Origin of the sequence: Nocardia sp. NPDC051570, assembly GCF_044454005.1 — a bacterium.
In the GTDB taxonomy this organism is placed as follows: domain Bacteria; phylum Actinomycetota; class Actinomycetes; order Mycobacteriales; family Mycobacteriaceae; genus Nocardia.
Map to the genome: position 1 here is coordinate 227,410 of NZ_JBITDI010000012.1, position 44,989 is coordinate 272,398.

42 protein-coding genes and 2 pseudogenes (1 of these 44 cut by a window edge) are annotated in these 44,989 nt (G+C 59.8%); 10 read left to right on the forward strand and 34 right to left on the reverse strand.

Going from position 1 to position 44,989, the window contains the following annotated elements; translation table 11 throughout:
* A protein-coding gene (locus tag ACIA76_RS28875; RefSeq protein ID WP_397156164.1) for a CHAT domain-containing protein crosses the window boundary here: on the forward strand, window positions 1–1,171 show its 3' portion. The gene continues 1,967 nt to the left of window position 1, outside the view; 1,171 of the gene's 3,138 nt are visible here — the last part of the coding sequence; its start codon lies beyond the left edge, outside the window; it ends in the stop codon at window positions 1,169–1,171.
* A gap of 666 nt (window positions 1,172–1,837) precedes the next feature.
* Here ACIA76_RS28875 and ACIA76_RS28880 read toward each other — a convergent pair.
* Together ACIA76_RS28880 and ACIA76_RS28885 are read right to left on the reverse strand one after the other, a co-directional pair.
* Window positions 1,838–2,194: an Lsr2 family protein gene (locus ACIA76_RS28880; protein ID WP_397156071.1), complete on the reverse strand. Its 357-nt coding sequence runs from the start codon at window positions 2,192–2,194 to the stop codon at window positions 1,838–1,840.
* Between the two features lie 443 nt (window positions 2,195–2,637).
* Window positions 2,638–3,681, reverse strand: a complete 1,044-nt coding sequence (locus ACIA76_RS28885; protein ID WP_397156073.1) for an FAD-dependent oxidoreductase — start codon at window positions 3,679–3,681, stop codon at window positions 2,638–2,640.
* A gap of 678 nt (window positions 3,682–4,359) precedes the next feature.
* Here ACIA76_RS28885 and ACIA76_RS28890 point away from each other — a divergent pair.
* Window positions 4,360–4,896, forward strand: a complete 537-nt coding sequence (locus ACIA76_RS28890) for a hypothetical protein (protein ID WP_397156075.1) — start codon at window positions 4,360–4,362, stop codon at window positions 4,894–4,896.
* Window positions 4,897–5,156: 260 nt separating this feature from the next.
* On the opposite strand, the gene ACIA76_RS28895 is transcribed toward ACIA76_RS28890, so the two are convergent.
* Window positions 5,157–5,756 carry a hypothetical protein gene (locus ACIA76_RS28895; RefSeq protein ID WP_397156077.1) on the reverse strand — a complete coding sequence of 200 codons (600 nt, stop codon included), beginning with the start codon at window positions 5,754–5,756 and terminating at the stop codon, window positions 5,157–5,159.
* Window positions 5,757–6,533: 777 nt separating this feature from the next.
* Here ACIA76_RS28895 and ACIA76_RS28900 point away from each other — a divergent pair.
* On the forward strand, window positions 6,534–6,941 hold the full coding sequence (locus tag ACIA76_RS28900; protein ID WP_397156079.1) for a hypothetical protein: 408 nt from the start codon (window positions 6,534–6,536) through the stop codon (window positions 6,939–6,941).
* A 586-nt stretch (window positions 6,942–7,527) separates the two neighbouring features.
* On the opposite strand, the gene ACIA76_RS28905 is transcribed toward ACIA76_RS28900, so the two are convergent.
* The 6 genes and pseudogenes from ACIA76_RS28905 to ACIA76_RS28930 all read right to left on the reverse strand — a co-directional run bounded on the left by ACIA76_RS28905 (window position 7,528) and on the right by ACIA76_RS28930 (window position 14,525).
* A complete protein-coding gene (locus tag ACIA76_RS28905; protein ID WP_397156168.1) occupies window positions 7,528–8,391 on the reverse strand; it encodes a hypothetical protein in 864 nt (287 codons plus the stop codon).
* 198 nt (window positions 8,392–8,589) lie between these two features.
* Window positions 8,590–8,886 (reverse strand): annotated as a pseudogene (locus ACIA76_RS28910) (helix-turn-helix domain-containing protein); the annotation flags it as partial.
* 484 nt (window positions 8,887–9,370) lie between these two features.
* Window positions 9,371–11,215 (reverse strand): asparagine synthase (glutamine-hydrolyzing), encoded by a 1,845-nt coding sequence (gene asnB / locus ACIA76_RS28915; RefSeq protein WP_397156081.1) that lies wholly within the window; start codon window positions 11,213–11,215, stop codon window positions 9,371–9,373.
* 207 nt (window positions 11,216–11,422) lie between these two features.
* Window positions 11,423–11,836, reverse strand: coding sequence for a GNAT family N-acetyltransferase (locus ACIA76_RS28920; protein ID WP_397156083.1), 414 nt, complete (start codon window positions 11,834–11,836; stop codon window positions 11,423–11,425).
* Between the two features lie 346 nt (window positions 11,837–12,182).
* Window positions 12,183–13,202: a 2-hydroxyacid dehydrogenase gene (locus ACIA76_RS28925; protein WP_397156085.1), complete on the reverse strand. Its 1,020-nt coding sequence runs from the start codon at window positions 13,200–13,202 to the stop codon at window positions 12,183–12,185.
* A gap of 102 nt (window positions 13,203–13,304) precedes the next feature.
* A complete protein-coding gene (locus tag ACIA76_RS28930; protein ID WP_397156087.1) occupies window positions 13,305–14,525 on the reverse strand; it encodes a pyridoxal phosphate-dependent aminotransferase in 1,221 nt (406 codons plus the stop codon).
* A 494-nt stretch (window positions 14,526–15,019) separates the two neighbouring features.
* Between ACIA76_RS28930 and ACIA76_RS28935 the strand changes: the two genes are divergently transcribed.
* Both ACIA76_RS28935 and ACIA76_RS28940 read left to right on the forward strand, forming a co-directional pair.
* Window positions 15,020–16,057 (forward strand): metallophosphoesterase, encoded by a 1,038-nt coding sequence (locus tag ACIA76_RS28935; RefSeq protein ID WP_397156089.1) that lies wholly within the window; start codon window positions 15,020–15,022, stop codon window positions 16,055–16,057.
* 69 nt (window positions 16,058–16,126) lie between these two features.
* Window positions 16,127–16,780 carry a class I SAM-dependent methyltransferase gene (locus tag ACIA76_RS28940; protein WP_397156091.1) on the forward strand — a complete coding sequence of 218 codons (654 nt, stop codon included), beginning with the start codon at window positions 16,127–16,129 and terminating at the stop codon, window positions 16,778–16,780.
* A 76-nt stretch (window positions 16,781–16,856) separates the two neighbouring features.
* Here the strand turns inward: ACIA76_RS28940 and ACIA76_RS28945 are convergent, their stop codons facing one another.
* The 3 genes and pseudogenes from ACIA76_RS28945 to ACIA76_RS28955 form a co-directional block, all read right to left on the reverse strand.
* Window positions 16,857–17,012, reverse strand: coding sequence for a hypothetical protein (locus tag ACIA76_RS28945; protein ID WP_397156093.1), 156 nt, complete (start codon window positions 17,010–17,012; stop codon window positions 16,857–16,859).
* A gap of 48 nt (window positions 17,013–17,060) precedes the next feature.
* Window positions 17,061–17,570 carry an IS630 family transposase gene (locus tag ACIA76_RS28950; protein WP_397156095.1) on the reverse strand — a complete coding sequence of 170 codons (510 nt, stop codon included), beginning with the start codon at window positions 17,568–17,570 and terminating at the stop codon, window positions 17,061–17,063.
* A gap of 43 nt (window positions 17,571–17,613) precedes the next feature.
* Window positions 17,614–17,850, reverse strand: a pseudogene (locus tag ACIA76_RS28955) (helix-turn-helix domain-containing protein); the annotation flags it as partial.
* 130 nt (window positions 17,851–17,980) lie between these two features.
* Here ACIA76_RS28955 and ACIA76_RS28960 point away from each other — a divergent pair.
* Window positions 17,981–18,277, forward strand: coding sequence for a transposase (locus tag ACIA76_RS28960; protein WP_397156097.1), 297 nt, complete (start codon window positions 17,981–17,983; stop codon window positions 18,275–18,277).
* Window positions 18,278–18,295: 18 nt separating this feature from the next.
* Window positions 18,296–18,472, forward strand: a complete 177-nt coding sequence (locus ACIA76_RS28965) for a hypothetical protein (RefSeq protein ID WP_397156099.1) — start codon at window positions 18,296–18,298, stop codon at window positions 18,470–18,472.
* 215 nt (window positions 18,473–18,687) lie between these two features.
* Here ACIA76_RS28965 and mshB read toward each other — a convergent pair whose 3' ends face one another.
* The 19 genes from mshB to ACIA76_RS29060 form a co-directional block, all read right to left on the reverse strand.
* A complete protein-coding gene (gene mshB / locus ACIA76_RS28970) occupies window positions 18,688–19,581 on the reverse strand; it encodes an N-acetyl-1-D-myo-inositol-2-amino-2-deoxy-alpha-D-glucopyranoside deacetylase (protein WP_397156166.1) in 894 nt (297 codons plus the stop codon).
* Between the two features lie 223 nt (window positions 19,582–19,804).
* A complete protein-coding gene (locus ACIA76_RS28975; RefSeq protein ID WP_397156101.1) occupies window positions 19,805–20,206 on the reverse strand; it encodes a pyridoxamine 5'-phosphate oxidase family protein in 402 nt (133 codons plus the stop codon).
* 177 nt (window positions 20,207–20,383) lie between these two features.
* The gene (locus ACIA76_RS28980; RefSeq protein WP_397156103.1) at window positions 20,384–21,940 is read right to left on the reverse strand and encodes an alkaline phosphatase family protein; all 1,557 of its coding nucleotides are present in this window, start codon (window positions 21,938–21,940) and stop codon (window positions 20,384–20,386) included.
* Entirely contained in the window at window positions 21,900–22,508 is a 609-nt protein-coding gene (locus ACIA76_RS28985; protein ID WP_397156105.1) for a histidine phosphatase family protein, read from the reverse strand. The genes ACIA76_RS28980 and ACIA76_RS28985 overlap by 41 nt, the downstream gene beginning before the upstream one ends.
* On the reverse strand, window positions 22,505–23,494 hold the full coding sequence (gene galE, locus ACIA76_RS28990) for a UDP-glucose 4-epimerase GalE (RefSeq protein WP_397156107.1): 990 nt from the start codon (window positions 23,492–23,494) through the stop codon (window positions 22,505–22,507). Before galE ends, ACIA76_RS28985 begins: the two co-directional genes overlap by 4 nt.
* A 252-nt stretch (window positions 23,495–23,746) precedes the next feature.
* Window positions 23,747–25,150 (reverse strand): glycosyltransferase family 4 protein, encoded by a 1,404-nt coding sequence (locus tag ACIA76_RS28995; RefSeq protein WP_397156109.1) that lies wholly within the window; start codon window positions 25,148–25,150, stop codon window positions 23,747–23,749.
* 141 nt (window positions 25,151–25,291) lie between these two features.
* Window positions 25,292–26,308, reverse strand: a complete 1,017-nt coding sequence (locus tag ACIA76_RS29000; RefSeq protein ID WP_397156111.1) for a radical SAM/SPASM domain-containing protein — start codon at window positions 26,306–26,308, stop codon at window positions 25,292–25,294.
* Window positions 26,308–27,258, reverse strand: coding sequence for an NAD-dependent epimerase/dehydratase family protein (locus tag ACIA76_RS29005; protein WP_397156113.1), 951 nt, complete (start codon window positions 27,256–27,258; stop codon window positions 26,308–26,310). Before ACIA76_RS29005 ends, ACIA76_RS29000 begins: the two co-directional genes overlap by 1 nt.
* Window positions 27,259–27,392: 134 nt before the next feature.
* Window positions 27,393–28,571, reverse strand: a complete 1,179-nt coding sequence (eis, locus tag ACIA76_RS29010) for an enhanced intracellular survival protein Eis (RefSeq protein WP_397156116.1) — start codon at window positions 28,569–28,571, stop codon at window positions 27,393–27,395.
* Between the two features lie 38 nt (window positions 28,572–28,609).
* Window positions 28,610–29,152 carry a MaoC family dehydratase gene (locus ACIA76_RS29015; protein WP_397156118.1) on the reverse strand — a complete coding sequence of 181 codons (543 nt, stop codon included), beginning with the start codon at window positions 29,150–29,152 and terminating at the stop codon, window positions 28,610–28,612.
* Window positions 29,145–30,008: an HpcH/HpaI aldolase/citrate lyase family protein gene (locus ACIA76_RS29020; RefSeq protein WP_397156120.1), complete on the reverse strand. Its 864-nt coding sequence runs from the start codon at window positions 30,006–30,008 to the stop codon at window positions 29,145–29,147. The genes ACIA76_RS29015 and ACIA76_RS29020 overlap by 8 nt, the downstream gene beginning before the upstream one ends.
* Before the next feature lie 9 nt (window positions 30,009–30,017).
* A complete protein-coding gene (dmpG, locus tag ACIA76_RS29025; protein ID WP_397156122.1) occupies window positions 30,018–31,058 on the reverse strand; it encodes a 4-hydroxy-2-oxovalerate aldolase in 1,041 nt (346 codons plus the stop codon).
* A gap of 56 nt (window positions 31,059–31,114) precedes the next feature.
* Window positions 31,115–31,978 (reverse strand): hypothetical protein, encoded by an 864-nt coding sequence (locus ACIA76_RS29030; protein WP_397156124.1) that lies wholly within the window; start codon window positions 31,976–31,978, stop codon window positions 31,115–31,117.
* Between the two features lie 27 nt (window positions 31,979–32,005).
* Entirely contained in the window at window positions 32,006–32,872 is an 867-nt protein-coding gene (locus tag ACIA76_RS29035; RefSeq protein WP_397156126.1) for a 2-keto-4-pentenoate hydratase, read from the reverse strand.
* A gap of 110 nt (window positions 32,873–32,982) precedes the next feature.
* Window positions 32,983–33,456, reverse strand: a complete 474-nt coding sequence (locus tag ACIA76_RS29040) for a helix-turn-helix transcriptional regulator (protein ID WP_397156128.1) — start codon at window positions 33,454–33,456, stop codon at window positions 32,983–32,985.
* An 856-nt stretch (window positions 33,457–34,312) separates the two neighbouring features.
* Window positions 34,313–35,071 carry an ABC transporter permease gene (locus ACIA76_RS29045; RefSeq protein WP_397156130.1) on the reverse strand — a complete coding sequence of 253 codons (759 nt, stop codon included), beginning with the start codon at window positions 35,069–35,071 and terminating at the stop codon, window positions 34,313–34,315.
* Entirely contained in the window at window positions 35,061–35,966 is a 906-nt protein-coding gene (locus ACIA76_RS29050) for an ABC transporter ATP-binding protein (protein ID WP_397156131.1), read from the reverse strand. The genes ACIA76_RS29045 and ACIA76_RS29050 overlap by 11 nt, the downstream gene beginning before the upstream one ends.
* A gap of 62 nt (window positions 35,967–36,028) precedes the next feature.
* Window positions 36,029–37,000 carry a helix-turn-helix domain-containing protein gene (locus ACIA76_RS29055; RefSeq protein WP_397156133.1) on the reverse strand — a complete coding sequence of 324 codons (972 nt, stop codon included), beginning with the start codon at window positions 36,998–37,000 and terminating at the stop codon, window positions 36,029–36,031.
* A 30-nt stretch (window positions 37,001–37,030) separates the two neighbouring features.
* Entirely contained in the window at window positions 37,031–38,038 is a 1,008-nt protein-coding gene (locus ACIA76_RS29060; RefSeq protein ID WP_397156134.1) for a ParB/RepB/Spo0J family partition protein, read from the reverse strand.
* A 101-nt stretch (window positions 38,039–38,139) separates the two neighbouring features.
* On the opposite strand from ACIA76_RS29060, the gene ACIA76_RS29065 reads away from it, so the two are divergent.
* Both ACIA76_RS29065 and ACIA76_RS29070 read left to right on the forward strand, forming a co-directional pair.
* Window positions 38,140–38,301, forward strand: coding sequence for a hypothetical protein (locus ACIA76_RS29065; RefSeq protein WP_397156136.1), 162 nt, complete (start codon window positions 38,140–38,142; stop codon window positions 38,299–38,301).
* 826 nt (window positions 38,302–39,127) lie between these two features.
* The gene (locus ACIA76_RS29070; RefSeq protein ID WP_397156138.1) at window positions 39,128–40,261 is read left to right on the forward strand and encodes an acyl-CoA dehydrogenase family protein; all 1,134 of its coding nucleotides are present in this window, start codon (window positions 39,128–39,130) and stop codon (window positions 40,259–40,261) included.
* 645 nt (window positions 40,262–40,906) lie between these two features.
* Here ACIA76_RS29070 and ACIA76_RS29075 read toward each other — a convergent pair.
* Together ACIA76_RS29075 and ACIA76_RS29080 are read right to left on the reverse strand one after the other, a co-directional pair.
* Window positions 40,907–41,347 carry a tetratricopeptide repeat protein gene (locus ACIA76_RS29075; protein WP_397156140.1) on the reverse strand — a complete coding sequence of 147 codons (441 nt, stop codon included), beginning with the start codon at window positions 41,345–41,347 and terminating at the stop codon, window positions 40,907–40,909.
* A complete protein-coding gene (locus ACIA76_RS29080) occupies window positions 41,280–43,157 on the reverse strand; it encodes an ATP-binding protein (protein WP_397156142.1) in 1,878 nt (625 codons plus the stop codon). Before ACIA76_RS29080 ends, ACIA76_RS29075 begins: the two co-directional genes overlap by 68 nt.
* 269 nt (window positions 43,158–43,426) lie before the next feature.
* Between ACIA76_RS29080 and ACIA76_RS29085 the strand changes: the two genes are divergently transcribed.
* Window positions 43,427–44,260, forward strand: a complete 834-nt coding sequence (locus ACIA76_RS29085; RefSeq protein ID WP_397156144.1) for a class I SAM-dependent methyltransferase — start codon at window positions 43,427–43,429, stop codon at window positions 44,258–44,260.
* A 416-nt stretch (window positions 44,261–44,676) separates the two neighbouring features.
* Here the strand turns inward: ACIA76_RS29085 and ACIA76_RS29090 are convergent.
* Window positions 44,677–44,989: hypothetical protein (locus tag ACIA76_RS29090; protein ID WP_397156146.1), on the reverse strand; the 313-nt coding region annotated here is incomplete at its 5' end.

The following is a 44,989-nucleotide window of genomic DNA, read 5'->3' on the forward strand; positions in this document are numbered from 1 at the left end:
GGCCGATGTCGTGCGCGCTTGCGGTGGGGTGCCGCTGGTGTATTTGGCGAATGCACCAGGGGGCAGTTACGTCCTCGTCATCAATCCGGTGCCCGACAGTGCCGCGACGCCACCCACGGTACACGCAATCAGTGTCCCGGAGGTGACCAGTGAAACCATTGCTCACCAGCTCGTCGCGAACGCGAAAACCAGAACTCCAGGACTACTGATGTGGCAGGACGCCGGGGCGCTCACCCGCAGGCGTGAACTACCTGCCGCCCTGCGTGGTCTGGCCGCGTTGGCACCGCTGCTTCGCCCGGTCGCGGACCTGCTCGCGAACAATCCGCAGCGCGAAGTCGTCGTCATCCCAACAGGACTGCTCGCACTCGCTCCGCTGCACGCGGTGCCGATCGACGATGAGACAGTGCTCGATGACATCGGCACGGTCTTCGTCGCCCCATCCGCAGCGCTGTTCGCCGCTGCTCGTTCCAAGGCCGCACGTTCCGCGGAATCGCCGCCATGCCTGGTCGCCGTCGCCGATCCCGACGGCTCGCTGCCCGGCAGCCGCGCCGAACTCGCCGAGATCGTCGACATCTTCCAGACCGCCTTGTCGCCGAGCGCACGCACGTGGGTCGCAACGGGGCCCGAGGCCACGACCGGATGGGCCCTCGACCATTTCGGCGACGCATCCTACCTGCACCTCAGCTGTCACGGCAAAGCCAGCACCCTCGCCGGCGGTTCCTTGGCATTCGCCGAAGGTCATCTGGACATGGACAGCCTGGTGAAACATCAACTCCCAAGGTGTCGACTGGCAGTGGCCAGCGCTTGCCAGTCGGGCCACTACGAAGTGGTCCACGAGCCCGATCAGTTTCGTGGGCTCCCGGCAGGGTTCCTTGCCGCTGGCGCGGCCTGTGCGGTAACGAGTCTGTGGCAGGTCGACGACTGGGTGACCGCAATCCTGATGACTCGGTTCTATGAGTACGTACTGGCCGCCGGACTGCCTCCAGTTCCGGCCCTCCGACAGGCCCGGCTCTGGCTGCGCGGCCTGACATCGCAGGACCTTTTGCGGTATCTCACGTCGCACCCGCATCTGGCTGGGCTCGCGCAGCGATACGTCGATCCTGCGCAGGGCGCGTTGCATCCGTTCGCCTCGCCCGTCCATTGGGCAGCATTCACGGCATGGGGCATATGAATGCGCGGCTTCCTCGACCCTCGCCGATGGCGTCAGGCTGGCCAACCTGCGCGGCAGCGGGAGGTCCGCCGATTCAAACCCGCAACCGTTGCCCGTCGGATGGCCGTCGTGACCGGGTTCTATCGCACCTACGTCATCGACGGGGCCCTCAAGCACTCACCAGCCGAGTATGTTCGACGGCCTCGGGTGCCGAATGAGTCACCGACACTGGGACTTTCGCATCTTCAGTTCGAGTCCCTATTGACCGCAGCTCGCGACTCGACGAACATCCGATAGCCGATTATGTTGCGTTGACGCAGACCCTGTGAATCTCCGGCGCACCGGCATAACCTTGCTAATACAACGATGGCAACAGCTGCGGAGGCTTCCCCAGCTCACCAGTTCGTGATGGCGGGTCGATCGAGGTCGACGATGACGCGGGCAAAACCCTGGCAGTCAGGAAGATCAGCGGGGGCCACTGGGAGGTCCACAAAAGTGGTGTGCATATTCGACTGGAAGGTCGAAAATGTGCCGAATGACCTACAGGTCTACAAGGTCACGTTGCCAAACTAGCTGCCGCGGGCATTCTCCATAGAGGGCGCGCAGAAACCGATTTCTCTATTCTGGCCAGTCGGTGGTCGTTGATCCGTGCGGGTACGCGCCTACGGCCCGTACCCGCTCTCCGGTTCACTTCTTGTTGGCGAGGTATTTGTCCACGATCGCCTGCGGGACCCGGCCGCGATGCGAGACGGGTTCGCCCACTTCGATCGCCCATTTCCGGGCGGCCGACTGCGTCTCCTTGGCTACACCGTCCTTGGTGGCGGCGCCTCCCTGTCGGGTCCCTCTCGTGCTCCGAACGCGGCGCGCAGCGGCCGTGTACGGCTTCAACTTTCCGTAGAACTTGTCCTGGCCGCCTACTCCAAGATCGATCTCATAGTCGTTCCCGTCAATGGAAAACAGTACCGTCGGTTTCGGTACGATATCGGTGTCGATCCGTTCGCCAGTGAGGTCGTCGAACAACTCGATTTGAACCTTCTTTGCCATTGTTTCAGGTTAGCACCGATCGATGGTCACACAAATTATCAGAACGTTTTGTCCATGTTACTCGGCGGGGATATTTCCCGCTTTGCGCTCTACTGCGGGCTGGAACTTTCGTCCGTTACGATACGGACGGAGGGGGGCGGACGACGCAGCCGAGTAGCCTGCGCAACCCGGTCAGTTCTCGTAGCCAACATCGATAGGGAGACTGCCGCCCAGCCGCTCGCCGTCTGTGCGGTTGTGTCACGCTCCGTGTCGGTACCCGGGATGCTGCGGAACACCCTCAGCCACGGGATCGGGGGACACTCTGACGAATTGGACAAAGCGGTCATCGCTGCGCAGTTGCGTGCCCGAGCAGGATACGTTTGCGAAGCAAATCGAGCCTCTCCCTACCAAAGCACTGCCGTTTCAGATGCTTCAGTTTGGCATGTGGCAGGGGCATCTCAAGGTCAGCTGTTCAAACATGCCGGCCAGGCGAGCTGTTGGCGCTCTGCGATGATTTCTCGTCGGCGAGTGGCCATTGCCTGAGATGGGCTGTTGCCGGTCAGTATGGCGTGATGGAGGGCGGCGACGTCTTGAAGAGCCTGGCGTGCGCCGATGCCTGCGGCGGGTGTGATGGCGTGGTCGGCATCCCCGCAAAGGATTAGAGAGGTTCGCGGCGGTTTGGCAGTGGTGAGCGGGACGGTCCGGCTGTTGTAGAGGTGCACGGCTTGAGTGTTGTCGAGCATGGTGTCGATGAGGCGGGGAAGTGAGGGTATAGCAGCGTGGATGCTGCTGGCTTGGTCGGCGGCCGGCTGGTACCCGGTCTCGTTGAGTGGTATTGGCGGCTGGGTAATCCTGGCGAACCAGATCGCTGTTTGGTCGTTCCAGAAGTGCCCGAAGGTTCCGGTTGGGTTCCCGTCCGCGTTGGCGGGGCCGTCGATGAAGTGGAGGACGGACTTCTCCGTACTTGGGCGCACGGGATGGTCGGGGATGCCGAACATGAGGATCTGGCTTGCGTATTCGGCGCGGCGGTCCGGTTCGAGATGTGCGCGGGCGACCGAATCGATGCCATCGGCGGCGATGGTCAAGTCGTCGGCGGCGATGGTGGTGCTGGAGCTGGAGCTGGAGCTGATGAGCGTGGCGGTAGTGGGATCTACTGCGGTTATGGTTGTGTCGTAGTGGAATTCGGCCGAGGTGGTGCGGGCAAAGTCGGTGAGTACGTTCATCAAGTCCGGTCGGAAGTAGAGACGATGCCCGTTGCTCGGCCATGCTTCGATGTGATCGGGTCGGGATTCGAAGCGGAGGCCGGTAAGCGGGTGGGAAATCGCGTGGAGACGGTCGATCGAGACACCGAGTCCGGCCAGGATTTCGTGGCTGCGACTTTCGAGTACGAGGAATGCACCACTGCCAACTGTGGGTCGGCGTTCGTAGACGGTGACCGCGCGGCCGTGGCGAGCCAGCGCGCCTGCCAGGACTGTGCCAGCGATTCCGCCGCCAATCACGGTGACCACTGTATTACCTCTTTCGGGCCAGATGGGTGTAGCTGTGGGCGAACTCGGTGCTCGCGAGGGAGCCTGGTCATCGTTCGGCGAGAATTGTGGTGACGAGGCGTTTCTCGATCCTGCGCGGCACTACAAACTTCGATGGATGGTCGGCTTCGCGTCAGGTGATCATGCGGGCAAAAGCACCCAGATCCCGGCGTCCGGGACGGAGGGTCCTGTCGGATGCCGATGTGCAACCCGTCCTCCAACTGACAAGGCACGCTGCCGCTCTTCTGGCCGGTCCCATGAAGCATGAAAGACATTGGAACACAAGCAAGATCGCGATCGCCAGCTCAGCATGTTCATCACCGGACATGACTTCGGATCGGCCTTCACTACGCATGCGTTATCGACATCCTGACCTGACCAAGGATCGCTGCCCATCACAGCCGTCTGAAAGTTGGAGCGTGTTGACGGGGGTCAGCCCACCAGCAACGTCGGAGCCTCGCAAACGGCCTCAGGTCGGTGAGACGAGCAATGGGCTGCGTTGTCTTGCTGATCCTGAGGCAATCCGAGTCGGCGCATGCTTCGAGCGCGGCGTCTTACGTTGAGCGCCAGGAGCCGACGGAGCGTAATGGCCTTCGCCTTCCTCACCGTCGGCGACCCGCTCGCTTTGCGTCGCGGACACGCATCGGTGAAGCTTGCGCCATGACAAGGGATCAGGCCGGCCGACTCATTGGCGGTGTATTCGGACTGGTGTTCATCGAGGTGAACGCCGGTGCCCTGCCGTTGATCATCGGTGTTGCCCTGCGGGTGCTCGCGATCGCCGTGTTCCTTGGGCTGTTGGTCGTGCTGCGGCGTACTCGCGTTCTTCGGCCGCCGGTCTCCGTGTCAGGAACGAACTTCGGACGACGCTACTGGATTGTGGTGGCCATCGAGGCGGTCGTCGGACTGGCAGGGATCGCTGTCATCAATGGGTTGCTGCACACTCCCCGAGCAACCGTGGCCTGGATCGCGCTCGTGGTCGGGCTGCACTTCTTCGGGCTCGCCACCGTTTGGCGGCAACCAGCGTTTCGCTGGCTCGGCACAGCGATGGCAGCATGCGGCGCCGTGGGCTTGATCCTGGCCACCTACGGATGCTCCGAAACAACCATCGCTGCGATCGCCGGGGTCGCCCCCGGAACTCTGCTGCTCGGCTCCACCTGGTGGGGCATCCACCGCGCTGATGGCCGCGCAACGCCTTGAGCCAGCCCGACCCTCCCACCGCTCCCGCGCTGTTCGTTCTCACCGAACTCGACGCAGATTCTCACGTATCTGACGCAACCTGAGACCTGTCCGGGCGCTGCGGCCGGGGGCCGGTCGTAATCGTGAGATATGTTGTGCCAGTGGGGGTGTGGCCGAACGGATTTCGACCGGCTCGCCGACCCCAGATCCACACCCCTCATGTCAGTGCGTATCAACGAGCACTGGTGCGGGGCGCGCGGTGGGAGTCGGCCGATCCGGCGCTAACGGCGGGCGAGCGCGTTGATCGTGTCGGAGTGGCGGTTACCCAAGTATTTCGTGGCGGTCGCCTCGTCGAGGTCCATGGTGGCTGTTGCCACGGTGATCACGACGAACTGCCGGTGGCTTTCGTCCTTCCATTTGCTGGTGGCGAAGTTGTCGATGAAGGTGCCCTGCCGCAGCTTCAGATCTGCGGCGGTGAGTTGGCCGACCGCCTCGGACGCCGCGCGCGCGTCGGGCATGGCCAGAATGAACTGGGTCAACATCAGGCAGCCGCCCTCGGCCCGATATACCAACTCCGCAGCGTATTGGCAGCCGCGATCGGCAAGTTTGCCCGTCTGGTCGATCGCGCGACAGTCCGGGTAGTCACGACCGCCGACCCAGTCGGCGTGCAGGGTGGCCGCACCGAGTGTGAAATCCCAGTTCTTGTTGCCGTATTCGGTGTACCTCAGCCGCTCGGAGGGCTGAGCCAGCGGTACGACCGGCGGTTCGGTGGTGGTCGCCGGGGCGAGCGCGGATGCGCTCGCATCCGCTTGCGAATCGGATTTATCGCGATTCATGACAACGCTCGCGGTGACACCCAGCACGGCAGCTACGGCAAGCATCGCGGCGATGATCCACCCAGTACCGGAGGACTTCGGCCGCTTCGGCGGCGGCTCCTGGCTCGGCGCACCGGGATACTTCGCCGGATAAGCCCCAGGCGTATTCCACCGGGGCGACCCGCTCGAATACCGCTTCGGCTGAGACGGATAGCCGCCTTCCCGCGGCTGCGGCCACCATGGTTCCTGCCGTGCTGGCAGTTGCCCGGAGTCCCGTGGTGGTTGCCCTCGATCGTGCGGATTCATCTTCGGCCACCTCTTACTTCCACATCCGCGCCCAACCAGACCAGACGGTACCGTGTTTGACGTATTTGGGCCGGATACGGTGTACGCCGTGACGTTTCCGCCATCGGTGCTGGCAGTGGTCCTGACGGGGCCGCCAGCCGCGGGGCCCGTTAACGACCCTGCGTCAGATATATGAGAAAAACCCAGGATGCGTCGGATTCGCAAGAATCTGCGCCAACTCCGATGAGAACGAACACGCGCTGCAGAAACTACATGAGACGACGCGCCAGATACCTCAGATGAGTGAGACTGCCTCGACATCAACGAGACAGGACATCCCCGCCAACGGCGTAAGTTTGGAAGGGAATCCCGACGATCCACAGGTGACCACATCGGTGATCTGTGACGTCGTCTGTCGGTGAATCTTGACGGCGCCTGTGCTATGCCGATGTTCGTGTCGGTGAATGAGGTGATACTGCTCGCGGCGGAAGGCTTCTCGTGCTTCGCAGTGCCTCGTTGGAAGTCGGTCGTTGTTGCCTCGTGTGTCGAAGGAGCTGTATGCCGCCATCCGTCGGGACACGCGTGCGGGGATGCCTGGGCGCCGACTGCGAGGACGACCTGGGTCATGCCGGAGATGGTCAACCGGCCGCGCTGCCCGATCCACAGCGGGCCGGGCTGGTTGTCGCGGACCTTGATCCATGCCGCCAGCCGCTGCCGCGCCACCGCGGGCAGGGTGACGTCGTGGACTTCGTCACCCTTGCCGCACAGGCGGATTCGGCCGGTGCATGCGGTGATGGCCACGTCCTCGAGGTCGAGCGCCGCGCACTCCTCCACTCGGGCGCGGGTATAGAGCAGCGCGGCGATGATCGCGGCGTCGCGGGCGCTACGGCGCAGCGAGACAGTGTGATGTGTGCCCGTCACCTTGATCGCGGTCGGCACTCACCTTCCAGTCTTCGGGATCAGTGATCGTTGGTTTCGACTGCCGCCGCTGCCATCCGCTCCACCCGGCAGCCGCGGCTCGCTCGGCGACGGATCGACTCCACTCCCACATGACGTTGCCCTCCCCCACACTCGATTATGACGACGCGATAGAAACTGTTCCGCACGGAACCTGCCAAGGGTAGTGATCGTCATCGACTCGGATCGGCTGACGTCAGAAGACATTCGCCGCTGCAGCCGGGTAACTTCCTGTGCCTCTCGGTATCTCGCCGCGGATCGCCTCGATTCCGCGCCAGCTCCGACGGCAATCGATGGCGTAGCACAATCTGGCCGACATTGATCGAACTCGCCGGCAGATTTCCTTTCGCCGCGGTGGCTGGTGCACCTTACGATCAGCTGATCGTGCGGCCACACTCATCGGGCGAGGCTGCGCAGTGAGATACCGACGGATGCAAGTAGCACAATGCCGGGGATCACGTCGGCAACGACCGCGATTGCGACCTGAGGCGGACCGAGTACCACAGCCGCTAGTCCGCCCACGCTGAGGAGGCTGATCGCCGCACCGGGACACATGTAGCCGTCGATCAGTGGTGAGACGCAACTGTGCGCGCATTCAGGGCAGTCGCACACACCCCACAGATAGCGATTCGACAGGTTTGATGCTACCGAGGATTTGAGAAACACGCCGTGGCAGCCATCCGATACGATACTCGGACGGCAGACGGTCCCATACGGCAGCAGCAAGTTCCCGACCCAAATCTACCTCTCCTTCTTCAATTTTCGAGGCCGCCGCATCCAAGTGAAGCAATTCCTGGCCGACCCGGTCCTGTCGGCTGAATGGCAGCTCTAAAGCTCGCGTGCGTAGGACGTCGGCTTCAGCATGTCTGCCGAGCGCGGTCAGGGCATTGGATTGATGCCAGCGCAGAAAGTATTCCGTAACGTGGTATCCGTCAGCCGCAGTCTCGGCTTCGGGAAGGGAGGAGAACATCTGATCGGCATTGTGGATGGCTTCCATGGCCGCTCGATTCTGGCCCATCCTTGCTTGCACCCCTGCCTCCGCTAGATGGCCTAAAACAGCAGCGGCACTCGGGTGGCGAGTGCCAGCCGATTGGGCCATGCGTGCCGCTTCGAGTCCTGTCTTGAACGAGCGGCTGTAACAGGCGCATACTGTGCCGACATATCCAGCGACCCATGACTTCACGGTCGAATCGTCAGCCCGGTGAGCTGCGCGATAAGCCACACCCAGCCACTCCAGGGCCTCAGCTTGATCTGCCACGTCGATAATCCGGATCGCGATGAACCCAGCATTCTTGGCAAACACCCGCCGCAATCGGCGTTGGACCCCCTCTTCCCTGATAGATATCAAAAATTCTCTAATCCGCGCCAGGTCAGTCATGCGCGACGTTATGAACTCTGCTGGGGAACCAGCATATAGCGCATATCCAGCTTGCTCAGTAATCTCTTCGAGACGGCTCACGCTCTCGACTCCTGGCCACTGGCCGAGGAATCTACAGTCGCCCGGCAACAGCTCGTTTAGCGATATCGGCATAGGTTCCAAATCTGCACTTACTACCGCTGACATTAGCCCCATGTATACATTTGAGTCTTGGCCCAGGACCGACGGCAGGTCCGAGTAGTCGTGCCCGAAGCCAAGTAGGTCGGATCTGGTGCGGTACAGAGCACACAATGCGTCGAGGTAGCGAGGGGTCGGGACATCTTGACCATTCTCCCACCGTGAGAGTTGCTGGTGCCCAAGTCCTTCGTAGGAGGCGCCACGGGACCGCAGGATATCCTTGAGCAGCCTCGTAGCTTCCACAAGGGTAAAACCATAAGCGATGCGGTATGCCCGCAGCAATGAAACGCTACAGTGCTGGTAGATGGCGAACGCCGCGTCGTTCATGGAACCGCCTGACGCAGTGATAGCCCGAGTTAGGCGACGCCCGCATCGGTTGTTGTGTTGATACGTCACCATGCTGTTGACCTTCCTTTCCACCCGCGAGATCACGCGTCCTGCTAAACCTCATCATGCAAGCGCACCGACCCGAACCTATCGCCTGGTTCCTCTCAGGTCGATGGGCTTTGATGCAATGCAAGCGTGACGTGCAAAGTGGTTCATGGCTTGTGCGCACACCTCAGTAAGATCACTCAGGATGAGGGCACTTCGCCCGGCCGGCCTTCCACCTAGGGGTATTCGACATGGCTACCGACACGACGGTGAGATTCTCCCACTATCACACAGATAACGTTGGCAGCCGATGGAATGAGCAGTGTCTTTAGTGCAGGAATCCGGTGCCGGATGCGTCGGCAGTAAAGGTAGCGTCTACACCGTCTCCGACCGCGCTCGGCAGTAGAGGAGCCACATGCTGTCAACGCTTTCGGCAGTCAATGGTGCTCAGATGTCCGGCAACGGCTTGCACGGTCAACACGCGTCGATGGTCAGTAATGAAGTACGGCGCTCAGCCCAGTTCCAGCTCAGGCGAATATATATCCAACCAGATGTAGAGATCGATCACACGATCTAGCCCGGTGCGCGCGAAGGGGTCCATTTGTGTCGGATCTTGTGCGACTGCATACTGAAGCCATGCTCGATCAACCAATTTGAACAGATTAGAATCCTTCTCGATGAGGAACTCTTTGGCCAGTTGCTGCAGGCCCTCTGCGTATCCAGGATCTTGCGGCGACGGATAGTTACTCTTGACCCGCTCGACTACCGACTGCGGCAGGACGTCTTTAACAGCATGTCGCAACAGGCTCTTTTCGCGGCCGTCAAACGTCTTGAATGACCAAGGCGCATTATACACATACTCGACGAGGCGGTGATCACAGTACGGCACTCGGACTTCCAGCCCTGCTGCCATAGACATACGATCCTTACTGTCGAGAAGCATTCGCACAAGCCGAGTCAGGTGTAAGTATGAAATTGTCCGCATACGGTGTTCGAGTTCAGATTCGTCATCCAAATGCCCGACCTCCCTTACCGCAGCGGAATACTGGTCAGCTACATAACCCGGCATGTCCAGCCCTCGCCGCAGATCCTGGTTCAACACCTGCCACCGGCGATCTCCGGTAACTGCATCGTTGAACGCCAACCATGGAAACGTACACGCCAATCGCGCTTTGTCGTCGAAAAACCACCGATAGCCACCGAACAACTCGTCGGCCGCCTCGCCAGATAGGGCGACGGCCGACTCCGCACGAATTGCTTTGCACAGTAGATACAGCGACGTATCCATATCTCCCATTGCGCTAGGCATGTCGCAGGCAGTCACGACGGCACGTCGTGTCGAAAGGTTTGACAGATCGGTCGGATCCAGCACAACGTCTAGGTGTTTCGATCGCACTAAGGCCGCCATTTCACGCACGAACGGCGCGTCAGGAGTCTCGCGCACCGCGTCAGGGACGAAATCCCGTTCCTGGTTCACGAAATCCACTGAAAACGTGCGCAATCGCTCACCCTGCTGCGCCAACCGCGCTGCCGCCAGCCCGGCGAGGGAACTGGAATCGAGCCCGCCAGATAGCAATACGCACTGCGGCACATCTGCGATAAGCTGCCGGTCTACGATGTCGGTGAGCAACTCCCGCACTCTTGCGACAGTGTTGTCGAGACTGTCAACGTGCTCGGTTGCAGTCAGCCGCCAATATGTGCGCGGGTGAATCCCCATCGGGTCCACCCTCACCAGGGTGCCCGGTCGGACCTGGTAAATGCCCTTCCATAATGACCATCCGGGCTGCATGGTCAACGCAAACAACTCGCGCAGACCATCAAGGTCGACCGCTTTGCGGCACAATGGATTCTCCAGTATGGCCTTCGGTTCAGATCCGAATAACACCCCGTCTGACGTCGGGTAATAGTAGAGCGGTTTAATACCCATGCGATCTCGGATCAGCACCAACTTCTCTTCGCGCGCATCCCATATCGCCAAGGCGTACATGCCATTGAGGTGCTCGGCAATGCTCTCACCCCACTGCAAGTAGCCTCGTAACACGACCTCTGTGTCGCTTTGCGTTCGGAACGGGTGCCCTAGCGCTTTCAACTCGTCTCGCAGTTCACGAAAATTGTATGCTTCCCCCGAGTACACCAGGCTGACCTCACCCGCCGGCGTTCGCACACTCATTGGCTGTACACCACCCGGCAGGTCAATGATTGCCAGCCGTCGATGTCCCAGCCCAACATGCGCGCGTACGAAAGTACCGCCGCTGTCCGGGCCACGACACGACATGGTGTCGGTCATGACTTCGAGCACGTCCTTTTGCTGAGTCAAATCGCCGTCGAAAGAAACCCAACCGACCATACCGCACATATGTACTCCTCCTGTTATTGGGAAATAAGCGCGACCGGGCCCCGCACTTTCAGCTTTCGCATCCCAGCCGAGAGCCATTTAGGCGCACATGTCGCGGGACTAAGGTTTCTCGACAATGCACAACGTATGCCCAGCAGACCAGCGACTGTCACTGACATCAGAAGGTGGGTAGCCGATCAGTACAACGCCGACGATTCGACCAATGGGCTAGCCCGGGTATTCGTAAATGTCCCGTGGCTCATCGAGACCGAAATACTTAGGATCGCGCCTCATGTGAACAAATCCTGCCTGCTTGTATAGATTGACTGCTCGCGCATTCTCCGGGTCGACCGTAAGCGATATCCGTACACCCAGCGCACGATATTGCCGCATCGTGTGCTCCAGCAAGACACGCCCATAACCGCGGTGCCGGAAGTCCTTAGCCACCCCGAAAGTAAACAATAGAGCCTGACCAGCTTTTTCCATGGTCAGTGAATACCCAACCACCGAAACGTCCAAGTCAGCGACAAACCATTCGCTTCCATGGATCTCATACAGCTGGCGAAGCATCGAGAATCGATAGGGTTCGCTGAATGCTTGAGCTTCGATAGCAGCAATCGGCTCCAGGTCTTCAAGGGTCACACGTCGGCATAAAATTTGCGTAGCGCTCTTTGCGTTCATTATAACCTCTTTAGAGTTCCACAGTTCTCGATACTGCAGAAGACTTCTGCATAGAGATTTGGCGATATCGAATAATTCAAGATGAACACCCCACACCTACCGATGCGGTCTCAGACCGCGTCTTACGTACGTGGTTGTAATCCGCTTTCGGCACGTCGGAATCGGTAGCACTACCGGACTCAGCTACAAGACGATTTGCGAAATCTACATGAGACACAGTCTCAGATGATTCGTTTACCGATGCCAGGCTGATAACCCGCCGTGAGTAGTAGGTAATTTTGAGTGGGCCGAAGATAGAACCGCAGTGTCAGATCCGATCGCTTGCTCGCAACCATAGAGCATGATCGCGAAATCGCGGGTTCACGATTCGCGGATCGTCCCCCATCTCTAGGATATTCCTAATAGATTCAATATTAGCCGTGAGCATCGCTCGAAAAGATTCTTGAGTAGCGTTGGCAGTGTGAGGGGTAACAAGTAGCTGGTCGTCGCCGAGTGCGAGTAATCCGTAGGGGTCCGCCGAGACAGCCGGGACGGGCTCAATGTAGTAGCCATCCATGGCAGCGGCTACCAGGCGCCCTTCAACCAACGCGGTCCGCAGCGCCGCAGCGTCCACAAGTTCTGCCTCGGATGTATTGATCAGGATCGCACCCGGCTTGACGGCAGCAAGCTCCGCTTCGCCAAGCATTCCATCTGTCTCTGGCCCGTAAGCAACGTGAAGGCTGATCACGTCAGAATTCGCAACCAGCTCGGACAAGTCCACTCGGCGAGCTGCTATATCTCTCTCCAATTCCGGCTTTGGTGTGCGGTTGGTATAGACCACTCGCATCCCCAATCCGAGGGCTGCCGTGCGCGCCACCATCGACCCGATCGTCCCCATGCCGACGATGCCAAAGGTTTTCTCCTCAAGATTGCGTCCCATGACCTCCTGCCATCGCCCCGCCTTGGTCTGCTGTGCCAGGTACGTAACCTGGCGCCACGCATTCAGCGTGAGGCCGATTGTGAACTCCGCCACCGCGCGAGCGTTAGCTCCTGGTGCGTTGGTCACAGCGATCCCCGCTGCCGTCGCTGTCTCGATGTCGATGAACGCATGGTAGCCAACACCTAGAAAGGCAACGACCTTGAGCTCGTCGGCTGCCGACAATGCGCTGGCCGAGGCCCGCTCTACGCCCGCCAGAATGTAAGCATCTTGGCCGGCCAGTTCACGCGCCAACTCAGATTCCGACAGGTCGCCAGCGCAGATTTTGACGTCTAGATTGTTCTGCTGCATCCATTCGATATCAGCGGGCGTCAACATCGAGCCCGTAAACAACACACGGTGGCGATTCATTCTCATTTCCCCACGTATCTCATAAATTGAAACTCTACCTCTGCCGATGCGAATCTAGTCGGCCTCTCCTAGCCGCGCCGACTAGCAAATATCCGAGCGAGATTAGTTCTCACCGGGATGTGGGAGAATGCCGTCCGCAGACAACTGATTGGCGACATCTCGCAGAATTTTGGCACCCTCTCGCACCACTTCAGGATCACGAGCTAGCGGGATCCGGATGAACGACCTACCGCGGTCCGGTTGATTCCAGAAGAAGTTAGTTCCTGGTAGAACGTGAACGCCCTCTCGAATCGCCGCATGGACGAAGTCCTCGCACTCGAACTCGGCTTGAATATCTACCCAGTCGACCGAGACGGGGGCCTGACGCTCAGTAACGAATCTGAACGGATCACCTGAAAGAATCGATCGGAGGATATCCCGATTCCGACGAACAAACGGAAGAATAGTGTCTTCGATCCCACTCTTTCTACTATCTTCGATGAATTCCGTCAGCACCCGCAAATGAAAAGGTGAGACACTTTGCAACAAGTCGTCATGCAAGCGGTACATGTCATGAAATAAGTCCTCGCTGCATACCGTCAGACCTACTTTGAGTTCGCTTGTTGACCATGTCTTACCCGTATCCTCAAGAACGATATACGAGATCCCCGATTCCTCCAGAATATCGTATTGGGACCAGCTGGTGAGGGTGGGGGCATAGAAACGAAAAGATGTATCAAGCACCAGAGTGCACTGATGGGCGGCACAGCATTCAACTAGCGTTGTAAATTCTGATTCGGATAGCGTCCAGCCAGTCGGGTTATTCGGAGAGACGAGCCAAACGACTGCCGGCTCTAGTCGCGCGACTGCAGCAGGAAATCCTTCAATGGTACATTCATCTTCCGGCAGAGGAACGAGGTCCACGTTCTCCCTGCGTAAGATAGACGGGATATTGTCGAATGCCGGCTCTATCAAAGCAACTCGCTTGCCCGCACGTACGCAGTGGCTTGCGACCATAGTAATTGCGCAGGAAGCCGAGTACGAGAGCAAATACCGGCGAGTATCGCGTAGTACCGGCTCGCCCGCAAGTGACAGAAAGGCGCTCAGAAACGCCTCTTCTAGCTCGAACTGCGACTGGCTTTGAGCATCGTGAAAGAGTTCGGGTAATTTGTCTATGATCTCAAGTTGCGATGGTATCAACGGCTGGCGGCAATGAGCATCCGATAGATTTATGGAGTGGTCAAGACTGAACCTTTCGTACGTTGTGTTACTTACGCTCGCACCCATATTTGGTACAGAAGACTGCCTGGCGGCGTAGACAGAATTGCCCATTTCTCTGGTCATAAGCTGACGAACTCCTCGAAATCGATTTGTCGACTTGGCGCTTCAGGAATCAAATAGTCGAAACCGCTCACCGATAAATGCCATCAGGACGTGGCACGGTTTGCTTCGCTACTGCGTTTCCGCGGAAACAGCAGATATTTGCAACAAGTGCGCGCTGGCCGCGGCTTCCATCCACTTGCGCCAACGCCGTGAACCATTGATTAATGATCTTTTACACGGACGACATGTCAATCTCTCCCCTCCAGCTGCTGAAGATCGGTACATCAGACGTGACGTTCATCGTTTCTCTTGCGATACTCAGCATCGCAGGTGCGAGCGCCCCTCGCCAAGAGTGCTGGAGTATCCCATGCGTCAGAATACTGTCCAGGCCCGGCCGCCAGACCAAGCTCGGAGGTCGCCCCCTCGAATTGCACGATATTGACGCAATAGCTACTTGATGTTCTGATTCATCTAGCCATTGGACGTCCAGTCCGCAGTAGAACCGGGGAAGAGGTATGTACGTGGACCGTAGGAGTTTCCTGGTCGGCGCCGCAGGTGCCGCCGTTGCGGCGATGCCAAATGTTGCTCATGCAGATCCGGTATGTGACAAGCTCCCCATGCCCGAAACCGAAGATTTGCGCATTCTCGTGATCGGTGACGCGGGGACCGGTGCTCGTCCACAGTGGTTGGTCGCCGACGCGGTTCGCGCACTGCATGCAGATGAGCCGTTCTCATGCGCGCTGAGCCTCGGTGACAATCTATACGACTATGGTCCGTGGGCCGATAATGACGCCCAGTTCCGCGCCAAGTTCGAGGATCCCAACCACAGTCTGGACTTTCCGTGGCTGATGGTCCAAGGAAACCACGACAACAGTGCGATCATCCCGGGTGATGGCGCCTGGTTGCTGCGAGGGGATCATGAGGTGGCCTATCATTCACGCTCCGCCAGATGGTTCATGCCATCGCGCTACTACTCGGTACCTATTCCAGAAGTGCGCCCCATAGTCGAGTTCTTTGTGCTCGACCTGAATCCCCTTGCCACTTACCAGCCGCCACCCGTGGTGCCGTACTGGGCGCCAGGAGGCATGTTCATGACCGAACAGGCCGCCTGGCTGGACCGGGCGATCGACCACTCGCCAGCGAAGTGGAAGATCGCATGCACCCACCACCCATATCTCAGCAACGGACCACACGGCAACGCTGGCGAGTACGAGGGCTCTCCCTTCGAAGCTATCAACGGTCGCCACGTCAAGGACTTTTTCGAAACGCATGTCCTGGGACGGTGCCAGTTCATCTTGTCAGGACACGATCACACCCTTCAGGTACTGGACCCGAACACTGCATCCAGAGGTACCCGCCAAATCGTCTCCGGCGCTGGCGCAAAGACTGCGCACGGTGCTGCGCCGGGCGCCAACCCTGCGTTGTTCCAGAACTACACTGACGTTGGTTTCATGGTTTTGGATCTGTGCCCGAACTCAGCGGAGGTAGGGGTTTTCACTGTTGACCTCGGGAACGGACAGTTGGCCAATGTCTTCCGGCGACGCTCCACATGAGGAACATGTAGGCGGTCTGGACATCCGGTACCGCCTGTGCGCTGAGGATCGACACGCTACGGTGTGGTGGTGACGTTGCAATCTCGCATTGATCGTTTCAATCAGCAGCATCCATGGAGTCATAACAATTTCTACGGTGACTGGGTCGTCAAGCAGGTGGCATCGAGCAGAGCGCGCGACATACTCGACATCGGTTGCGGCACTGGCGACCTGATTGCCCGCCTTCAGCGACGGGACCGATCAGTGACCGGATTCGAGCCCGATCCTGCTGCGGCCCGTGTGGCGATGGCACGATTTGCCGACAGCGACTCTGTGATCATCAAGCAGATCGGGTTCGAACAACGCGATCCCGATCGCTGGTGGGACGCGATCACCCTGGTGGCCAGTCTGCATCACCTCCCGCTGGCCGACACCATGCGTGACCTGAACGACTGCCTGAGGCCCGGCGGTCGGCTCGTTGTCATCGGTTGCTATCGAGCAGCAGGGACGGTCGATAGCGTCACAACTGCAGTGGCGGTGCCTACCAACATGGTGATGGGACTTGTCAAACATCCGTGCATGGCGGATCGGCTCCCAGCCTGCATGACGGCTCCGACGGCGGCGCCGCGCGAGACACTCGACGAAATCCGCGCCGAGGCCACCGAACACCTACCCGGCGCGAAGATTCGGCGCCGACTTTTCTGGCGATACTCTCTCGTTTACGACAAGCCTGTTGTGGCGTAGCCAATCGAGCACGGTTCATTATCGCGGTGAGCGCTTGTAGTCGCCTCGCCGCTAGTGGTGCGCGATTCTGATGGTTCTACTTTCCGTTGTTGTCGACGAGTTTGCGGATGTTGGCCTGGGTGAGCCGGACCTTGGCCAGGATCTCGTTGGTGGTGGCGGTCCAGGTAAGCGGAGCGGCGTCGGCGTTCCAGTGCTCGATGTAGTCGCGGATCTGTGTGACCAGCATCGTCACCGATGTGAAGGTGCCGCGGCGGATCGATTGCCGAGTGATGATCGCAAATCAGGACTCCACCATGTTCAACCACGATGGGCCGATCGGAGTGAAGCGGAACTGGACATCGGGGTGGGTGATCATCCACTGCTGAACCTCCGGGGTGCCGTGAGTGGACAGGTTGTCGAGCACGACGTGAATCGTCTTGCCGCGGTGGGCTTTCACGGCCTTCTCCAAGAACGCGACGAAGTCGCCGCCGGTGCGGGTGGGCTTGTATTCGCCGTACACGTGCCCGGTGCCGACCTCAAGGGCGGCGAACAGATTCGTGGTGCCGTGGCGGATGTAGTCGTGGGTGCGTTTCTCGGTGACATCGAAATCTATCGGCAGCACTGGTTGTGTCCGATCTAAGGTCTGGACCTGGGTTTTCTCGTCAATGCTGAGCACAACGGCCCCGTCGGGCGGATCCAGGTAGAGACCAATGATATCGGCGACCTTCTCCGCGAACGCTGGATTCCGCGACAGCATGAACGTGCCCTGGCGATGCGGTGCAAGCCTCGGTACGCCACAGGTTCGACACATAGTGATGCGATACGTGCACACTCTCGGTGCGGCGAATGAACTCCAATATCTCCCGAAATGACCACTGCGACAAGCGATCCGGCGGACTCGACCGGGTCGCCGCCAGAATGCGGGCACGGATCCGCGCCGGAACCTGCTCCCACGGCGCGCCAGGCTGGCGGTTGGCCAGCCTGGCCACGCCCTCGGCCGCATACCGCGCCAGCCACCAGTCCATCGTCGGCCGCGACACCCCGGCCAGCGCCGCAATGTCTTTCTGCCGATTCTCCGCCCGCCACAACATGATTCGCACCGACGCGGACACGTCCGGACTGTTGATCAAGCACCGCAACTCGGCGCCCGCTGACCCGCCGTTAACTCCATCCTGACAGCCAACACCACCACGCAAGCTCTCGGCGCGAATCGAGAATCAGATGCGCCCTTTCTCCCGCCAGCTTGATCGGCTGGAGACCATCTTCGGGGTCGGTCGCAGGGCAGCTGAGGTGATCGTCGCTGAGATCGGCGGTGACATGGATCGGTTCTGCACCGTCGGGCACCTGACCTCTTGGGCGGGGGTCTGTCCCGGGCATCACGAATCTGCGGGCAAACGTAAATCGGGCAAGACCCGCTCGGGCAACAAATGGCTGGCCGGCGCATTGGGAATCGCTGCGATGTCGGCGATCCGAACGCCCGACACCTACCGCGGCGCCCGCTACAAGCGACTGGGCTAACAGCGAGCCCTTGTCGCCTTGCAGCGCACGATCCTGACCGCGGTCTGGCACATGCTCTCCGCCGACGTCGACTACCACGACCTCGGCGCCGACTACTTCGCCAACATCAACCCCGACCGCGCGATGCGCCGAATCGTCTGCCAGGCCAACGCCATCGGCTATACGGTGCGCTTCGATCCCCTCCCGGCAGCCTGAGCTCTGAACGGCCACAGCACAAGTCGGGCCAGCCCGACTGACCGACTGGCTACGCTCGCCGTCAGGCCCACCTGCTGCTGGTCACCCAGGCCAACGCGAGTCACCAGGTATATTTCGCACCAGAAAGGCAACTTCCGACCACGATCATTCAACCTTCAGCAAGTCGAATAATCGCAGATCAGGGCACCTGCCGCCATTCCTTGGCCACTACCTGCTCAACCGGTATGAATACGCGAGGCTAGTCCTGCGAACAGGTCGCGCTCCCGCCCGTCCGTCAGAACCGTACCCAATCGACCGCGAACAAGAGTGAAATGCTCCTCCGGTAGGACCGGTTGCGCAACTTGGTTCGACAAAGCGAAAGCACGGCCGGACGGAGCCACGCTGATTTGGGTTGCGTGGGCGCGCATGGCAGCAAGCTTGACCTCCAGTACGTCCGACAAGTCAATCGTGGTAGTCACCGACCAGCTGGGCACGCTTGCAAGCTCTCCCCGACGCGGCAACCGCCATTCAGGAGGTAGCGTTGCCGACGTTTGCCCCGCTGTGCGTAGTGCCTCAAGGTGTGACTGCAGGACTGCTTCGTCGGTGACCGACCAGTACACCTTCGGGGTCTGCCACCCCATCTCTGCCGCTGAATCGACCGCAGCCATCGTTATCTGGTGTGCACGAAGATGGTCTGGGTGACGGTACCCGCCGTTCGGGTCATAGCCGACAACCACCAATGGGCGCACTTCGAGCAGAATCTGTACCAGTTCTTGCACAGCATTACTTCCAGTAGTCGCGAACGCCCGAGGGTGTACGGAGGCGGGAAGCGTGGGCCCAGAGGGCGTACCCACCACGCCGGTGTCGCGCCACCGACCGGCCCCTCCGAGGAACAGCGGCGCTTCGGCCCCGAGCTCGGCCAACGCTGCGGTAAGTTCGCCGATCCGGTATCCGCCGAGTTGGTCGGCCGCAGATTGCACCAATTGCGCATACTGGTCACCGATGACATTGCCCGCTTCTCCGAGCGTGCAGGTCACGACGGTCACTGGGAACCCGCGCTGACTGTAGTAAGCGATGGTCCCACCCGTGGTGATGGACTCATCATCAGGGTGAGCGTGCACCAACAACAGGCCGCCGCCGGTTGATCGTGAGGGCTTCCGCGGCCCGACACCGCCTACAACGCTACGCACGGCAACCATCCCGTACTCGCCGAGCGTCCGAGGAGATGCTGGGCCGCGCGACTCTCCGATCTGCAGCACCGCTTCCGCAGGTATGCCAACGCTTCTTCATCGTCGAGCGCGACCGGACTGCACATATTGCCTGACCTACCCCGGATAAGATACATGTGCACAGTTACCCGATGAACGACAAACTCTTGCGGATGTCGACGATGATCTCGATGCGGCGGTCTTCTGCAGAATCCCACGGATAGGTGCCTTTTGATCGGTAATGAGTGTACATTCTGTCGATCGCTGCCCTGCCGTCACCACCGAAATGAGCTGTACCACGCAGCTCCAAATATCGGTCCCACTCGCCATCGGGATGAAACAACAGCGACACGTTCGGATTTTCCAATACATCTTTATACTTCTGTCTACCGATGACAGTCGATAGCAAGATGTGGTCCGGCCAGGGCTCGTACCACATCAGCGAACTGTGGGGTCGGCCGTGACACACGGTAGTTAACACCGCGCAGTGCTGGCGCTCCCACAGTTCATATACGAACTTCGGCACAATCGGCTTGACGTCGACCACTGGGGGAGTCCAAGGTGTCGAGTGTTCTGTTGTCACTTTTTTTCCTTTCGGATTCCAACTACCGTGTTCGGGTCGCAGCCAGACGCGCACTGATCGAGCTATGCCGCGCAGTATGTGTTGAGCACCGCCATCCGGCCACCGATGGCAGACCTGTCACCCCACGGCGGTGACAGGTTCTCAGCATGTTCCTTTGGTCTGCAGTTTCCAAAGTGATTCGATGACCTCGGCACACTCGACGATCGCATCAGGAACTGGGACCAATAGTGCATTAGGTCCGAACATTCGGATCACGCCGTCCATATCCGGATCGGAAATGACGTTTCCATGCGATGCAGATTGGACAACAGCCACCCTCGCATCGCTGAGGTTGTATGTAAATTTGCAGTGAGGTCCGCACATGACAGCGAGACTGCCCACACGGGGTGAGCCGGCAGGAAGCCTGAGCTGTTCGAGGTCACTGTCGGAAAGAATGTTCACCGATTCATCCGTCGACCTCAATTGAGTCTCCAATCGCTCCAGCTGAGTCTTTTTCATGGTCCCATCAACGTAGAGATACGCGATATGACTGTCACCCTGGAAAGTCATGTCTCGGGCGAGCCCACATTCGCGCAGAATAGCATTGAGGCCGATGTGCCGGTCCACTGTCTCGATACCGTGATCGGAGAAGATCACATAATCGGCGCCTGGCCCGATGGATTCGACGATGGTCGATACACAGCGGTCGACGAGGTCATACGTCTCAATTATTTCCTCGCGCGCTTGTCGGCGAGTTGCACCCGAACCGCGGCAAGCCTGCCAGTACAGAAACTCCTGGGCATGATCGATCTGGTTGAATCGAATAAGCAATATCTCCGGGCTGACGGCGCCAGCTGTCGACAGCGCGACTTCTCGGACCCACTCGGCCCGCGGACTTTCGAAGAAGTCGTTGACTCCGGACGCCGTATAACTAGGCACAGAAGTAGCCGGGTGCGTGCTTTCGTTGTCGGGATCCCAAGGAAGGTCTAGTTCACCGAAGAACATCGTCAAAACTGCGGTTGTAATCGTCAGCTCGATCTCGTCCGAGGAGATCTGCTGCCATGAGCAGTATGCTGATACGCGCCCCGCGGCGATATCGAACGCCACCCGATGTTGGGAATTCGGCTCTATGTCAGACGACCATGACCCATTTTCGGCGCGAATTGACAATATGAGTGCGTTGCCCCCTTGTGTGCGGTTCGCCGACGCAGTCACCTCCTCACCGAAGTATGTCGTGGTGGCCGCCTCAGCCGCGCAGCCCGCATCAGCTATTGCGACTTTAAGACGGCGAGTGGGCGCATACAGGCAGAACACCGCTGCAGACGGATCATTGTCGGAAAGGTCGAATGTGTGCGGGAAATGGATGGCTGCCGATGTGGCTCCACGAACCGTGAGCCGGTTCAACCAAGAATCGGCCGTGAGACTGCCGAATTCGTAGGGATGTAGCGAGGCCAGCGGGTTGTCCGCCCTCTGAAAGATGCCTTCCACGGGTTCGCCATTCCAGAAACGGTTACCCACGATACCGTGGCCGGCGGTGTCAGCGCCGGTCAGAAACGATGCATGGGCGGTGGCAGTTGACGACGGAAAAACGGAGCGCAGTCTTCGCGGCCCAGTGTCCGGTACCGCGAAGGGTGGCGAGAAGATGTCGAAACTCCGAACAATGTCGGGCCTGGCCCCGTCAATACAGATGATCACAAGCTTCGGCGTTGTTTCGTTCACTGTACGCACTCCCCCTATGCAGAGACATCGACCAACACGGCCGATAGTTGTGGAAATTCAGGATCCACCGTCCGTGGCAGGCTTGAGGATCGTAGGTCCATGAGGTGATGCAACCGTGGTCCACGGCGAGTTCGACCCGGCGTGCGGATCCGCTAGCAATCTCGTGGACGGCGTCGAAGACTCCGCGGTGGGTGACCAGCCCGATGGTCTGATGTTGATGGGCGTGGGCCAGCTCGGTAATACAACCTGCCACACGGGCCAAGAAATCCGACCATGTTTCGAAGCCAGGCTCCGTATCAGAGGCACGGCGCTCCCGAGGCGGAGGGCCGGGCCCCGGCCGGATCTCGCTGATTCGGGAGTCGGGCCCACCGTGGATCCATAATCGATCACCAAGTTCGTGCACAGTCTCGAATGTCCTGCGCATCGGACTCCAGTATAATATTTCGATGGTAGCGGCGCGAAGCCAACTGCCAGCCGCCTGCGATTGTTGCTTGCCCTTCGCCGTTAGCGTGCGAACACCGGCAGCGTTGACGGTGTCTTCGCCATGCCGTATGAGAAGAAGCTTCATCCGACTGCGGTGAGCTTTCCGCTCGGCCCACTATGCCATCGCCATGCGCTTCGGACGATTTCCTCGAGATCGAATTGCGTTGCCCAATTCAGCTCCGACTTAGCGAACGAAGTGTCGGCCCAGGTCTCGATGGGGTCGCCGGCTCTGCGGGATGCATCGATAACGGGAACCTGTAGGTCAGATACTCGCTCGATGGCCGCTAGGAGCTCACCAATGCTGGTGCCCTCGCCCCTTCCCAGGTTGAAGGTGCCCTGCGGGCGATGGCCGTGGCTGCCCAGCGCAGTGACGTGTGCGCGCGCAAGGTCCTCGACGTGCACGTAGTCACGCACAGCGGTGCCGTCATAGGTGGGATAGTCCCTCCCAAACAACTGCAGAGGAGGTCTTTGACGCAGGGCAGCCATGAAGGCGAGCGGAAGTATCTGTGTGGTGTTGCGGGTCACGAGTTCGCCGTAGCTTCCATCTTCGGCGGCGCCCGCAGCATTAAAGTAGCGCAGGTTTACGAACGTCGTGCCGAGTGCTTGTGCGCATGTCCGGATGGCATTTTCGGCGGCCAGTTTCGTGTGAGCATAAGGACTTAGGGGCAGTGTCGGTGCATTCTCTCCGACGGGCGAGATCTGGGGGGATCCGTAAACAGAACATGAGGAGGAGAAAACAAAGTGTCCTACCTCAGCCTCACGTGCTGCTGCCAGCACATTCAGTGTGCCAACCAGGTTCACGTCGTAGTACACCCACGGATGCTCCACTGACTCGGCCACTGACTTCAACCCAGCACAGTGGATTATCGCTTCTGGTCGGCTCTGCGAGGCGGCTGCGCACACCGACACACGATCGCGCACATCTACTTGATAGAAATGAACTTCGGCGAACTTCGGACGCAGGCTGTTGACCAGACTGTCGACCACGGTGACTTCATGGTTCTCCTCGAGCAGTCGACGCACGACAAACGAGCCCACATAGCCGGAACCGCCAGTTACCAGAACACGCATACTTCTTCCTCTACTCAGAACTCGACTGCGACCTGCGCCAGCCCGGCCACTGTCCTCGGCAACTATCGCCGACGTATCGGACGTCGTACAAAGAACTACAGAGCACCGACCCCCAGTTCATCCCGAGTGCCGGATGCTGCCGTAAAGCATTCACTTCTCGGGTACCCGTCGAACCAGTGTCGGTGCCGTTCACGCGGCGGCGTGAGGCCAGCGGATCACCCCCAACGTCTCCGGCACCGACAAGCCGGCTGATCACGAACTGCCGAGCACCTCTGCCCGGGAACCTCGTCGCTGTGGAGGTCGCGCCTGCGGCCGAGTCAACGCACCCATGCTGTACAGGCTGCGGGCCAGTGAAGCCACAGCAGCCGAGTGCGCCAGCAGACTCGGATCGTTCGCCTCCACTGCCTTGCGCACGATCGCGTACGGCTCGGCCCCGAGTTCCATGATCTGCGAGGTACGCGGTACGAAAATGAAGCCGCCCGCGGTCTCATCGCGCAGTCTCACATCGCCCCAGGCGATTTCACGCAGTGTCAACTCGGGATCGATCTGTTCGATGGCCAGGAGATCGAGGCGATGTGCCAGGTATTCCAGGCGCCGCGTCGCCAAGTGGCCGCCGAGTATGCGATCGCGGCCAGCTGCGCCCAGCGCTTGTCCTTCGCTGCGGTCAGTGGCGAGCCGGCGCATCGCCTGCCACAGATCCTCATCGTCGACGATGAGCAGCCCATGTTGCTCATCGTCAACGAACTCTGGGATGCCTCCCTGTGCTGATGCTATGACGGGTCGACCGCCAGCCATAGCTTCCTTCAATGCCAGCGGTCCGGTTTCAGGAACCGTGCTGGCCAGGACGACAGCGTCACTTGCGGCTATGAGGGCCGCTACCACCGGTTGATGGCCCAGAAATCGGACGTGGCCATCAATTCCCAGTTCTGCCACTTGGGAGCGCAGTTCAGCTTCTAACGGGCCGTCGCCGGCGATGAGCAGCACCGCATCGACCCTATCCCGGGTTTCGTTCAGCCGAGCGAATGCTTCGATGACACGGTCGATACCCTTCTCCCAGGCCAGACGGGCAAGGACTAGGAAGGCGAACTGATCTCGATCGACTCCGAGTTGTGTGCGGGCTGCATCCCGGTCGACAGCATCGAGCGCACTCAGCAGGCCGTCGTCGACCCCGCTGGTCAGTACTTCGACCTGGTCCTCGCCGAGCACATCGGCTGCGATGAGTGCCCCAAACTGGCGCTGCCGCTGTTCCCTTGACGTGGCAAACACCAGATCCGCGCCTTCGAGCAACTCACGAACTTCATCCGTCGTGCCCAACGGGAAGGCCGAATGGCGGAACATACAGAGTGCAGCGATACCGTCAACGCGCTTCCGTGCTCGTTGCACTACAGCAGTATCCGCGCGACCCGTTGCACAAATGACCCAGGGCTTGTGCTCCCTCAGAACGTGGCTTACAGCATCGGTGGCCGCCTCGGTGTCGAAACCAGCGACACCGACGGACGGCAGACCCGCCGCTCGGCATGCCTCCAGCATGGCGCTGCCGTCCTCCGCAATCACCGTCACCGAATGTCCGAACTGGGTGAGCCCCTCGGCAACTTGCTGCATGTAACGCTGCTTGCCACCCCAAGCCTGATCGGAAACAGTCAGTACGATCTCCATCAGTTCCGAACTCCGTCCTGAAGCGTCCCCGGTTGGAACCGGGAAGTCAGTGAATACATTGTGCTCGTAGCGTGGTCAACCAGTGCTTGGTGTGTTCTCAACTCAGCATCGGTTGATTCGCCATTCGTCCGGATCATCGCTCTACCTCACCTCGGCGCCTTCGAAGATCTGCCTGTCCAGGAGCGAGGTGAGAGGAATATCCACCTTGCCGTCGTCTGCGGCAAAGCTCCAGAATATTTCACGCAGACGTTCCTCGGTAAATTCATCCTGTTCTTGCGCGACCTGCGACTGCCCCAGCGACCAGATGTCCTGCACTGGAGCATCTTTGACGTTTCCGAGAGGGACCGCACTGTAGAGTCGGCTCATCGTCACATCGCCCGTAGCAGAGATAGCGACTCCGCTGTCACGGACGTAGTAGGGAAACATCACGACATCCTGAAACTCTCGCAGCTTCTCTCCTGGAATCAGGTATGGGGCATTCAGATTGAGATCGAAATCGGTTACCGGAACATCGCGCTTGAATTCAGCCACCTTTCGATGGACGTCCAGAGTCTCTTGCTCGGTCAACAGCAGCCGGTTCCGTCCACCGCGACCGTGCGCACGTACCAAAATCAGGTCCTGCCGACGAAAGCCGTTCGACCGCAGGCAATCTGTCAGATCGAAGATATTGTCCTGATTGGTCTTCATCACCGTCGTTAGAATTTTAAAACTCGAAACCCGGTCCCGTAGATACATCGCGTTGGCGATCACGGTGTCGAACACGTCCGCAAGCCGCACTTTGTTGAATGTTTCCCGCGTTCCGTCGACACTGACTCTGACTGACAAAATTCCGCTGTCGATGATGCGGTCGAGCTGCTCTTTAGAATGGTTAGCGGCGTTTGTGATCAACGTGACAGTCGAGTGCTGCAGGCGCGGCACGACATCCAAGAGTTTCCAAAAGTCTTTCCGGATCGTCGGCTCTCCGCCCGTCAGCGTTATCTCGAAAGTGCCCATTCGATCCAGATCGATCATCAGCTGCTGCAACTGCTCGACGGAGAGCATTTTGCGTCGAATATGATTCGGTATCTCGCCGGTGTTCGTGCGGCAGTGAATGCATCGAAGGTCACAGGCGTAGGTAACATCCAGGCTTGCCCTGACGGGAGCAACATAGTGTGCCATCAGTTGGATTCCTCTCGAAAAAGGCGTCGCAGAATTTCTTCCGGGTCTCGGTCCGCCCACCAGTCGAACGTGCGTCGGATACCTTCCGCAAGCGAGGTTTGCCCGGGAAGGTCGCCAATCTGGCAGATCTGAAGCTTGGTGTCGGCCCGGAACTCCCGGATCTCGTTGATTCTGGCTGGCTTCCTCACGACCCTCGCGTCGGGCGAACGTTCCTGCAGTACCCGGACCACGTCGTTAACGGAGAATGATCTGCCTGAGCCGATGTTCACGATTGCTGCCAGCGGACCAGTGGCAAGTTCAGTCAACTTGCGGACCGTGTCGGTCACATAGCTGAAATCGCGCCGTTGTTCGCCGTCGCCCTCAACCGGCAGTTCGTTTCTCACCAGGAGGTTCGCACAGAGCCGCGGTACGAGCTCATCGGGTCGCTCGCCCGGACCGTAAACATTGAAGAATCGTGCGATGCCGACCTCTGGGGCGCCTTCGGCGCGCTGGTGGGCTCTCGCAATCATCTCCACCCCAACTTTGGTGGCGGCATAGGGTGAGCGAGGTGCGAGAGGAGCTCCCTCCGGCGTCGGGAGCACGCTCGCTTCCCCGTACACCTCGCAGGTGCTGGCCACCACGACCTTCGGCGTACCGACTCCGGTGCACAGTGCTAGCAGGTGCCGGCAGGAGTCGATGTTGTCCAAGTAGTCAAGTGGCTGGTTGAACGAGCGGGGGACGCTCTTGTGCGAGGCGAGGTGATACACAATGCCCACATTGGCGAGATCGTCCTCGTCGAGGTCGAGGACCGGCTTTTCGAGCAGCTTGGCAGAACCATCAGGAGAGACCATCGGCGGCACCCGCAGGTCGTCCACAACATCCACCTCGTATCCGAGGGCTACCATCGCCCGTGCGAGATGACCACCGATAAACCCGGCTCCCCCGGTGATGAGCACTTTGTTGTCGTACATCGTTATTCCTACCCCTCCGGCAGGATCGTCGCCCCTGCCGTTATCTACCTAGGTTCCCGGTATCTGATGCCCGTGAATTTCGGACGCACTCGGTTCGGCGTCGGAGGCCGGCTCGCTTCCTTGGCGATCGACTTTCAGAACTGTTCGGGCAGCCAGATCTCTTGTGCGTTGGTCAACGACACGAAGTCTTCGAGCCCATGCTGTGGTGATGACATGTGGGACGAAATTCCGTCGAGCAGTGCCGATTCGGCCGAGCGGTACCCACCGGCATACCATGTAGCCAATTGGCAGAGATCCAAAGTGAAGTCAGGTTTGCGTGTCGACTTGGATACGTGCGAGACTCCCTTGTCGACTTCCAGGTCAAACCGGTGCACGGTGTCCGTGAAATTATCGACAGCTTCCATTGTGAACGCCGAACTCGCCGATTCACGCCAACCCCGCTGCTGCAGCGCACCCTCAATATCGAGAATTCTCAGCATCCACGGGTGGTGCGATTCAGCCTGTGCTCGAACGCGGCTCAGGTTGTGCAACAGCAGAGGTGCAGGTGGCAGGCTGGCGCGCCGGAAGGCTACCCATTCTGCCAGACTGTTGTAGCGGCTCAAGAAGTCGAACATGCTTGACGCCACAGCTCGGTCACCTGCGATGAAATCGTGCACACGCAGTTCCTTGACTGGCTGCTTCGATACTCCCGACACTGCGGTTACGCCACGTACAGCACCCGTGTCGTCTCGGAACTCGTAGATGCCGAGACCCATCTGACGGGTTTTCCAGTCCGTCCACCAAGGTGGTCGGCGGATCGCTCCATTCCACCGCTGAGCCACCTCGCTAATCAGCGACTCACCACCGTCGCTTATGCCGAAGCTGACTCGATGTCCAGAGCCGGGAAATCCGCGGCGCAGATCGTCGGCTCGAACTCGCCAGGAGTGCACGGCACATGGTGCCTGCCAGCCGATTTTCCGACCGTATTCATTGGAGGTTGTCCACGCGCTCACGACCACAGCGCCAGCGTCTGCGAGAGGGCCAAGGCGACCGAGTAGGAGTTCGCCGGCGAGCCGGTTTCCTCGTTCTTCAGGAGCGATGCATCCGCCGGCCAGCAATCCGCAGCGGACCTCCTGCCCACCGAAGAACTGGCCAGTGACGATGCCGACGCCACCGGCAATGACGGTCTCCGACCGTATTGCCACCCTGCAGTCGGCTACTTCTCGGAGCTGTTCTGCGTCGTTGATCTCCTGGCCATAGCTCCGCTGGGCGAGAACGATGAACTCGGCCCATTGCTCCGCGGAAGCAGTTGTCACTCTGAAATCGGTTGTCATCGAGCTCAGATCCCTTCGGGTCACCGGTTGGCCGCGTGTCAGTATCCGAGGTCATCTCGGCTGGCATTCGAATCGATAGGCAGCATGAAGGATCGGTCGAAACTCAGGACTTCTCGTCCGTCCACATAACCGACGGTAGTGATGTCCACAATTCCCATCGTCGGAAGCGAACTTGTTTTGTGTAGTTCATTCACCGTGCTCGTCGCATACAAGGTGTCCCCAGCGAACACGGGCCCGATGAACTTGGCATTCGTCAAGGTGAGATTTGCGATCGTCATTCCGCTGAATGTTCGTGTAGTCATTCCGACGGCTATTCCCAAGGTAACGGACCCACAGACCAGTGCCTGTTTCCAACGGGTCTTCTCGGCGAACTTGTAGTCGGTGTGAATTGGAGCAACATTTCCGGTCAGCCCGCAGAAGAGAATGTTATCGTATTCGGTCACAGTGCGGCCCGGGCGATGTTCGACTGTCAGCCCCTTCGAAAGGTCTGCGAAGCCCATTCCGACAACCTCGCGATAGGCGCCTGAGCGCAGCAGCCTGTATCCCTGTAGCGCGTCATGTCTATTTGCTGCCTCAAACATTGCTACCCCTTTCATATTCTTGAACTGTCTTGTGTGCATCCTCAGCGATCGGGGCGCCGACCATCCTCCCGTTGATATTGGCGATACCAGAATCCAGGGCGCCACTCTCGAGAATTTCGTAGGCGACCCGAATCTCCTCTGGAGTCGGCGCGAACCAAGAATCGATGACCTCGATTTGGCTGGGATGCACAGCACCTTTTGCATGGAATCCCCATGATTTCGCTGAGGCGGTTTCACGGATCAGAGAATCGGTGTCTTCGAGTTCGAAGAAGGGAGAGTCCACGGCCATCTTTCCGTGCCTGTGCGCGGCGTTGACGATTGCCTGCCTCGCGGAGAGAAGCGGCATGGATTCCCTGGTGGCGCGGATCATCATCGCGTAGTCGGCAGCGCCAAAGGAGAGGCCGGCGACGCGGTTATGCGCGGCGATAGTCTGCACATCGGCGACTGCCCGCGGAGTTTCGATTAGCGCATATAGGAGAGGCTTGTAATCATCCCGATCCAGGATTTCCGCGACAATATCGAAATCTCGCGGAGAATCCGCTTTCGGAACAAGGATGCTGATGGGTTTCGATGGCCAGTCGGCAATTGTCAGCAAATCTCGAAGTCCATGTTCGGTGGTCAGTGCATTGATACGAATTCCGCGAACGGTCTCGGTTTCCACCTGCAGCGAGAAAAATTCAGCGGCCATCTGGCGCGCATCGTACTTCTTGTCGACTGCAACTGAATCCTCAAGATCCACAATAGCGACCGCGGCGCCACAGGTCAGTGCGTTGACATATCTGTCCGGCCGCAATGCAGGAGTAATCAGCGCGCTTCGACGTTGACGTCGGTTGATCAAAGTGTCATCGGGTGACATGTCGTCTCCTTAGTGAGCGGGGTGTACGGTAGGCTTCGCCACCAAGCGGCGTGCTGCTTCAGGTATTAGATCCTCTTGGCCGGCGATCGCCTGCATGCGACCAAGCTCGAAGAATATGTCCCACGGACTGACGCCATAATTGGCCGCGGTTTCTAGCACTTTTCTCTTGAATCCGGAGAAGACACCGGCCAGCCCACTCACAAGGCTGACCGAGTCGATGATCGGGGGGGTCTGAATCAACTCGGCGCCTGCGACCTCCGAGGCACGAAGACATCCGTCCAGACTGACGCCGGTGGAATAACCGAGGCGCTCCGACAGTGCGCAGATGATCTCAAGCTGTGCATTTCCTGCTCCCGCACCAAATCCTCTGGAGCTTGCGTCGATGATTACCGCTCCCGCGTCGATGGCTGCCAGGACGTTTGCCGTTGCCAGCCCGAGATTGTTGTGGGCATGGAATGACACATCGGCAGCGGTCTCCTGCCTTATAGCGCCGATACGGATGGTGACTTGTTCTGGCAGCAGGTGTCCAGCGCTGTCCATTATCCCTACCGCTGTGCATCCGTAGGAGGCCAGCAGTTTCGCGTTGACGACCAGTTCGTCCAGATCGGCCATATGGCTCATCATCAGAACAGCGTGGCACTCCAGCCCTCTGTCCAGCGCTTTACCAATGTAAGATTCACAGAAGTCCGCGCCGGTGACATGTACGCCGATGCGCAGGATATCCACACCACACGAATGCGCAATGTCTATGTCGTTGAATGTACCCGTGCCCGGACAGAGGAATGCTGCCAAGCGGGCGTTCGGAGCGGCCTTGCGTGCGGTCGCGAGCATGACCTTGTCGTCGAGGCGAGCCTGGCCGAGGTGTAGCGACGAGGCCCCTAATCCGTTGCCGTGCCCCACCTCGATGACAGGTATGCCAGCATCATCTGCAACTTCGGCATACCGGACGATCTGATTGATATCGAGCTGGTGCGCGATCGCATGCTGACCGTCTCGGAGTGTGACGTCATACAACGTGACTGTCCGTGCAGGCGAAGTATCAGTCGTCATGGTTGAACTCCCTCTTTATAAGCAGGCTGGAGCGTGTTCCAATTCGCTCCACGCGGTCACGCCACTTCGTAATGCAGCTCGGCGTACTTGCGAACGATTTCTACCGCAGCGCTGTTGATGATCTCGAGATTTCCAGCATACGTGGGAATCAGTGGTGCATGTGCGCGAACAGTAACCATAATTTTGGTAAAGGCATCGGAATGCTCCATCACCTCGGCGGAATAGCCCGGTGCATAGGATGCTACTTCGTTCTGAATTGATTGAACAATCTGTTCAAGTGCCAGTCTAGACAGTTCTGCCGCACAGCCAGTCACCGCAATGCACACTCTGAAGTCGGGTTCCGGAACCGCAGGTGTTGCGCCCGCCATGAATTTGATATTCGACATGCCAGAGATCTCTCGGATCGCGGCCGCTGTATTCTCGATGAAAGGGTTGATATTTCGTCTGGTTGCCGGCCCGACAGTCACAGCTGCCGCGGTGGCCGCGACCTCCACGTACGCCGGGGCGAGCTCCTGCACGATTCTGCTGACGATGGGGATAGATGCCTGGCCGGCGCAGCTCACAAGGTTGATGTTCCGGCTCTTCCGGACGTCGTCGAGGTTCACGACGGGCACAATCGCCTGGCCGATGTGGCTGGGGGTCAGGTCGACCATCAGCGCACCGGTTTCGCGAGCTCGGGCCCAGTGTCCGATGTGCGCTTCGGCGTCGGATGCGTCGAATATCACGTCGAGCTCCGCGCCGTTGTCGAGCTCCGCAGTCAGTCCCCGGTCGGACACCGCGTATCCTGCGTCACGAGCCAATGACAATCCCTTGCTTCCAGTTCTACCGATCACCAGATCAACACTGAGGAGATCGATGCTCGCGGCGCGATATAGCAAATCCATTCCAATTCTCCCGGCCCCGACAATGGCGGTACGCATCACTGGCATCAGAAACCCCCATAGAAATCAACGATTAATGGATTCATGTCCGAACCGGACAACTACGTCGTCGTGTTCGCTCGATCGAGCAATGACCTCGGACACGCCGTCGAGACCGATACTCGCGTGAACCGAGCCCGTGATCACAATGTCGCCGGGATGCAATGACAGGCCGGATCGTTTCAACTGCCGTGCGAGCCAGACGACGGAGTTGATCGGATCTCCCAACACTGCAGAACCGTAGCCGCTGTCTTGGTGCCTACCATTGACCACAATGTCGATCCGTAAGTCTTTCAACATGTCGGCCGCGACGGCGCTGGTTGGTTCGCCCATCACCACCAGGCCGCAGGAAGCGTTGTCGGCGATGCTGTGCCACAAGCCTATCAACCAGCTCTCGAATCGTGTATCGAGAACCTCCAACGCGAGGAATGTTCGTGAAATGTTGCGACGAATCCCGGCCTCGTCCGACAGTTGCTCCGGAGTCGCCGTCGGTGACAGCTCGACGCCAAACTCTGCTTCAATTCGACCGCTGAACAGTGCTCGCTCGTCGATAGTTGAGCCGCTGCGTCGGATCATGTGATCTAGAATTATCCCGGAGTCCGGCTCGGTGGTGCGGAGTTGTTGCTGCATCGCCTCAGATGTGAGCCCGATCTTGTAACCGGAGATCGAGCGGCCGTCGGCTATCTCCCGTCGAATATTTATATGCTGAACGCGATAGGCGTCGTCGAGATTGTCTGCATCGAAAGATGCTACGTCCAGTGGTCGCACACGGTCGCCATTTCGCGCTGCACAATACAAGCGATAGGCGGCCTCCTGACTACCCGGGGACGATCGTGCCCTCGAATCGAAAGCACGGGCGAATTCATCAGACGATAGCTGTGCTGCGCGGACCATGATGCTTCCTTCGCAGTGGAACGGAATTTGGAGAGGGCGTCTCAGGAAGCCCTTGTTCCAATACTGACCCCTAGAATCAGCGACGTCATTAGCAGACCGCGACTGGTTGATTATCGGCTGGCGTCTCGACCGAACCACTCGTCTCGAAACTTCCCCGGAGGAACCCCATATCGAGCGCGGAAGGCTCGGCTGAAATCCGAGGCCAAGAGAAACCCTCCGCGGATACCCACCTCCTGAATCGACAGTGTGCGCAGCGCAGGATCACGCAGTTCACGCTGGCATGCTTCTAACCTGCGGCGTCGGATCCAGCCCGAGGGGGTGGTGCCCACCGCCTTGAACAGGCGTTGTAGATGCCGAACCGAGATGTGGTGGGCTGACGCGACCTGGCTGGACGTGAGGTCCGGGTCAGCGAGATTAGCATCGACGTAGCGGCGGATCTCAGAAAACAACAGGTCTTGCTCGATTACGGTTTGCGATGATTCGAGTGCTAGGCCGCGGTCATGAAGCATGACCGAGTCGGCCAGATCTATCGCGATGGAGTCGATGTGGAGCGTCTCCACAGCAGACAGGTCGCGTGCGTGCATCGTCACGCCTAGGAGGAATGCGCGTAGTAGAGCGGTCAGTCCAGTGTCCCCGTGGATGCGGGTGAGGGGCCGATCGAGCGCCCCTTCATCATGGAGCGGCATCGAGGCTGGTACTACAAGAATCAATGCCATCGACACCCATGACGATGGCCGTCGGATTCGCAGTGGAAAGGAACTGTCGCAGACCGCGATCTCGTCGGTGCCGAGAGATACCTCCTGTCCGGCGGGGCCGACTACGAGCGCTCCCTCGCAAGCGAAAACGATTGCCAGGTGGTGAGGGCGAGTCCGGACAGTGTGTGCACTGCTCTTGGCGGCGTAGAAGCCGACCCTATGGAGGGTCGTACGACCCAGCTCGACCGTTCGTTCTGCGATGTTTGTTGTCGCCGACGGCTCGTCGTAATGCGCGTCCCTCACCCGGCCGCGCAGCGCGCGGCCCAATGTGGTATCGCGGGGGCCGAGTCCCGAACCCGAACCATCTGCGCTGTTCTGTGATGCATGTACGGTTGTACCCATTGAGCCCCCCTAGGGCCGCGTTGGTTGTCGACGCTTCACTGATGCCGATGTGCTGAACCTCCCCAGTGAGTCAGCACATCGTTGGTGCTGGGCTAGGGCACCCGACGGGCCGAGCGCCTGGACGCTGCTAGTTTCCCCTGAGACTTTCTGACAGGCTTGAAGAGTTGGAAGGTGCGAGTGGCAGCAAATCGCGGTGTGCCTGTCCCAGCGAAAACGCAGAGCATTGCAACGTATCTCGATGCCAGGAGTGGCTTTACCATCGACCGGTAGGCATCGGTTGGGATCGAACGCCATGGCGGCATCACACCCTGCGTTCACCGGACCAGAACCTACCGACAGGTGGCTACCTCTCGCGCCACGGCAACCTGTGACCTGCAAGCCATAGACTCAGAAACGACACCAGCAGCAGAACCCCGGCATCGATCCACAGCTTGTCAGTGACCGGCCCGACGAGAACCTGGCGGATCGCGGAGGAGGCATAGGAGGTTGGGCTGAGGTAGCTCAGCCCAATCACCCAATCGGGCAGGCGGTCCGGCGGAAGCATGACTGGCCCGCAGAAAAGCAACAACATCGTTACTAGCAGGCTCGCCGAGCCGGCCTCTTCTGTGGACCTGGCGAGGATTCCGATCAACGCGCCGATGCCAGCCAGAGGCAGAACGCACAGCGGAACCAACAACATTGCGAGCGGGCTCGGATGAACTGACACACCAAGAAGGATCACTCCGACCGCGGTTGTGACTACAAGCGCAGGTATAGATAGGAGGAAAAATGAAAGAACTGTCGCGACAATCACAAAAGAGCGGCGAATCGGCAAGGTCGCGAAGTAGTCCAGAGTTCCCATTTGCTTCATATAGGCAAAATTGTTTGCGACATTGTTCTGGTTCTGGAACATCAGTGACAGAACGATACTTCCACACAGCACGTAGGCGGCGCTCAATTTGTCACCCCGCGCAAAGGCCCCTAGGGAGCCGATAATGAGAACCGGCGTAAGAATACCTGTTACAACCATTCCACGCCAGGACCATCGGAAATTTGAGAGCTGAATCAGGAAGAGATCGACTAGCTGGACACTCAGGGCTGGTCGCTTGAGTCTAGGAGGCATAGTGAATGTACAAATCCTCAAGAGTGGTTGAATTCAGACGAATGTCAGTCAGTGTTCGAATATCGATAGCGGACAAAAGATTTGCGGCCTCGTCCCGGTCGAGTATGAACATCCAATAACCCTCAGCCTTCTCCTGTGGGGCCACAGTGGACGGCAACAGCGGTGAGTCCTGGGGATCGAACCGCACCTCCATACGTAGCTTCATCGCGATCGCTGCCTTGAGCTGAGCCGGTGTCCCTAGCGCTGTAAACGAACCCCTCTGCACGATTCCGACCCGCTCAATCACCTTTTCTGCTTCTACTGCATCGTGGGTGACCAGCACGATCGTTGTCCCGAACCGCATACTCCAGTCGCGTAGCACTTCCCATACGTGCTTCTTGTTGACGGGATCGAGCTCATTTGTTGGTTCGTCCAGGATCAGCACAGGTGGATGGCCAGAGGTCGCTACAGCGAGCTGCAACAACCGACGCTGCCCCCCTGACAGCTGGGAGCAGGCCCTGGTCCTGATCCGGCCGAGCTGCCACAGATCCAGTAGATTGTCGCACTCGCGACGCGAATCACGGCGAGATAATCCGCGCAAGTGCGCCGAAAAATAGATCGCCTCACCGACGGTCAACCGGTTCAATGCTGCGCTACTCTGCGGCATATATCCTACTGCAGTCGACACAAAACCCGGATCTCGGACTACGTCCCGCCCGAAGAGTTCTATCCGGCCCGAGGTAGGCCGTAGCAGTCCGGCCAGCTGGCGGACAAGCGTCGTCTTTCCCGCACCGTTGTCACCGAGTAGACCGAAGATCTCCCCCTCCTCGATTTCGAAGGTAACCCCATCCACGGCTACTGACTTATCCCGCGGATACTGCTTGACCAAATTTTCGACTCTGTACGCGAAATTCACCGCGTCGCACTCCCTTTATTTGCCCGCGCTTGTCGATCGTTCCCATTCCCGCAGCAGACGGCTCAGTGTGAGCGGATCACATCCGATGCCGTGCACTGCGCATGCTCTGCGGCCAGTTCGTCGGCCAGCTTAACCAGCGTCAATTGCGGACGGTCAGCGATACGCTCAGCCGCCAGACGCACTGCCAATGGCAGATAAGCGCAGCGCCTAGCGACGTCTGCAGCTGCTTCCGGATGAGCGTCTACTCGTTCAGCGCCAACCACGTCGCGCATCAGTGCGGTCGCCTCTTCCGGAGTGAACACTCCCAGTGTCAACAGGAAGGCGCCCTCGTGGACCGCCAGGTTGGACAACCGAGCTCGGCCGGTAACCACAGCGACGTTACTCTTTGCGCCGGGTAGTAGGGGACGCACTTGCGATGACGAGGCGGCGTTGTCTAACACCATTAAGATCTGCCGACCGTCCAAGAGGCTCCGATACAACGCTGTACGTTCCTGAACTGTATTCGGTACTAGATCCGCAGAAACGCCCAGTGCTCGGAGAAATTCCTCTAGCACCTCGCCAGGTTCTGCCGGCGGATGAGTGGGTGAGTGTCCTCGCAGGTCAGCGAACAGGACACCGTCGGGATAGAAGTCCTGGACCCCCCTACTCCAGGCCAGCGCGAGGGCTGTTTTACCCACACCTGGCTTCCCATCAATCCCGATCACCAGTGGTCCATCGTGGCCGAGCCGGAGGTCATCCAACCATAGAAGCTGTTCGGCTCGCCCTACGAAGTGCCTCGTGCCGGGTGGAAGCTGGGCGGGCCGTACCGCCGCGGCCGACAGGCGCGGACGCCGCTCAGGAACCAACGCCCGCAGTACTCCGTGCGTTCTTAATGCATCATCACAAGCCTGCGCGAATTCTTCGCTAGGATATTTCGTCCCGTGTTCGACATTATTGACGTGACTTTTGCTGAAATGTATTCGCTTCGCTAGCTCCGTCACGGTCAAACCTCGCTCCGTACGGAGTTGGCGCAGCGCATCCCCGAATGCGACCACTATGCCGTCATCCTTGCCATCGATTTTCGATTATGAGCATTGGTCAAGTAGATTTGCTAATTGTTGCCACTCCTGGGAGCGCTGTCGAGCGAGTTGGGCGATGCTACGAGTGCAGTGATTCGGCAGACTGCGGGCGATAGTGTTCCAGTCGACATCGTTCCCGAAGGGAGTCTCCAGCCAACGCAGCAGCTTCCGCCCGGTTTCAGCGAAACGTAAAGAAGGGTCTCTACGCAGCCGCTGTAAAATTTCAGTGGTATCGATCTCCTGCGGGTGAGGCGTCCGTACGCTTCTTGCAGGAAGGCGTGCAGGTCCACGGGCGGAAGCCACGTCGGTGGCACTTCCAATTTGCTCCCCGGCACGCAATCGCTTGCGCACGTCTTTCGCTGTGGTGATCGAGATGTCAGCCGCCAAGGCCACCTTCCGTGCTGATGCGTTCGGGTCGGCAGCGAACAATTCGGCAGCACGTTGGCGCCCCCGTTTGCCGGTCGATCGGTGCAGCACGCCGTTGCGTGCCACCCGTCCGGTCGACTGGGCAGATTTCCCAGTAGACCGGCTGCGGATCGCGGCGACTGTATGGTGTGAGATCCCGGCTATCGCGGCGATCGACCGGTCCGACCAGTCCGGATACGATGAGACGATGCGGAGCGCGGCGGCCTTCCGGTCGGCGAGCGACAACGGTAACCCGTGTACGGCATTCAGTTTCACCGCCAGAACGAACGCCTCCGCAGGCTGGCCGTCGAAAAGCACCGCCGCAATGGTCGTGTCACCGCGTAGCTGGGCTGCCCGGACGCGATGGAGGCCATCGATGACTTGCATCGTGGCGCGGTGGACGACGATCGGCGGAAGCGTAGTCGCCGACTCCGCGAGCATTCGTGTGTGACTGGCGTTTTCCCCTGCTGTTCGCGGCGATGAATCTGAAGGCAGCAGATCGGCAATCGGGAGTTCAACGATGTTCGAGCAGGACAACGTTTCGCCTGTTAAGCGGTCCACGGGATGGATTCCGCTCGTGGACAAACCGATATTCGTAACGCTACTCATAGAGAATCCCTCTTTGGGTCCACAAGTTAAGTCATTCGAATAATGCTGCACCTGAAGATGAGTAATTAACCTCCGGCTGGAGAACTGGCATTCTGTCGTAGATGATTGAGCTGACTCAGTTCGCGCTCGATTGCCCTCGCGGCATGCCGACGTCCGCTGGCACGGAGTGTGGCGATGCGCGCAATCACAGCCTCGATCCCGTAGGCAGTTATGACGTCGATCAGGTCGGCTCGATCACCGAATGTGCTATTGGTATCTGCTGAAAGCGCGCTAACGACCATGCTCTCCCCCATGGATAGAAATGGCAGCATTAGGTAAGATACTAATCGAATGATCATTCGGATACCGCGATAGTGGTCCGATCGCTTACCGTCACTGGCTTCGTTCAGGTCACGCCCACTTGACTCGCGTAATCTATTGGGCAGTACTGCTGGTGGGGTGCACCGATCTCTCCCCTCCATGCATTTCAGATCGGTGCACTCTCACTTGTAACGCTGCCACACGACGAGGCTGTCTATTGACATCTCGAACGCATAGTGCAGCTAGTAGGTACATCTGAGTATCGACCGAACCATCGGGCATGTCCGAAATCTGCAGTTCCTCGATGCAGCTCGCAGCCAGGTGTTGGCCGCCGGCCTGCAGTTGCGTGATCCGGGCTATCCACGGCGCCGTGGGGCGCGGTGATTTCGCGAATAACGTGCCTGTTGGGCGGTGACACGGCATCGTTAGGTGCTTGCGCCACCAGATGTACAAGCATCGTCTCCTCCTAGGTTGATCCGCTCTGTCCCGCTGGGGCCCGGGGCGTCCCCCCGATCACTATTGTCTGGAAAGAGAAGCGGAGACAGGAGTCGACGGTTGCCAACCAAATTGGCAACCCCGCCAGCCAATGCTCGTCCGGGGTCAGATCGCTTGTCCAGGTCAAGATCGGCGCTGGGGAGCGGTGAGATCACCTGCAGGCCAACAGGACTGACTAGGTTCCGTTGGCAACAATCGAGTAACAGAATCCGGCAAGTTCGCTGTCGAAACTCGACAGGAGCGACTCATCTGCGGCCAGCGTGGCAGCACCGACAGCTCCCTCAGAGTATCCGCATGGCTATGCTGGACATTATGCAGCTCTCTTTCTCCTTGCCCGCCGCCGAACAAGAACTGTTCGACCGAATTATGTTGTTGGCCAATGGGTTTCAAGCCCAGGCAGCTTCTAACGACGAGCAGGCGGAGATTCCGGTGGATGCGTTGAACGCGTTGCACGAGGCCGGGCTCGATTCAGCGGTCCTGCCGCAACATGTCGGAGGAACGGGGCTGAGCTACCTGGCTTTTGGTGCGATCGCGCGGACCCTCGCGCAAGCCGATCCGTCCGTCGCGACCATCTGGACGATGCACGCGGGTGCAGGTGTTGGGCTCGCGGAGCTCACCCGCGAATCGGCGGGCTCGTTTTTCGCAGACGAGTTCCTGGCGGGCAAGCGGTTCGCGGTTGCGTTGTCGGAGCCCGCCAGCGGCAACCGGTTCCTCAACCCGCAACATGAGGCCGTCGCAGTCGACGGCAGCTGGATGCTCAGCGGCGCAAAACGGTTTGTCTCAGGCGCCGAGATCGCTGATTACCTAATCGTGAATGTGTTGGTCGACCAGAAGCCGACGATCTTCGCCGTCGTGCCGGACGATACCGTGTCCATCGAGCCCATTTGGGACACCCTCGGCCTGCGCGCTACTCGAAGCCAACTGCTGTCCTTCGACAACACTGTGCTTCGCGCCGAGTATCGTGGGCGCGCGCCGGGCCATGGCGAGTTTGAGGTCATCCCAGCTGGGCTTCCGGCTATCTCGCTGGGCATCGCCGACGCCGCCCTCGCAGCGCTTGTCGGGCACGCGTCGAAACGAGAGATTCTGGGTAAGCCGCTGTCGCATCAACAATGGGTGCAGCACGAAGTGGCTGATGCCCAGATCCGACTCGCGGCCGCACATGCGCTTTACGAACGAGGGCTCTGGGAAGCTGATAATGCGGTGCCGAGCTTCTTCGGTACCCTCACCCGCGCGAAGTATCTTGCGAATAAGGTCGCCGTCGCTGTGGCGCAACTGGGCGTCCGCGTCGGCGGTGGCTCTGGATATCTCAAACGGTCACCGATTCAGCGACACCTCCGGGACGCTGAGGCGGGCCAGCTGATGGCCTACTCCACCGAGGTGATCGCGACCGTCATAGGCAAAGACGTCTTGGGCGTGGATTCCGACTGATTCGAGTTGCATTCGGCTGCACGGTTCTTGGTCGGTATGGTGTTCTCCAAGGCACCGCGGTGGGATGACTCTGAACTGTCAAAGGGCGCACTTTCCGCCCTCATTACGTCTGTGCCAGCCGTTTACAGTAGTGGCTGGCGGCTCACGCTGCAATGGTCAAATCGGACTACGCCGCGAATCGAGCTGGCCGTCCCCGCCGCGGGCGGTTGCTCTGGTCCTGGATATCGTTGTCCTGACCGTCGCGGTGGGTCCGTTTGGCTATGTCGGTGATCTGTGACGTCACCGGTCGGTGGATCTCGCCGGCCCCCGGTAGGAGGTGGCAATTGTATCGGCGAAAGTGACAGCGTGATCTTGCTTGCGGCGCAACGCTTCTCGTGCTTCGCAGGACCGCACTGGAGGAGAGTCGTCGCTGTCTCGTGTGCCCTGTATACCGCCCTCCAGCGAGACGCGCGTGCGAGGATGTCCGGGCGTCAGCTCGAGGCCAAGTATGGGGTGAGGTGACGGACGGTGCGAGATGCGGTGGACGGGGCGCAGCCAGCTACAGCGACTGCCGGGCGGTGCCCGCGGGTCCAGCGCGCGGAAACGCTGCGCGAACACATTCAGGCGACTGCCGACCCGGTAGCCCGGCCAGGTCACGCGTGGACTCTACAAGCTGTCTGTAGCCTGGAGTTGAGCGCGGAGCAGGCTGGCGCGCCGATCATCCAGCCCCTCGAAGATCTCCAACGCCCTGGTCAGCGCGCATGTGGCGGCGTGTTCGTCACCGACCTCACGCAAGGTCTGTCCGCGAACCTCCAACGCATCGGCTTCACCCCACCGATCACCGGTCTCACGGCCGGCCACCTCCGCCTCGTCACACAGAGCCAGCGCGGCCGCAGGGTCGCCGCGCCTACGGCCAGTGCGGGCCAGCCTGGTCAGGGCGTAGCCCTGGCCCTGGCGGTCGCCCATCGTGACGAACAGGTCACAGCCGCGCTGGCCGTAGGACCAGGCTTGGTCGAGATCCCCGAGTTCACGGTAGGCGTCACCGAGGTGCGCACAGCCTGTTGCTACTCCGTACACGACGTCGATCTCGGTGAAAATCTCGGTCATCCGGTGCAGGTACTGCACTGCGGTCGCGTAGTTTCCGAGGTCGAACTGGATGAACGCCAGGCCCGCCGTCGCCCAGCCGCGGTCGTACTGGTCGGGGCAGACGGCCAGCGCTTCGCTGAACAGCCGGCTCCGCAATGTCCCACTCGCCGCGGCGCCGGTGAGCCTCGGCGAGATTGCTCGAGGACACTCCATAGCCGTAAGTGCTTCCCCCGGCCTGGGCCGCCTCTATCGCGATTTCGTGCATAACGATCCACTCGTCCCAGGGACACCGTAACAGGAAGTAGTAGATCGCCCTTACCGGGAGCCGCCACGCGTGGTCGTATAGGCGTTTGTCGGCGGCCAGTCGAGTCACACCAACTATCGACGATAGTTCCGTATCGCACCAGCGCAGGGCACTGTCGTAATCGCCGTTGAACCGCATGGGGGTCACTCCATCGATCGGAGTGGGCAGGCTGATACGGGGCCGCTGGGGGGCGATGGTTTGCATCGCAGCGTCCACACTGGCCAGATACCAGTCCACCAGTCGCCGCACCGCTGCCGCGTGCTCGGCGTCAAGATCCTCCTTGCGAACCAGCTCGGCCGCGTACACCCGCAGCAGGTCGTGCAAGCGGTACCGGTTACGACCCGTCTCCTCAACCAGGTGCGCTGTGACCAAATTATCCAACTCTCGTTGAGCGTCGGATTCGGTGACGCCAGCCAGTGCCGCAGCGGCGCCAACTCCGAACGCGGTGCCGGGATGCAGCCCGAGCAGCCGGAACATTCGAGCAGAATCGGAAGACAACGCCTGATAGGACCAGGAGAACACGCCTCGCACCTCGAGCTCGGTGACATCACCGGCGCTGAGGACATCCAGTCGTTCGTGTTCAGCGGCGAGATCGTCGGCCAGATCAGCGATGGTGCGGTGCGGATATGCCGCGATCCGGACAGCAGCGATGCGTAACGCCAACGGCAAGAATGCGCACCGACAGGCAACGGTGGCCACTGCGGCGGGTTCGGCGGCGGCGCGCCCACCGATCACCTGTCGAAGCAGCACGTGCGCATCGTCGGGCGCCAGCGGGCTCAACGTCACGGCAGACGCCGATGACGCGACGAACAACCCGGTCAGGCGCCGCCTGCTGGTCACCAAGACCGCACATTCGGCCGAGCCCGGCAGCAGCGGCCGCACTTGTCGACTGTCTCCGGCATTGTCCAGCACGATCAGGATTCCTCGGCCGTGCACGACCGACCGGAACAATCCCGACCGCTCGTCGAGACCGGGCGGGATGCGGTTCGGGTGCACTCCCAGGGCGCGCAAGAACCCGTCAAGGACTTCGGCAGGGTTCGCTGGGCCAGCTCCGCCACCATAACCGCGCAGGTTCGCAAACAGCACTCCGCCGCGATAGTTACGGGCGATCCCGTGCGCACACGTCAGCACCAACGCGGTTTTACCCACCCCCGGCGGGCCATCGACGCACACCACAGGGACCGCGCCCAACCCGCCGTCATGAGCGGTCAGCAGCCTTATCACCCGTTCCAACTCTTCAGTGCGGCCCACCAGCGATACAGGCGCGGCCGGTAGTTGCGCCACCGGCAATAAGTCGCGGCGTGCCCCCTGTGCAGCGGCCTTTACCCTCGCCGCAAGCACTCCGCCGGTGTCGAGTGCCTGGTCGCATGCCGCGGCCACCGCCTTGGACAACGGCTGTCGATCGTTCTCCAGCCGCGACAGGTACCCCTTGTCGTAGTGTGTGGCCCCAGCCAGCTGGGATAGTGATCGACCCGCTCGTTCGCGTAAACCGCGCAACAGCTGCCCGTCGGTCTGCGATCCAGACATCTCCACCCTTTTCAAGCCCCCAAAATTACCTCTGCACAGTACGACAAACCATGGCATCCGACAGCCTGATTCATGCCTGTACGCTGTCCGATCTCATGCTGGGCTAGCGCTCGGAGAGTCCGTCCATTGTGGCTCGCGCACAACAGCGTTCGGGTTTCGCCTATCCTGCTGAGAGTGCCGTAGCCATCGTTCTGGTCACCGATCGAGCGCGCTTGACCGGGCGATGAGGAAGGCGTCGGACGTACACAGGTACAGGAGCCACCACCCACATGGTCAGCGAGTTCGATCAGACGACGACTGCGCGCATGCGCGCCAACGAACGCAACTGGGACGCCCGGACCCCTATCCATGCGACGTCGAAGTTCTACGACGCACCGGCGGAGTGGTGGTTCGCTCCCTTCGAATGGGACGATCTTGGATCACTGGCCGGCCGCGACGTCGTGCACCTGCAATGCCATCTCGGCACGGAAACAATTGCATTCATGCGGCGCGGCGCACGAACCGTCGTGGGCCTCGACTTCTCTGGGCAGGCTATCGACCACGCTCGTCATCTCGCTGACCAACAGAAAGTCGACATCGACTATGTCAGGTCAGACGTGTACGACAGCGTAGCGGCCCTCGGGGAGGCCAGGTTCGACATCGTCTACACCGGCAAGGGGGCACTGTGCTATCTGCCGGATCTGAACCGCTGGGCCTCGGTGATCGCCGATCTGCTTCGTCCCGGCGGCTTGCTATACATCGTGGAGTTCCATCCTGTCCTCACCTCCCTCGGACCGAAACCGCAGGAACCGGAATTGCTACTGTGCCACGACTACTTGGAAGGTCGCGGCCCGCTTGACCACAGCTCCGCCTATACCTACACCGACGGACCCGCACTGCCGACCGACGCGACCGAGGGATACGAATGGGCACATGGTCTCGGTGAGGTCGTCACCGCCCTGATCAAGGCGGGCTTGACCATCACCCGGCTACGCGAGACCGATCAGGTGCCATGGCCTCGATGGGAGCGCATGCTCCGCGATGACGCCAGCGGGTGGTGGTACCTGCCACCGACCGATCCGAAAATTCCTCTGCTGTACGCTCTCTCAGCTACCAAATCATAGTTCAGCGAACCAATTTCGCGGTACATTGCCCCTTCGGTGCCCGACGGGAATTGGTGCTGCCATAGCACCGCTCCCGTCGGCACGTGTGGCGGCCCGGCCAAACCTTGTATAGGACATACAAGACTGCGCCATTCAGGCAATCGAATCAACAGGATTGTTCGGCGACGCGACGCAAGGGGCGCCCGAGAGTCGGTTCTCCCCACATCGCAGACACGACAAACGCCATAAATGCATGGACCCACGCTGTGGACATCTACACCGGTCTCGACGACCGCCGCGCCGATCGGCTACGCGCATAGATTTCCGCAGCGGCAGCAGATGCCCGGACCAGCACCGACAGCGATCGGAGCACCGAATAGTGCTATCACCGAGCCGGGCGTTTAGAGGGACGCAAACATATCTATTCTGACCTTGCGTTAGTACTCCAGCCAGCTCTTACGCTGGTAGTAGGGATCTGTTTCTTCTTCCTCTTTAGGCGTCGGCTCGCGTCGGGGTGCTGGAGCAGCGACCTGTTGGGGCCAAGAGGGTGAGGGAGCCGATGCTGGTTGGCGCGCCGGCGGTTGGTTGAGCGCGTCGATCATCTGTTCACGCTGGGCCAGCAGTCGAGGGTCGTTCTCCAGATGAGAGACGGCGTCTGAGGTTTCCCCCGGATAGTGGACACTGATTTGGCAGGACCGGAGGTCCTGCTGGAAGGATGTCGCTATGCCTCCTCGCAAGCGCCGGTCGTTC

Excerpts from the sequence above, each read along its gene's own strand:
- ACIA76_RS28880 (WP_397156071.1), bottom strand. The coding sequence starts at position 2,194 with ATGGCAAAGAAGGTTCAAATCGAGTTGTTCGACGACCTCACTGGCGAA.
- ACIA76_RS28890 (WP_397156075.1), top strand. The coding sequence starts at position 4,360 with ATGACAAGGGATCAGGCCGGCCGACTCATTGGCGGTGTATTCGGACTG.
- ACIA76_RS28895 (WP_397156077.1), bottom strand. The coding sequence starts at position 5,756 with ATGCTTGCCGTAGCTGCCGTGCTGGGTGTCACCGCGAGCGTTGTCATG.
- ACIA76_RS28900 (WP_397156079.1), top strand. The coding sequence starts at position 6,534 with ATGCCGCCATCCGTCGGGACACGCGTGCGGGGATGCCTGGGCGCCGAC.
- asnB (WP_397156081.1), bottom strand. The coding sequence starts at position 11,215 with ATGTGCGGTATGGTCGGTTGGGTTTCTTTCGACGGCGATTTGACTCAG.
- ACIA76_RS28925 (WP_397156085.1), bottom strand. The coding sequence starts at position 13,202 with ATGAATCGCCACCGTGTGTTGTTTACGGGCTCGATGTTGACGCCCGCT.
- ACIA76_RS28930 (WP_397156087.1), bottom strand. The coding sequence starts at position 14,525 with ATGACCAGAGAAATGGGCAATTCTGTCTACGCCGCCAGGCAGTCTTCT.
- ACIA76_RS28935 (WP_397156089.1), top strand. The coding sequence starts at position 15,020 with ATGTACGTGGACCGTAGGAGTTTCCTGGTCGGCGCCGCAGGTGCCGCC.
- ACIA76_RS28950 (WP_397156095.1), bottom strand. The coding sequence starts at position 17,570 with ATGTGTCGAACCTGTGGCGTACCGAGGCTTGCACCGCATCGCCAGGGC.
- ACIA76_RS28960 (WP_397156097.1), top strand. The coding sequence starts at position 17,981 with ATGCGCCCTTTCTCCCGCCAGCTTGATCGGCTGGAGACCATCTTCGGG.
- ACIA76_RS28985 (WP_397156105.1), bottom strand. The coding sequence starts at position 22,508 with ATGAAGCTTCTTCTCATACGGCATGGCGAAGACACCGTCAACGCTGCC.
- galE (WP_397156107.1), bottom strand. The coding sequence starts at position 23,494 with ATGCGTGTTCTGGTAACTGGCGGTTCCGGCTATGTGGGCTCGTTTGTC.
- ACIA76_RS28995 (WP_397156109.1), bottom strand. The coding sequence starts at position 25,150 with ATGGAGATCGTACTGACTGTTTCCGATCAGGCTTGGGGTGGCAAGCAG.
- ACIA76_RS29000 (WP_397156111.1), bottom strand. The coding sequence starts at position 26,308 with ATGGCACACTATGTTGCTCCCGTCAGGGCAAGCCTGGATGTTACCTAC.
- ACIA76_RS29005 (WP_397156113.1), bottom strand. The coding sequence starts at position 27,258 with ATGTACGACAACAAAGTGCTCATCACCGGGGGAGCCGGGTTTATCGGT.
- eis (WP_397156116.1), bottom strand. The coding sequence starts at position 28,571 with ATGACAACCGATTTCAGAGTGACAACTGCTTCCGCGGAGCAATGGGCC.
- ACIA76_RS29015 (WP_397156118.1), bottom strand. The coding sequence starts at position 29,152 with ATGTTTGAGGCAGCAAATAGACATGACGCGCTACAGGGATACAGGCTG.
- ACIA76_RS29020 (WP_397156120.1), bottom strand. The coding sequence starts at position 30,008 with ATGTCACCCGATGACACTTTGATCAACCGACGTCAACGTCGAAGCGCG.
- dmpG (WP_397156122.1), bottom strand. The coding sequence starts at position 31,058 with ATGACGACTGATACTTCGCCTGCACGGACAGTCACGTTGTATGACGTC.
- ACIA76_RS29030 (WP_397156124.1), bottom strand. The coding sequence starts at position 31,978 with ATGCGTACCGCCATTGTCGGGGCCGGGAGAATTGGAATGGATTTGCTA.
- ACIA76_RS29035 (WP_397156126.1), bottom strand. The coding sequence starts at position 32,872 with ATGGTCCGCGCAGCACAGCTATCGTCTGATGAATTCGCCCGTGCTTTC.
- ACIA76_RS29040 (WP_397156128.1), bottom strand. The coding sequence starts at position 33,456 with ATGCACGCACGCGACCTGTCTGCTGTGGAGACGCTCCACATCGACTCC.
- ACIA76_RS29045 (WP_397156130.1), bottom strand. The coding sequence starts at position 35,071 with ATGCCTCCTAGACTCAAGCGACCAGCCCTGAGTGTCCAGCTAGTCGAT.
- ACIA76_RS29060 (WP_397156134.1), bottom strand. The coding sequence starts at position 38,038 with ATGAGTAGCGTTACGAATATCGGTTTGTCCACGAGCGGAATCCATCCC.
- ACIA76_RS29065 (WP_397156136.1), top strand. The coding sequence starts at position 38,140 with ATGATTGAGCTGACTCAGTTCGCGCTCGATTGCCCTCGCGGCATGCCG.
- ACIA76_RS29070 (WP_397156138.1), top strand. The coding sequence starts at position 39,128 with ATGGCTATGCTGGACATTATGCAGCTCTCTTTCTCCTTGCCCGCCGCC.
- ACIA76_RS29075 (WP_397156140.1), bottom strand. The coding sequence starts at position 41,347 with ATGACCGAGATTTTCACCGAGATCGACGTCGTGTACGGAGTAGCAACA.
- ACIA76_RS29080 (WP_397156142.1), bottom strand. The coding sequence starts at position 43,157 with ATGTCTGGATCGCAGACCGACGGGCAGCTGTTGCGCGGTTTACGCGAA.
- ACIA76_RS29085 (WP_397156144.1), top strand. The coding sequence starts at position 43,427 with ATGGTCAGCGAGTTCGATCAGACGACGACTGCGCGCATGCGCGCCAAC.